The organism is Leptotrichia hongkongensis, assembly GCF_007990635.1.
Lineage (GTDB): Bacteria > Fusobacteriota > Fusobacteriia > Fusobacteriales > Leptotrichiaceae > Leptotrichia > Leptotrichia hongkongensis.
This window is the reverse complement of the sequence record NZ_AP019846.1, coordinates 2131678-2189348: the sequence shown is the minus strand read 5'-3', so window position 1 is coordinate 2189348 and position 57671 is coordinate 2131678. Positions and strand designations below refer to the sequence as shown.

At 28.3% G+C, this 57671-nt stretch carries 61 protein-coding genes, 1 tRNA gene and 2 pseudogenes (2 of these 64 only partly in view); 52 read left to right on the top strand and 12 right to left on the bottom strand.

Annotated features, from left to right (window positions below; translation table 11 throughout):
* From cbiD to FVE75_RS10400, 11 genes are all read left to right on the top strand, one after another.
* On the top strand, positions 1–395 hold the final stretch of the coding sequence (cbiD, locus tag FVE75_RS10445; RefSeq protein ID WP_147006364.1) for a cobalt-precorrin-5B (C(1))-methyltransferase CbiD. Its footprint begins 712 nt before the window's first position; 395 of the gene's 1107 nt are visible here — the last part of the coding sequence; its start codon lies off the left edge, out of view; the stop codon is at positions 393–395.
* A 288-nt stretch (positions 396–683) separates the two neighbouring features.
* Entirely contained in the window at positions 684–827 is a 144-nt protein-coding gene (locus tag FVE75_RS10440; RefSeq protein ID WP_197735190.1) for a hypothetical protein, read from the top strand.
* A 10-nt stretch (positions 828–837) separates the two neighbouring features.
* Positions 838–1566: a precorrin-2 C(20)-methyltransferase gene (gene cobI / locus FVE75_RS10435; protein ID WP_147006363.1), complete on the top strand. Its 729-nt coding sequence runs from the start codon at positions 838–840 to the stop codon at positions 1564–1566.
* Complete coding sequence (locus FVE75_RS11630; RefSeq protein ID WP_232052550.1) at positions 1542–1802, top strand: hypothetical protein; 261 nt, start codon at positions 1542–1544, stop codon at positions 1800–1802. Before cobI ends, FVE75_RS11630 begins: the two co-directional genes overlap by 25 nt.
* A 208-nt stretch (positions 1803–2010) precedes the next feature.
* On the top strand, positions 2011–2412 hold the full coding sequence (locus FVE75_RS11625) for a hypothetical protein (protein WP_232052549.1): 402 nt from the start codon (positions 2011–2013) through the stop codon (positions 2410–2412).
* A 203-nt stretch (positions 2413–2615) separates the two neighbouring features.
* Complete coding sequence (locus FVE75_RS11885; protein ID WP_147006362.1) at positions 2616–2804, top strand: DUF1016 N-terminal domain-containing protein; 189 nt, start codon at positions 2616–2618, stop codon at positions 2802–2804.
* A 141-nt stretch (positions 2805–2945) separates the two neighbouring features.
* Complete coding sequence (gene cobM, locus FVE75_RS10420) at positions 2946–3707, top strand: precorrin-4 C(11)-methyltransferase (RefSeq protein ID WP_147006361.1); 762 nt, start codon at positions 2946–2948, stop codon at positions 3705–3707.
* The gene (locus tag FVE75_RS10415) at positions 3707–4333 is read left to right on the top strand and encodes a hypothetical protein (protein WP_147006360.1); all 627 of its coding nucleotides are present in this window, start codon (positions 3707–3709) and stop codon (positions 4331–4333) included. The genes cobM and FVE75_RS10415 overlap by 1 nt, the downstream gene beginning before the upstream one ends.
* Before the next feature lie 139 nt (positions 4334–4472).
* Positions 4473–5156 carry a hypothetical protein gene (locus tag FVE75_RS10410; protein WP_147006359.1) on the top strand — a complete coding sequence of 228 codons (684 nt, stop codon included), beginning with the start codon at positions 4473–4475 and terminating at the stop codon, positions 5154–5156.
* 84 nt (positions 5157–5240) lie between these two features.
* Entirely contained in the window at positions 5241–5897 is a 657-nt protein-coding gene (locus FVE75_RS10405) for a hypothetical protein (RefSeq protein WP_147006358.1), read from the top strand.
* A gap of 184 nt (positions 5898–6081) precedes the next feature.
* A tRNA-Gln gene (locus FVE75_RS10400) sits at positions 6082–6156 on the top strand.
* A 286-nt stretch (positions 6157–6442) separates the two neighbouring features.
* On the opposite strand, the gene FVE75_RS11880 is transcribed toward FVE75_RS10400, so the two are convergent.
* Entirely contained in the window at positions 6443–6622 is a 180-nt protein-coding gene (locus FVE75_RS11880) for a hypothetical protein (protein WP_147006357.1), read from the bottom strand.
* A 472-nt stretch (positions 6623–7094) separates the two neighbouring features.
* Between FVE75_RS11880 and pncB the strand changes: the two genes are divergently transcribed.
* The 9 genes and pseudogenes from pncB to lysS all read left to right on the top strand — a co-directional run bounded on the left by pncB (position 7095) and on the right by lysS (position 16295).
* Positions 7095–8477, top strand: a complete 1383-nt coding sequence (gene pncB, locus FVE75_RS10390) for a nicotinate phosphoribosyltransferase (RefSeq protein ID WP_147006356.1) — start codon at positions 7095–7097, stop codon at positions 8475–8477.
* A 174-nt stretch (positions 8478–8651) separates the two neighbouring features.
* Positions 8652–9542 (top strand): mevalonate kinase, encoded by an 891-nt coding sequence (gene mvk / locus FVE75_RS10385; RefSeq protein WP_147006355.1) that lies wholly within the window; start codon positions 8652–8654, stop codon positions 9540–9542.
* Positions 9543–9563: 21 nt separating this feature from the next.
* On the top strand, positions 9564–10547 hold the full coding sequence (gene mvaD / locus FVE75_RS10380) for a diphosphomevalonate decarboxylase (RefSeq protein ID WP_147006354.1): 984 nt from the start codon (positions 9564–9566) through the stop codon (positions 10545–10547).
* A 220-nt stretch (positions 10548–10767) separates the two neighbouring features.
* Positions 10768–11325: a hypothetical protein gene (locus FVE75_RS10375; protein WP_147006353.1), complete on the top strand. Its 558-nt coding sequence runs from the start codon at positions 10768–10770 to the stop codon at positions 11323–11325.
* Between the two features lie 19 nt (positions 11326–11344).
* Positions 11345–13419 (top strand): annotated as a pseudogene (mutL, locus tag FVE75_RS11800) (DNA mismatch repair endonuclease MutL).
* Positions 13420–13479: 60 nt separating this feature from the next.
* Entirely contained in the window at positions 13480–13950 is a 471-nt protein-coding gene (locus tag FVE75_RS10365) for a 23S rRNA (pseudouridine(1915)-N(3))-methyltransferase RlmH (RefSeq protein ID WP_147006352.1), read from the top strand.
* Between the two features lie 12 nt (positions 13951–13962).
* A complete protein-coding gene (locus FVE75_RS10360; protein ID WP_147006351.1) occupies positions 13963–14394 on the top strand; it encodes a hypothetical protein in 432 nt (143 codons plus the stop codon).
* A 24-nt stretch (positions 14395–14418) separates the two neighbouring features.
* Positions 14419–14790 carry a DUF1934 family protein gene (locus FVE75_RS10355; protein WP_021744414.1) on the top strand — a complete coding sequence of 124 codons (372 nt, stop codon included), beginning with the start codon at positions 14419–14421 and terminating at the stop codon, positions 14788–14790.
* 20 nt (positions 14791–14810) lie between these two features.
* A complete protein-coding gene (gene lysS, locus FVE75_RS10350; protein ID WP_021744415.1) occupies positions 14811–16295 on the top strand; it encodes a lysine--tRNA ligase in 1485 nt (494 codons plus the stop codon).
* Between the two features lie 75 nt (positions 16296–16370).
* Here lysS and FVE75_RS10345 read toward each other — a convergent pair whose 3' ends face one another.
* The 5 genes and pseudogenes from FVE75_RS10345 to FVE75_RS10325 all read right to left on the bottom strand — a co-directional run bounded on the left by FVE75_RS10345 (position 16371) and on the right by FVE75_RS10325 (position 21632).
* Positions 16371–16661, bottom strand: a complete 291-nt coding sequence (locus FVE75_RS10345; protein WP_147006350.1) for a hypothetical protein — start codon at positions 16659–16661, stop codon at positions 16371–16373.
* A gap of 804 nt (positions 16662–17465) precedes the next feature.
* Positions 17466–17960 (bottom strand): flavodoxin, encoded by a 495-nt coding sequence (locus tag FVE75_RS10340; protein ID WP_147006349.1) that lies wholly within the window; start codon positions 17958–17960, stop codon positions 17466–17468.
* 232 nt (positions 17961–18192) lie between these two features.
* Positions 18193–18741: a serine O-acetyltransferase EpsC gene (gene epsC, locus FVE75_RS10335; RefSeq protein ID WP_147006348.1), complete on the bottom strand. Its 549-nt coding sequence runs from the start codon at positions 18739–18741 to the stop codon at positions 18193–18195.
* Between the two features lie 149 nt (positions 18742–18890).
* Positions 18891–19808 (bottom strand): cysteine synthase A, encoded by a 918-nt coding sequence (gene cysK / locus FVE75_RS10330; RefSeq protein ID WP_147006347.1) that lies wholly within the window; start codon positions 19806–19808, stop codon positions 18891–18893.
* Between the two features lie 130 nt (positions 19809–19938).
* Positions 19939–21632 (bottom strand): annotated as a pseudogene (locus FVE75_RS10325) (M3 family oligoendopeptidase).
* A 365-nt stretch (positions 21633–21997) separates the two neighbouring features.
* Here FVE75_RS10325 and FVE75_RS10320 point away from each other — a divergent pair.
* The 21 genes from FVE75_RS10320 to rfbD all read left to right on the top strand — a co-directional run bounded on the left by FVE75_RS10320 (position 21998) and on the right by rfbD (position 43009).
* Entirely contained in the window at positions 21998–23293 is a 1296-nt protein-coding gene (locus FVE75_RS10320; protein WP_147006346.1) for a sugar transferase, read from the top strand.
* Positions 23294–23330: 37 nt separating this feature from the next.
* Complete coding sequence (gene rfbA, locus FVE75_RS10315) at positions 23331–24194, top strand: glucose-1-phosphate thymidylyltransferase RfbA (RefSeq protein ID WP_147006345.1); 864 nt, start codon at positions 23331–23333, stop codon at positions 24192–24194.
* 16 nt (positions 24195–24210) lie between these two features.
* The gene (locus tag FVE75_RS10310; protein WP_147006344.1) at positions 24211–24972 is read left to right on the top strand and encodes an ABC transporter permease; all 762 of its coding nucleotides are present in this window, start codon (positions 24211–24213) and stop codon (positions 24970–24972) included.
* Between the two features lie 13 nt (positions 24973–24985).
* On the top strand, positions 24986–25705 hold the full coding sequence (locus tag FVE75_RS10305; protein ID WP_147006343.1) for an ABC transporter ATP-binding protein: 720 nt from the start codon (positions 24986–24988) through the stop codon (positions 25703–25705).
* A gap of 15 nt (positions 25706–25720) precedes the next feature.
* Positions 25721–26554 (top strand): NAD-dependent epimerase/dehydratase family protein, encoded by an 834-nt coding sequence (locus FVE75_RS10300; protein WP_147006342.1) that lies wholly within the window; start codon positions 25721–25723, stop codon positions 26552–26554.
* A 4-nt stretch (positions 26555–26558) separates the two neighbouring features.
* Positions 26559–28469 carry a rhamnan synthesis F family protein gene (locus FVE75_RS10295; RefSeq protein ID WP_147006341.1) on the top strand — a complete coding sequence of 637 codons (1911 nt, stop codon included), beginning with the start codon at positions 26559–26561 and terminating at the stop codon, positions 28467–28469.
* Positions 28470–28793: 324 nt separating this feature from the next.
* A complete protein-coding gene (locus FVE75_RS10290) occupies positions 28794–31070 on the top strand; it encodes a hypothetical protein (RefSeq protein WP_147006340.1) in 2277 nt (758 codons plus the stop codon).
* Between the two features lie 24 nt (positions 31071–31094).
* Positions 31095–31484: a GtrA family protein gene (locus FVE75_RS10285; protein WP_147006339.1), complete on the top strand. Its 390-nt coding sequence runs from the start codon at positions 31095–31097 to the stop codon at positions 31482–31484.
* 120 nt (positions 31485–31604) lie between these two features.
* Positions 31605–32312, top strand: coding sequence for a glycosyltransferase family 2 protein (locus FVE75_RS10280; RefSeq protein ID WP_147006338.1), 708 nt, complete (start codon positions 31605–31607; stop codon positions 32310–32312).
* Between the two features lie 21 nt (positions 32313–32333).
* Entirely contained in the window at positions 32334–34667 is a 2334-nt protein-coding gene (locus tag FVE75_RS10275; RefSeq protein ID WP_147006337.1) for a hypothetical protein, read from the top strand.
* Positions 34668–34804: 137 nt separating this feature from the next.
* A complete protein-coding gene (locus tag FVE75_RS10270; RefSeq protein WP_147006336.1) occupies positions 34805–35143 on the top strand; it encodes an acyltransferase family protein in 339 nt (112 codons plus the stop codon).
* Positions 35144–35154: 11 nt separating this feature from the next.
* On the top strand, positions 35155–35514 hold the full coding sequence (locus FVE75_RS10265; protein ID WP_172618824.1) for a hypothetical protein: 360 nt from the start codon (positions 35155–35157) through the stop codon (positions 35512–35514).
* A 404-nt stretch (positions 35515–35918) separates the two neighbouring features.
* Positions 35919–36941 (top strand): NAD-dependent epimerase/dehydratase family protein, encoded by a 1023-nt coding sequence (locus FVE75_RS10260; protein WP_147006334.1) that lies wholly within the window; start codon positions 35919–35921, stop codon positions 36939–36941.
* An 11-nt stretch (positions 36942–36952) separates the two neighbouring features.
* Positions 36953–37687, top strand: coding sequence for a glycosyltransferase family 2 protein (locus FVE75_RS10255; RefSeq protein WP_147006333.1), 735 nt, complete (start codon positions 36953–36955; stop codon positions 37685–37687).
* 19 nt (positions 37688–37706) lie between these two features.
* Complete coding sequence (locus FVE75_RS10250) at positions 37707–38114, top strand: lysylphosphatidylglycerol synthase domain-containing protein (protein WP_147006332.1); 408 nt, start codon at positions 37707–37709, stop codon at positions 38112–38114.
* Between the two features lie 269 nt (positions 38115–38383).
* The gene (locus tag FVE75_RS10245) at positions 38384–39625 is read left to right on the top strand and encodes a hypothetical protein (protein ID WP_172618823.1); all 1242 of its coding nucleotides are present in this window, start codon (positions 38384–38386) and stop codon (positions 39623–39625) included.
* On the top strand, positions 39612–40169 hold the full coding sequence (locus tag FVE75_RS10240) for an HAD family hydrolase (protein ID WP_147006330.1): 558 nt from the start codon (positions 39612–39614) through the stop codon (positions 40167–40169). Before FVE75_RS10245 ends, FVE75_RS10240 begins: the two co-directional genes overlap by 14 nt.
* Positions 40170–40189: 20 nt before the next feature.
* Positions 40190–41035 carry a glycosyltransferase gene (locus tag FVE75_RS10235; protein ID WP_147006329.1) on the top strand — a complete coding sequence of 282 codons (846 nt, stop codon included), beginning with the start codon at positions 40190–40192 and terminating at the stop codon, positions 41033–41035.
* Complete coding sequence (locus FVE75_RS10230) at positions 41022–41381, top strand: glycosyltransferase (protein ID WP_147006328.1); 360 nt, start codon at positions 41022–41024, stop codon at positions 41379–41381. Before FVE75_RS10235 ends, FVE75_RS10230 begins: the two co-directional genes overlap by 14 nt.
* Before the next feature lie 186 nt (positions 41382–41567).
* A complete protein-coding gene (locus tag FVE75_RS10225; protein WP_147006327.1) occupies positions 41568–41915 on the top strand; it encodes a hypothetical protein in 348 nt (115 codons plus the stop codon).
* Positions 41916–42127: 212 nt separating this feature from the next.
* Entirely contained in the window at positions 42128–43009 is an 882-nt protein-coding gene (gene rfbD, locus FVE75_RS10220) for a dTDP-4-dehydrorhamnose reductase (RefSeq protein ID WP_147006326.1), read from the top strand.
* A gap of 53 nt (positions 43010–43062) precedes the next feature.
* Here the strand turns inward: rfbD and FVE75_RS10215 are convergent, their stop codons facing one another.
* From FVE75_RS10215 to FVE75_RS10205, 3 genes are read right to left on the bottom strand one after another with little or no spacing between them, the layout of a single operon-like run.
* A complete protein-coding gene (locus FVE75_RS10215; protein ID WP_147006325.1) occupies positions 43063–43770 on the bottom strand; it encodes a biotin--[acetyl-CoA-carboxylase] ligase in 708 nt (235 codons plus the stop codon).
* 50 nt (positions 43771–43820) lie between these two features.
* Positions 43821–46325 carry a DegV family protein gene (locus tag FVE75_RS10210; protein WP_147006324.1) on the bottom strand — a complete coding sequence of 835 codons (2505 nt, stop codon included), beginning with the start codon at positions 46323–46325 and terminating at the stop codon, positions 43821–43823.
* 56 nt (positions 46326–46381) lie between these two features.
* On the bottom strand, positions 46382–46876 hold the full coding sequence (locus FVE75_RS10205) for a KdsC family phosphatase (RefSeq protein WP_147006323.1): 495 nt from the start codon (positions 46874–46876) through the stop codon (positions 46382–46384).
* A 720-nt stretch (positions 46877–47596) separates the two neighbouring features.
* Here FVE75_RS10205 and pckA point away from each other — a divergent pair.
* The 11 genes from pckA to spoVG all read left to right on the top strand — a co-directional run bounded on the left by pckA (position 47597) and on the right by spoVG (position 55928).
* Entirely contained in the window at positions 47597–49192 is a 1596-nt protein-coding gene (gene pckA / locus FVE75_RS10200) for a phosphoenolpyruvate carboxykinase (ATP) (RefSeq protein ID WP_147006322.1), read from the top strand.
* Positions 49193–49333: 141 nt separating this feature from the next.
* Entirely contained in the window at positions 49334–50725 is a 1392-nt protein-coding gene (locus tag FVE75_RS10195) for an oxaloacetate decarboxylase subunit alpha (protein WP_147006321.1), read from the top strand.
* A 64-nt stretch (positions 50726–50789) separates the two neighbouring features.
* The gene (locus FVE75_RS10190; RefSeq protein ID WP_147006320.1) at positions 50790–51056 is read left to right on the top strand and encodes a hypothetical protein; all 267 of its coding nucleotides are present in this window, start codon (positions 50790–50792) and stop codon (positions 51054–51056) included.
* Positions 51057–51113: 57 nt separating this feature from the next.
* Complete coding sequence (locus FVE75_RS10185; protein WP_147006319.1) at positions 51114–51464, top strand: OadG family protein; 351 nt, start codon at positions 51114–51116, stop codon at positions 51462–51464.
* Positions 51465–51493: 29 nt separating this feature from the next.
* A complete protein-coding gene (locus tag FVE75_RS10180) occupies positions 51494–51868 on the top strand; it encodes a biotin/lipoyl-containing protein (RefSeq protein ID WP_147006318.1) in 375 nt (124 codons plus the stop codon).
* A gap of 54 nt (positions 51869–51922) precedes the next feature.
* Positions 51923–53041, top strand: a complete 1119-nt coding sequence (locus FVE75_RS10175) for a sodium ion-translocating decarboxylase subunit beta (protein WP_147006317.1) — start codon at positions 51923–51925, stop codon at positions 53039–53041.
* A gap of 410 nt (positions 53042–53451) precedes the next feature.
* On the top strand, positions 53452–54009 hold the full coding sequence (locus tag FVE75_RS10170) for a biotin--[acetyl-CoA-carboxylase] ligase (RefSeq protein WP_232052547.1): 558 nt from the start codon (positions 53452–53454) through the stop codon (positions 54007–54009).
* Positions 53997–54197 (top strand): hypothetical protein, encoded by a 201-nt coding sequence (locus FVE75_RS11610; protein ID WP_232052546.1) that lies wholly within the window; start codon positions 53997–53999, stop codon positions 54195–54197. Before FVE75_RS10170 ends, FVE75_RS11610 begins: the two co-directional genes overlap by 13 nt.
* Before the next feature lie 96 nt (positions 54198–54293).
* Positions 54294–55286 carry a phosphate/phosphite/phosphonate ABC transporter substrate-binding protein gene (locus FVE75_RS10165; RefSeq protein ID WP_147006316.1) on the top strand — a complete coding sequence of 331 codons (993 nt, stop codon included), beginning with the start codon at positions 54294–54296 and terminating at the stop codon, positions 55284–55286.
* Positions 55287–55304: 18 nt separating this feature from the next.
* On the top strand, positions 55305–55550 hold the full coding sequence (locus FVE75_RS10160) for a S4 domain-containing protein (RefSeq protein WP_147006315.1): 246 nt from the start codon (positions 55305–55307) through the stop codon (positions 55548–55550).
* Between the two features lie 93 nt (positions 55551–55643).
* Positions 55644–55928 (top strand): septation regulator SpoVG, encoded by a 285-nt coding sequence (gene spoVG, locus FVE75_RS10155; protein ID WP_147006314.1) that lies wholly within the window; start codon positions 55644–55646, stop codon positions 55926–55928.
* Positions 55929–56045: 117 nt separating this feature from the next.
* Here spoVG and FVE75_RS10150 read toward each other — a convergent pair whose 3' ends face one another.
* The 3 genes from FVE75_RS10150 to FVE75_RS10140 form a co-directional block, all read right to left on the bottom strand.
* Positions 56046–56654 carry a YwaF family protein gene (locus FVE75_RS10150; protein WP_232052545.1) on the bottom strand — a complete coding sequence of 203 codons (609 nt, stop codon included), beginning with the start codon at positions 56652–56654 and terminating at the stop codon, positions 56046–56048.
* Between the two features lie 90 nt (positions 56655–56744).
* On the bottom strand, positions 56745–57473 hold the full coding sequence (locus FVE75_RS10145) for a hypothetical protein (RefSeq protein WP_147006313.1): 729 nt from the start codon (positions 57471–57473) through the stop codon (positions 56745–56747).
* A gap of 48 nt (positions 57474–57521) precedes the next feature.
* Positions 57522–57671: the 3' end of an alpha/beta hydrolase-fold protein gene (locus FVE75_RS10140; protein WP_147006312.1), read on the bottom strand. Its footprint extends 1152 nt past the window's final position; only the last 150 of its 1302 coding nucleotides appear in the window; the start codon falls outside the window, past its right edge; it ends in the stop codon at positions 57522–57524.

Genomic DNA, 57671 nt, shown 5'->3' with positions numbered 1-57671 from the left:
ATTTTGTGGGATATATGTTTGACAAGGCATGTGAATTTGAAGTTAAGAAAATTTATTTTATTGGAGAATTAGGAAAATTTGTAAAAGTGGCAGGAGGAATTTTTCATACACACAGTCGAGTTTCTGATGCAAAAATGGAAATTTTGGCTGCAAACGCATTGTTAGTGGGTGAAAAGCTAGAAAATGTCTATAAAATTCTGGAATCGAATACAACTGAAGAGGCTTCTGGGTACATTGAAAAAAAAGAAGTCTTTAACTTGCTAGCTGAAAAAGCAAAACAAAAATGTGAGGAACATTGCAGAAAAAATGGATGGAATCTGGAAGTGGAAACATTGATTTTATCAGCTGAAAAAGAAGTTATAGGGCATAGTAAGCACTTTTTTGATAATTTTTAAAAAATAACTTTAAGGATAGAGAAGTTGTTATGGTTATTGCCAATAGGGCAAAAAAACGGGCTATATACTGTAATGTATATAGTTTATAAAAAAGTTTAATTAAATTTACGAAGAAGTAAAAGTTAGTAAAACCTCATTGATAATTTTTAAATTACAGGATTATATTCCTAAAAAAAATTCAAAATTCTAAAATTTGCGGAATGTATTCCTGAAAATTATATAATTAAAAAAAAGCATTAAAAATATAGACCTGGGAAATAATAACAACGAGAAGAAAAGAAGCTGAATTTGAATGATTTTAAAATAGAAAATTTTAAACATAAATGCTATGAATATGATTATTATGAAGATAATAAAAAAACTTATTCTACTTCAAGAAAAGAAGTTGAAAATGCAATAAAGTATATTTATAGTGTAGAAAAAATAAATTAGAGGAGAAAAAATGGCTAGTAAATTAGGTAAATTTTATGGTATTGGTGTAGGAGTAGGAGATCCTGAAAATATAACAGTTAAAGCAGCAAAAAGACTGCATGAAGTAGATGTGATAGTACTGCCTGAGGCAAAAAGCGGAGAAGGAAGTACAGCCTTTAATATTGTAAAAGAATATGTAAAACCAGAAGTAGAGCAGCTATTTTTGGAATTTCCTATGATAAGAGATGTGGAAGCGAGAAAAGTTTTTAGAAAAAATAATGCGGATGTAATAAGTGCTGAATTGGAAAAAGGTAAAAATGTAGCGTTTTTAACAATAGGTGATCCGATGACTTATAGTACTTATACTTATGTATTGGAACATATTTCAGATGATGTGGAAGTTGAAACTATTGCGGGAATAACTTCGTTTAACAGTATTGCGGCAAGGCTTAATATACCGCTTATGGTTGGAGATGAAGATTTAAAAATAGTGTCTGTCAGCAGAAAAACTGATGTTCATAAAGAAATTGAAAATAACGAAAATCTAGTGTTAATGAAAATAAGCCGAGATTTTGAGAGAATAAAAAGAGCGATTATTGAAACAGGAAATAAAGAAAATATAGTTATTGTTTCAAACTGTGGGAAAGAAAATGAAGAAATTATTACAGATATTGAAAATGTTGAAAGTGTACATTATTTTTCTACATTAATTCTTAAAAAACAGGGAATAGATGAATGGAAGAGATTTCTAAAAGCGTAAAAAAGTTAAAACCTAAAATAATAATATTTATAGTTTTACAAATTTTATTATTTATGTATTATTTTTGGATTGGAAAATATGATTGGGATTATGGCTTTGATTTGCCATTTCGGTTATTATTTGGTGGAATATTTTCAGCAATAACAGGAATAATTTTTGGATGGATATTTTATTCAATGGGGAAAAGTAAAAATTATGAAAATGACAAAATTTTGAAATTACCGATATTTTTATAATTTTATCAATACCCTTATCGTCTTTAGAATAGACATTATTGGGGTTATAAAACTGTGTTTTTACAACGGACTTTTCATTTTAGCAATACTTCAAAGTAAAGTAACAGTAAAAAGTTATTTGTCCAAAGTTTCAAAAATTATATTATGGTTTATTTCAATGTACTTTTTAATTCCTGGTTTTGCAATTTGCTTTGGAATTTTTGTCGAAATGGTAAAAAGTATGTTTGGAATTTATGGAGATATGAGCCAATTTAGTATTTTAATTCCATTTTTTATTATTAATGTTTGTTTTGGATTTTTTATAAAAAAATATTTTGATAAAGAAGAAATTGAAGTTGTAAGAATACTGACAATAGCAGGTTGTCTAATAATTATGGGAATATTTATTTTTATGGGGTTTAATTGGTATAAAGAAGACTATCACGCAATAATTTATACTTTCCCCTACAAAGTTTTGATGTATTTTGAAGAAGGGGAAAATAGTCTCGAAAAATTTGGGATTATAAAGTCGTTAGAGTCGAGGTACTTTGTTTATGCGATGATTGTTAATATGGGATTTTATTTGGGAACTTTGAAAATAAATAATAAAAGGAAGAAGAAATTATTATGAAAAAAATATTTTTTCATTTTTAATGGCAATTTAAGGACTAGCAGAAACAATTGTAAAAGGAATTTACGATACAAAGAAAAAAGATACACAGAATTAAGTCAAACTTTTGAAATAGAAATCGAAAATAATATGTTTTGTTTATAAATTAAAGAATTACTGAAAAATGTGAGAAAACATGTGTCTGTAAAGATTAACATATTCTTATGCAGACTTATTGGAAAATTTGGAAAGTTATTATAGAAGATAATCAGAAAAATAATGAGAGAGTGGAATATAGGAAAAAACTTTTAAAAGAATTGTCAAAAGAATATGAAAAGGACTTTTCAAAATCAAATTTATTTAATATGAGAAAATTTTACTTAAAATATCAAAAATTACAGACAGTGTCCTGAAAATTGAGATAATTCCATTATTATAAAATTTTTAGTACATCTTATGATAAAAAATATATTTGAATACAGAAATATCAGTAAGTTTTCAAATAAATGAAATATTATAAAAATAAAAAAATTAAAAAAGAAAGAGGTAATTTTATGAAAAAAGTATACTTCATAGGAGCAGGACCAGGAGATCCTGAATTGATTACAGTAAAAGGGCAAAAAATTGTAAAGGAAGCAGATGTAATAATTTATGCGGGGTCGTTGGTTCCAAAAGAGGTTATTGATTGCCATAAGGATGGAGCTGAAATTTATAATTCTGCTTCAATGAACTTGGACGAAGTGATGGAAGTTACGATAAAGGCACAGAAAAAGGGAAAACAGGTAGCAAGGGTGCATACTGGGGATCCGAGCATTTATGGTGCAATAAGGGAACAAATGGATATTTTGGATGAATATGGGATTGAATATGAAGTAATTCCAGGAGTGAGTTCATTTGTGGCTGCTGCTGCTGCAATAAAAAAAGAATTTACTTTGCCAGATGTGAGTCAGACAATAATCTGTACAAGGTTGGAAGGAAGAACATCTGTTCCTGAAGCAGAAAGTCTTGAAAGCCTTGCTTCGCATAAATGTTCGATGGCAATATTCCTATCTGTGCAAATGATTGATGAAGTTGTAAAAAGATTATTAAAGCATTATGATAAAACAACGCCAATTGCAATTGTTCAAAGAGCAACTTGGGAAGATCAGAAAATTGTTATGGGAACATTAGAAAACATTGCCGAACTTGTGAAAAAGGAAAAAATCACAAAAACAGCACAAATTCTTGTAGGAAACTTTATGGGGAACGAATATTCTAAGTCTAAACTTTACGATAAGGCATTTTCACATGAGTTTAGAAAGGGAATTAAGGAATAATGAAAAAACTAATAACAATAATTCTATTTATATTTTCCATGCAAATTTTTGCAGGGCAGTATCAAGTAATAAAGCAAAAAAATGTTACTTTGTCAAAAGAGCAGATTGATTTGGAGAATAAGAAAATTGAAGAAACAGTGAGTAAATATCCTAAGAAAGTGTTAAAAGAAATGATTTCATATTATTTTCCTGTAGCAAGTAAAGTAAATAATGAAATGAGTAAAGAAGAAAAAGAGAGTATGCAATTGCTACCAAAAGAATTTTCTAGTTTTTTTTCTGAAATATTTAACTTTAATATAAAAACTGTAAAATATTTATCAAATACAAAGGTTTCTGTTACTTATGAAGTAGTTATTCTTGATTTGGATAAAATTTTAGATGAAAAAGAAATTAAAAAAAGATTTTTTAAAAAATATGGATATGAAATAAAAGACGATGAAGATTTTGTTAGTCTTTCAGAAGTAAAAAAATGGAAAGATATAATGAAGGAAATGTTAAGAGAAGGAATGCGAAATCCTAAGAATTATGTGACAGATAAAGTAACGGATGAATTAAATAAAATCGGGAATGAATGGAAATTTAAGGATGCAGAAAAATTTGAAGAAATGTTAAAAAAAATGAAGTGATAAAAAATAACATGATTAAAAAACTGGATAATAGTTTGATAATCGTGTTTTTTATTTAAAAAAATAATAAATTTTAATATTTTTAAAAAATGTGTTATACTTCTTATAAGGTAACTAAAAGATAAAGCGAGGAGATTTTATGAAAAAATTATTATTTGTATTAATGCTGGCAGTAATGGGAAATATGTTGGCAGCACCAAAGTCACAAAAGACTAAAAGTGCAAGAACTACAGCAACAAGCAGAATATCAGAAAGTGAGAGAAACGAGATTGAAAATGCTGTTCAAATCGGAATGCAGCCATTTGTAGATATGGTTACGAGTGCTATGAAAGCAGAGATGAATAAAGAGGCTTCAAAATTTTCTACAGATAGTTTATTTGAAAAGGATTATGTGTTAAGTAATAGTTTGAAAAAGGAAATCGGGAAAAAATTTACTGATGAAATGCTGAAGTTTGTGTTTAGTGCTGTTAAACCTAAAGTTGTGGTAAAAAAAATTAATTATATTTCTCAAAATCAAGTTGAGGTAGATTATGATATAAAAATTAAAAATATAGATAAAGTTTGGGATATGTTGGACTTTGATGAAAAGCTGGAAAAAGAATTTTTGGCAAAAGTAGGAGCTAAAAATATGGAAGAAACAGAAAAAATAATGAAAAGCAAAGGAAATGAGGAATTAAAGAAAAAATTCTATTACACATTATTGGATGAAATGATAACTCTTCTTAATAAAGAAATAAAAGAAACAAAAGAAGAGGAAAGTTTATTAGAAGATATATCAGTTATGCTAAAAAAAGTGAACGGCAGATGGCAAGTAGAAAAATAAGCAACTTTTATAAAAAAATGTGGTATAATTTAATAGAAATAAATTTTAAAAGTTTATAAATAATTTAAAAAATAAGGAGTCGATATGAAAAAAATATTATTTTTGATTATGATGGTAATGGCAGGAAATATTTTTGCAGTAAACAATTCTACTGAAGACAGAGCAATACAGAAAATGCTTCGAAGCAGGCTGCAATCGTATTTTTTTACAATTGTAAATGAAGGAATAAGAGATAATGAGAAAAAGCTTGAAAAAGAAGCTTATAATAGACTGTTTAAAGATTATGTAATAAGCAATTCTTTAAAAAGAGAAATTGTAGAAAAATATGTAAGAGAAATTTCGAGAATTACAGCAAATGAAACAAGATTAAAATTTGATATAAAACAAATAAATTACATTTCAGATGAAGAAGCAGAAGCAATTTATGATATAAGATCTAAGAGCTTAAGAACAGTTTCAGATATGTTGGATTTGGATGAAGAAACAGAAAGAAAAATTTTAGAAAAATCAAAAATTAGCAGAGATGAATTTGAAGAAATTATGAGAAAAAAAGGAAATGAACCTATAAAACGAAATTACTACAATATTGCAATTCAAGAAAGAATAAATATGTTTGAACAAGAAGCCAAAAAAGTTACTGAAGAAGAAGTAATAGTGCAAGATTTACCAGCAATACTTAAAAAAGTAAATGGTAAATGGAAGGCAGAAAACCTAGAAAAAATAATAAAAGGTAGTAATTAAAAAATATTTTGAAACAATAAAAGTCTGTCTAGGAATAAAATATATTAATAATTAGACAGACTTTTAAAATATTTTTGTAACAAATGTTTGACAACTATACATACTTTAGATAAAAAAGTTTAAAAAATAGTTGACAAAATCAAATTTATTTTGTATAATAGTTCTTGTCTTGTAGAGATATTGTTGGGCTGTCGCCAAGCGGTAAGGCACTGGACTTTGACTCCAGCATGCAATGGTTCGAATCCATTCAGCCCAGCCATTTAAAATTAAATAGTATAAGATATAAACAAGCTGCTGTTTTCAGTAGTTTTTTTTATAATAAAATATTTTGATAAAAATTCCAGCTTTTCAAAACATATTTTATAGACTCGTTTTTCATTACAGATAAAAAATAAATCTTTTCGTTTTCTATTCTATTGTAATTAATTTTACTATTATTGATAATAAAATCCTATTTATATGTTTTTTAAATTAATACTAAACCCCATTTAAAAGTGAGAATAAATTTTTATAATAGAGTTGTTCAATAGCTAATTCATAATCATTCATTTTTTATTATTATTTTCGTAGGATTGCTCATTGCCGCAAATCCTTATCTTGCAGTAAAGGTTTATCCTGATAATCAAAACATTTGGCAAGATTGCTACGCAATAACCTATGGCTAGTCTACGACATTTTTCTGTACTGACAAAAAACTCACTATGCTCAAACAGTTTTGCCAGCACAGAAAAATGCTCTGACGAGTTATTTATACTAGATTCTGTTTAAAAAATGAAAATTATATCTTAAATTATTTGAAAATATTAGATTTATATTCTTTATTAGAAAAGTTTATAATAAATTCGTCATTTAAATAGGGTTTAGTATAAAACCAAAGAAACTATATTTTGACTAATCTGTTATTTTAAAAATTTTATTTCAATTTTTTTAAAAGTTAACTACAGATAGAAAAGCCATAATTTTAAAATAATTTTTAGTGTATTATGATTATTTTTTTAATATATACTCGAACCCATTTAAAATTGAACTGATAGAAATTATATAATTTAGGGTTTGAGTAAAATAGTCATAATTTTTGAGTTTTGTTTTAAACTAGTTTTACTATATTTATTTTATAGAATTAAAATAAAAATTATTTTCTTTTAAATAAAGCTAAAATATGAGATAATAGAAAAAAATACAAAATGAGGTTATTTTATGGAAAAATTTTTTAAATTTTTAAATTCAGACAGGTATCAGTACACAGAAAGTGAGATTTATTTAAAAAATAATATGCAAAATGAAATTGCAACTTTTGATGTATTTTTGCGTACAAAAAAAGAAAATGACTATGCTGTAGTATATGGGATATCTGATGTTCTTGAGCTTATCGAGATACTTAACGAAACTTCTTATGACGATAAGAAGAAATATTTGTCAAAAATATTTGATAATTCTGATTTTATCGAATATATTGCGAATATGAAATTTACAGGTACGATAAAAGGGGTACGAGATGGAGAAATTATATTTTCAAATGAGCCAATACTAACGATTACTGCTCCACTTATACAAGGGAAAATCCTTGAAACGCCTATTTTGAATATTCTTCATTTTCAGACACTTGCGGCAACAGTCACTTCTAAAATTGTGCTAGCGGCTGAAGGAAGGGGAGTGCTTTCATTTGGAACAAGAAGAACAGCTGGATTTGATGCGGCGATGACAATGACAAAAGCTAGCTATGTAGCTGGCTGCATATCTCACTCAAATCTTGCGGCAGAATATCTTTATGACTTGAAAAGTACAGGAACGATGACACATGGCTTTATCCAAACTTTTGGAATGGGAGAAAGTGCCGAATACAAGGCTTTTGACGCTTTTATAAAAATGTATAGGAACAAAAATCAGGCTCTTATAATGCTAATTGATACTTATGACACTCTTGAGAGAGGAATAATTAGTGCTGTGAAGGCATTTAAAGATAATGGCATAGATGATAAATACGAAGGAATGTATGGAATAAGGATAGATTCGGGAAATTTGGAGAAATTGTCAAAAGAATGTAGGAAAATACTGGATAAAAATGGACTTTACAAGGCGAAAATTGTATTAACGAGCGGACTTGACGACAAAAAAATAGCAAATCTAATAAAAAATCAGGCAGAAGTTGATGTATTTGGAGTAGGAGATGCCATAGCATTGCCAGAAAGAGAAATAAGCACTGTATATAAAATGTCTAAAATTAATGAAAATGACGTAATGAAAATTTCTGATGAAAGTGGAAAAACATCATTGCCAGGAAACAAGGATTTATATAGAGTTTATGAAAATCAGGATTTTTATGATGTTGTGACATTAGAAGAAGAAAAATTGGAAAATATAGAGAATATACAAAAAATAACGATAAATTATATTGAAAATGGTAAAAAAATAGAAAAAAGTTATGAGCTTTTAGATTTAAAAGAGGCAAAGGAATATTATGACAGCAATTTGATTTACTTAAAAAAAATTTATAGTGAAAAGCTGAAAACTAGAAGAGTAAAATTATCAGAAAAATTAGAAAATTTGAAAGACAGACTATTAAGAATAAAGACAAAATAAAAATAAAATTATATATTTACAAATTATGTTAACAAAAAATATTGGATTATCTCAATTTTTTTAGTATAATTAACTTACAATTTATAAACGAACTCTTTTAATACGAAATTTATGAAGATTTGAAATATGGGAGTTTGAAAATAATAGTCGTAACTTTAAGGAGATTGAGTGCAGATGAAAAAAGGTATCGGGAAATCACATAGTAAAATCATATTAATTGGGGAACATTCTGTCGTTTATGGTTATCCTGCCATTGCTATTCCACTAAAAAAGATTGAAATTGAATGTGTAGTCGAAGAAGCAAAAACTAGCTTTTTTTATAACAAGACAGATACTCTTTCAGTTGCAGTTTTTACTGCATTAAGACATTTAAAAAAAGAAAATGCAAAAATAAAATACAAAGTAGTTTCCCAGATTCCACCCAAACGTGGTATGGGCTCTTCAGCTGCAGTCAGTATTGCTGCAATCCGAGCAGTATTTGACTATTTTGAGAAAAATCTGGATGATGAATTACTGGAAAAACTAGTTCATGCGGCGGAAATCGTGGCTCATAAAACTCCGAGCGGGATAGATGCCAAAACATGCCTAAGCGATAAAGCCATAAAATTCATAAAAAATAAGGGATTTTCTTACATTGACTTAAATCTTGGTGCATATCTTGTAATTGCAGATACAGGCATTTACGGAAATACTAGTGAGGCAATTCAGAATGTGAAAAATTTAGGAAGTAAAGCCGATATTTCTTTAAAGAAACTAGGTGAATTGACAGATGAAATAATTAAAATCTTAACTGAAAATATTGGATCCAAAGAAGAAAAAGTTGATAAAATAGGAAAAATTATGACAAAAGCAAATACAAAACTCCGAAACTTGAATATAACAATTGAAAAAACAGACTTATTTGTAAAAACAGCAATCGAAAACGGAGCAAGTGGGGCAAAAATTTCTGGCGGAGGATTAGGAGGCTGTGTAATCGCACTTGCTAAAAATATGGAAATTGTAGAAAAAATAAAAGATGAATTGTTAAAATGTGGGGCAGAGAATATTTGGGTGGAGAAAATTTAATAAGAAAATAAAGGAGTAAAAATGGTAAAAGTCAAATCTTATGCTAATATTGCGATTGTAAAATACTGGGGGAAAAAAGATGCAGAAAAAATGATACCTTCTACAAGCAGTATTTCCCTTACTCTTAACGATATGTTTACAGAAACAGAGCTGGAATTTATAAATGATGAAGATATTAAAATTGCAGTTGAAAAAGATATAAAAAGCGAAAATTGTAAAGATAAATATGCCGACATGACAGATTTGTTTTATTTGAATGGAGAATTACAGGATAGTGTGCATACAGAAAAGATTAGTAAAGTTGTAGATTTATTCAGGGAAAATAGAAGTCAGAAGGTGAAAATTTCTACAACAAATAATATGCCCACAGCTGCGGGACTTTCTTCTAGTTCCAGTGGTTTATCGGCTGTAATAAAGGCTTGTAATGAACTTTTTGGAAAAAACTATACGCAATCTGAACTTGCACAGATTTCAAAATTTGGTTCTGGTTCATCTTCGAGAAGCTTTTTTGGACCTATTGCTGCTTGGGATAAGGATACTGGAGAAATTTATGAGGTAAGGACAGATTTGAAACTGGCGATGATTGTGCTTGTGCTGAATGAAAATAAAAAGGAAATTTCAAGCCGAAATGGAATGGAGCTTTGTGCCAAAACTTCAACATATTTTGATGAGTGGGTAAAACAATCGGAAATTGACTTTGTAAATATGAAAAAATATCTTGCTGAAAATAATTTTGAAAAAGTCGGAATTTTGACAGAAGAGAATGCTCTTAGAATGCACAAGACAACAGAAACTGCAAATCCTCCATTTACATATTTTAATGAAAAAACTTATGAAGCAATGGATTTTGTAAAAAATTTGAGAAATAATGGCAAAAAATGCTATTTTACAATGGATGCAGGGCCTAATGTGAAGGTACTTTGTTTGGAAGAGGATTTAGAAAAATTAGCAGAAATTTTTGAAGAAAAGTATAAGATTATTGTGAGCAAGACTGTGAAATTATAATTGTGAAAATTATAGTAAAACTGCTTTAAAACAAAACTTAAAAGTTATGACTATTTTACTCAAACCCTAAATTTATATAATTTTTAGTAGTTTAATTTTAAGTAGGTTTGAGTATAATTTGAAATTGAAAATAAAAAATTATGATAATTCCTAAAATTGTTTGATTTTATCAGTTTAATATTGAAAGAGTTAAAATATATTTTGGAAAGGATTTTGAATAATGGATAAATCAAGAAAATTTGACATAGCTATAGGTATATTATTTGGAATTATGACAATAATTTTAATTTATTTATTTTTTAGTAATAACATATTTTTTATGTGGGCATTTCAGCGACACCATAATATACTAAGCTGGTATATTAGACCACTATTTATTATTCCAATAATCTGGAGTGCATACAAAAAGAGGTTTTCAGGAATTTCAATTTCTATTTTTGGTCTGTTTACGAGCATGTTCTGGTTTCCAAAGCCAAATATAATTAATCCTGAAATTGTAAAATTTTTAAATTTTGAAGCAAATTATTTGAAAAGTGGATGGACAATGGATAAAATTGCCCTGTTTTTTACTGTTATAATTTTTTTTATTTTTATAATAGTTTCAACTTTGACAAAAAACTGGAAATTACTTTTATTAATTTTAATAGCAACTGCAATTCTTAAAATATTTAACAGCTACCTTTTAACTGGCAATAGTGCATTGTCAATGTTAAAGCCTGCAGTTGCTGGATTAATTGTCTGTATGATAGCTGTATTTGTCTTAAAAAAGAAAAACTGATGAAAAAGGAGGAGAAATTGTGGGATATATAAAAATACTTGATGAAAAAGTGTCAAATATTATTGCCGCTGGGGAAGTTGTGGAAAATCCAGCTTCGATGATTAAGGAGATGATTGAGAACTCGCTGGATGCGAAGGCTACAATGATAAAAATTGAGGTTTTTAAAGCTGGAACGGATGTTAAAGTAAGTGATAACGGAATTGGGATGGATAAGGACGATACTCTTTTGTCGGTGGAACGGCATGCTACTTCTAAAATTAAGGAAAAGGAAGATGTTTTTAATTTAAACACTTATGGGTTTCGTGGAGAGGCTTTGTCGTCTATTGCGGCGGTGTCTAAGCTTACGATTACTACACGTTCTGAAAATAGTCCTGTAGGATACAAAATTGGCTGTTATGGCGGAGTTGTGAGAAAGTTTGAGGAAGTTTCGAGAAATGTCGGTACAGAAATGGAAGTCAGGGATTTATTTTACAATACGCCTGCCAGACGGAAATTTTTACGCAAAATGTCAACAGAATACGGTAAAATTAGGGATATTGTACTAAAGGAAGCACTTTCAAACAGTAATGTGGCTTTTTCGCTGGAACTCGCTGGGAAAAGTACGATAAAGACAAGTGGAAAAGGGATTGATAATACAATTCTTGAATTATTTGGAAAGTCAGTTTTGAGAAATTTGAAAAAATTTGAATATGGATATTTAGGTAACGTAGAAATTTTACGAAGTTCAAAGGACTTTATGTTTACTTTTGTAAATAACCGATATGTAAAGTCAGCAACTATTGAACGTGCTGTTATAGACGGCTATTACACTAAATTAATGAAGGGGAAATATCCATTTGCAATTATTTTTTACAATGCTGATCCAAAAGAAATAGATGTAAACGTTCACCCATCCAAAAAAATAATAAAATTCTCAAATGATAAAATTGTTTATAATGAAATAAAATCAGCAATTGATGACTTTTTTTACTACAATGACAGAGAAAACTGGCAACCTAATATTGACTTGATAAAGAAAAATATGAATATTAATGAGAATGTCGCTTTGGAAAAGGATGATTTGTTTTCTCATGATGTTTTGAAGGGGGAAAATCAAAAAGTTATAAGTTTGGAAACTTTTGACGGAAAAAGTTTAGAAAATACTAAAAATTTAAATGAGAAAGATAATTTTTCAGCGGATGATTTTAATAAAAATGATAAAAATTCTGAGTTTTTGATAGTTCTGAAAATATGAGTAATGATAGTTTTTCAAATGGTGAAAACTTTATAAAAAACAAAAACGAAAATGATTTAAGCGTTGATGAAATATGGAATAAGATGAATGATGATTCAAAAATGACTGTGGAAAACAATGTGGAAAACTTTAAGACAAAGAATGAATATTCTACGAAAAATTGGGATAAAAGAAGTGATTTTGAGAATTATAAAAATACTACTGAATATAGAAATTTTGATACTATAAATGAAAATACTGAAAATGAATCCCATTATAAAGTCGGAACGTTTGAAAAACATATCGGAAAGCAGTTTCATTATGATATTCTAGGGCAGATTTTTGACACATATATTCTTGTTCGCAGAGATGACGAACTGGAAATTTATGATCAGCATATTATCCATGAGAGAATTTTGTATGAAGAGCTAAAGGACAAGTTTTATAATAATAAAATTGAATCACAGCATTTATTATTACCGTTAAAAATGGAAGTTACACAAATTGAAAAAAATATTATTTTTGAAAATGTTGACATTTTTAAAGATTTTGGATTTGACATTGATGAATTTTCAGAAGATGAAGTTGTCATTCGTGCCGTGCCTGCCTTTGATTTTCGGGATAGCATTGAAAATGTATTTTTACAGTTACTTATGGATTTGAAAAATGAAGTTGAAATAAAGGATTTGCGGGAAAATATTATTATTTCGATGTCATGCAAAGGAGCCGTGAAGGCTGGACAAAAACTTGACACATTTGAAATGCAGAATATGGTTCGAAGGATTCACGAAGTTGGGAAATATACGTGTCCGCATGGACGTCCAATTATTGTAAAACTTTCTAGAAATGATTTGGATAAAATGTTTGGAAGAAGAAAATAAAGGTAAAAATTGAGAAATTTAGTAAAAAAATGAAAAAACTTTTGACAATAAGGAAAAAATATGATAAGAATTAATGTAGTGTGTATTGGAAAAATAAAAGAAAAATATATAAAAGAGGGAATAAATGAATTTTTAAAAAGGTTATCAAAGTACATTAAACTCGAAATTATAGAACTTGCTGAAGAAGATGATAACAAAGGTATTGAAAATGCAATAAATTCTGAGACTGAAAGAATAATAAATGCAATCTCAAAAAAAAGTTATTCATACAATATTTTACTTGATTTAAAAGGAAAAATGCTTGATTCAGAAGAAATGGCACAAAAAATTGAAGAAATTTCTATGATAAGCAGTGAAATTAATTTTATAATAGGCGGTTCAAATGGTGTAAATGATAATTTACGAAAAATTGTGGATTTCAGATTATGTTTTTCGCCAATGACTTTTCCACATCAACTTATGCGATTAATTTTAACAGAGCAACTATACAGATGGGTTTCAATTAATAATAATATAAAATATCATAAATAACGGAGGGAGATTATGTATTCTGCTGGGGAAGAATTTGAAAAAATCAATAATGAGGGTGACGTTGAAGGATATACGTGCCTTTCAAATATTACGGTAGGAGATAAGGAATATTTAGTTTGCGATGATGAAACTGGGGAAAAAAAGGTTTTTTACTATGACAGTATTGAAGAGGAACTGTATGATTTGGATGAAGATGAGGAAGATCAAGTTCTTGAAATATGGAATGATGAATATTATGGGTCTGACAAGGATTACATGTATTGGAACGAAGATTTCGGAGAATACGACAAAAATGAAAATGTGGATGGAGAATTTGATGAAAGAAATTTTGATTCATTAAATGATGATAATAATGATGAAAATGGATTTTTTGACAATGAAGACGAAGATGATGAGGATTTATCTGAATTTTTAGATGATTTCTTTGATGATGAAGATGAATAAAAACCAAAATATTTAAGGAAAAAAATGAAAATAAAAATAAAAAGTTTGGATAAATTTAAAGAAAATTATGAAAAGTTATTTGAACTGGAAAAAATAATAATTGTTGATGAAAAAAAAGAATATCATTACAAAGATGAATATGGAAAATGTAAGATTGTTGATAAAATTGATTCCATTGAAATTTACCGACACGGCGAAATCAATTTCAAGCAGATATTCAAAAAAGATAAAAATACTTCGTTTACTTTCATTACAACAAAATTTCGTGGGAAATATGAAATTTTTACAAAAAAATTTGAAAAAGAAAATGGAAAAATAATGCTGGAATATGATATAATAGATGGTAATGAAGTGATAAATAGTATAAATTTAGAAATACAAATGTTAGATAATTAAAAAGCAGAAAGGAAAAATAGATGAGCAATCAAAACCACAATGATAATGGTATTATAAAAGAAAAATTAAAAAAAGTAGAAGAACTGAAAGAAATAGGAATTGAACCGTATGGCCGAAAATATGAAAAATTAAATGATATTGCAGAAATAAATCAATACGATGAAACTTGTGATAAAGTATTTAAAACAGCTGGAAGAATCGTTGCCTTTAGAAGAATGGGGAAAAATGGATTTGGACAAATTCAGGATCCAACTGGGAAAATTCAATACTATGTAAAAAAAGATGAAGTTGGAGAAGAACAGTACGAAATTTATAAAAAAATGGGACTTGGAGATTTTATTGGACTTGAAGGGAAACTTTTTAGAACTAATACTGGAGAATTGACTTTAAGAGTAGATTCTTTTGAAGTATTATCTAAAAATGTACGTCCACTTCCAGAAAAATTTCATGGGTTAACTAACATCGAAACTCGTTACAGACAAAGATATGTGGATCTTGTAATGAACAGGGAAGTTATGGATACTATGAAAAAAAGATTCCAAATTATAAGATTTTTTAGAAGCTATCTTGAAAAACAAGGATTTACAGAAGTGGAAACTCCAATGATGCACCCAGTTGCTGGAGGGGCTACAGCAAGACCATTTGTAACACACCATAATGCACTTGATATGGAGCTGTTTTTGAGAATAGCACCTGAATTATACTTAAAAAGACTGCTTGTAGGTGGATTTGAAAAAGTATTCGAAATAAACAGAAGTTTTAGAAATGAAGGAATTTCAATAAAACACAATCCAGAATTTACAATGATGGAACTGTATCAGGCTTATGCTGATTTTAATGATATGATGGACTTGACAGAAGATTTGATTTCAAGCTTGACATTTGAGCTTCATGGTAAATATGAGATTGAATATGAAGATAAGACTATTAATATGGCAAAGCCTTGGAGACGTGTTACAATGAAGGACATTGTAAAAGAAACAACTGGATTTGATTTTGACACAGTTAGCAGTGATGAAGATGCTATAAATAAAGCAAAAGAAATGAATATTCCGCTAGAAAAAGACAAAACTTATACAAAATATGGAATTTTAAACTTGATATTTGAAGAAAAAGTCGAGGGAACTTTATTAAATCCAACATTTATTACAGAATATCCAAAAGAAATTTCTCCGCTTTCAAAAAACCAAAAAGGTGAAACTGAATGGGTAGACAGATTTGAATTGTTTATTTCAGGAAGAGAGTTTGCCAATGCTTATTCAGAATTAAATGATCCGAGAGATCAGAAGGAAAGATTTGAAGAACAGGTGAAATTGAAGGAAGCTGGAGATGATGAAGCACAAGGAATGGATTTAGACTATATCCGTGCCTTAGAATATGGAATGCCACCAGCAGGAGGGCTTGGAATAGGAATCGACAGACTAGTTATGTTACAGACGAATTCTGCTTCAATTAGAGATGTTATTTTATTCCCAACTTTAAGAAAAGAAGATATCGAATTATAATTTAATATAAATAAAAAACTCTAGGTTTATAAAAACTTAGAGTTTTTTTTATACATTTATTAAAGAGATAATTAATTAGTCATCTCCCTCAGAATCATCGTAATCTGAAGAATCGTCAGAAGAAACAAGAGTAGCCTTAGTTAGACGTAACCCTTTGTATCCATTTCCTTCAAAATAAATTTTATAAGTAGATCCTTTTGAAATTGAAGATAATTTACCGCTTGTAAATTGGAATGTTTTTCCAGATTCCAAACTTTCACAAGTTGCTCTTCCTTTTGCTTTACTAGTAACTTGACATTCGTTTACAAATCTTGAGAATCCTAATGCTCCAAATGCTAAAAATCCTACTAGAATTAATTTTTTCATGCTAATCAGCTCCTTTTTTAAATTTTTATATTACCGTTTACAATTACAGTATACCATATAATATAAAAAAACCAAGTATTTTTTTGATTTTTTTTCAAAATTTTTAAAATTGAAGTGAAAATGTGTAAAAAAGATAAATTTCTAATTTTAGTATTAATCCTCATCTAAATAACGAATTTATTGAAAACTTTTCTAAATAAAGGATATAAAATTAATGTTTTCAAGTAATTTTGAGATATATATTCGAACCCATTTAAAATTAAACTTCTAGAAATTATATAATTTAGGGTTTGAGTAAAATAGTCATAATTTTTGAGTTCTGTTTTAAACTAGTTTTACTATAATTTTGGTTTTTTTAACAAGACCTGGTATAAAATAATCTGTTGTAGCATTTTTTTTGATGGGAAACTATTTGTTTTTGTTAGTTTAGAAAAACATTATAGATTAGTCATAGGTTAATTTTGTCACAATTTTAATTATTAGGATAAATCTTTACTGTAAAATAAGGATTTATACCAATTAGCAATCCTACGAAAATAAAAAAGTTGAATGATTATGAATTAGCTATCAAATACCCCTATTATAAAAATTTATTCAAGATTTAGTATAAGTTAGAAACCTTGAAAAAATCAAAAAAAGACGTTCTTATGAACGCCTTCTTTATTTTTGGAGAGAAAATCAACTTGTGAAAATTGATTTATCTTAGTTATATATAAATATATAGCTAAAATTATATTTATGTTTGTCTTTTGTGAAAATAATTAGTTTATTTGAAAAAATATTTTTCACAGACATAGTTAGTTATTAAAATTCTTTTTTGATTTGTTCAACCCATGCGTCAATTCTTTCATCTGTTAATTCAGATTGATTGACTTCATCTAAAGCCAGTCCTAAAAATTCATTATTTTTTGCTGCTCTTGATTCGTTGAATTCATATCCTTCAGTTGAAGTTTTTCCAATAATTGTTGCACCAGTTTTTTGGATTTCTTCATCAATGATAGCAATTCCGTCCATAAATGTATCAGAGAAAGTACCTTGATCTCCACTTCCAAAGTATCCTACTTTTTTTCCGCTAAAGTCTTTACTTGCCAAGTCATCTACAACCGCTGCCCAGTCATCCTGCAAGTCTCCAAATCCCCATGTAGAAGCTCCTAAAAGCAGTACATCATAATCTTCTAATTTATCCTCATTTCCATCAATATTAAAAACTTCTGCTCCGTCTATTTTTTCTGCAATTTTATGAGCAATATCTTCAGTTACTCCTGTTGTTGATCCGAAAAAAATTCCTACTTTTGCCATTTTATCCCTCCGTATTTGTAGTTTGGTTTTAAATATTGTTTTCATGTGGTTATCTATTTTTTAGATAATACATTTTGATTTTCTTTTAAATAAAAGAAATGAAATAAATTGTTTTATTTAAAACTCTCACTTTACTTATTAAAATTTTTATATAAAAAATATATCATATTTTACTTTGATTGTCAAATTTTTTTGATATTTGAATTTAAGTTTCTATTTTTTGAAATTTTAGTTAAATATGCCACATATAGTAGTCTTCTTCTGTTTTTGGAATAATTCTAGCTGGAATACCTACTGCTACAGCTTCATCAGGAATATCTTTTAAAACGACTGAATTTGCTCCAATTCTTACGTTGTTTCCGATTACTATGTTTCCAAGCAATTTTGCTCCAGCTCCTACAGAAACGTTATTTTTTAGTGTAGGATGCCGTTTGACTTTGGATGTGCTTACACCCCCGAGAGTTACACCATGATATATAACACAATTATCTCCTATTTCAGCAGTCTCTCCAACTACAATTCCCATTCCGTGATCAAAGAATATTTTATTTCCTAGTTTTGCGGCTGGATGAATCTCTATTCCTGTAAAAAAACGAGAAATTTGAGAAATAAGTCTTGCGAAAAAATATAATTTCCGTTTTTGAAAAAAATGAGCAATTTTATGATTAATAATAGCATGTAATGATGGATAAAGAAAAACTTCTATTTTATGTTTTACAGCTGGATCTTTTTCTGCAATATTATTTATTTCACTTATTAACCATTTAAAAATAATAATCACACTCCTTAAAATTTATATGTTAAGATTATATAATAAAACTGTTTTAAAAACAACTTTTTATTGTATAATTTTTTTTAAAAAGTATGAAAATAGGCAATTCATCTCATAATTAGAGAATCCTTGCCCAAATTAGATAAACTGTATTAATTTTATAGACTCTTTCTGAATACTTCTACTGATAGATATTTTTCTCCGCCATCAGGTAAAACGGCTAATACTTTTTTACCTTTTCCTAATTTTTTAGCTACTTCGTAAGCCGCTGCAATTGCACTTCCAGAAGAAATTCCTACAAATAATCCGTTTTCTTTTGAAGCTCTTGTTGCAAATTCTATTGCTTGTTCATTAGTTATTTTTATAATTCCGTCTACAAGATTAGCATCATAGTTTCCAGGAATAAAACCTGCTCCAAGCCCTTGTTGAGAATGTTTTCCAGGCTGTTCCCCTGATAATACTGCGGAAGTTGCAGGTTCTACAGCAAATACTTGCACTCCAGGTCTTTCTTCTTTTAATCTTTTTCCAACACCTGATAAAGTTCCAGCAGTTCCAACTCCTGAAATAAAGGCATCAATTTGTGGAAAATCATCCAAAATTTCTTTTGCTGTAGTTTCATAGTGTTTTGCAGGATTTGCAGGATTTTCAAACTGTTGAGGTAAGAAATATCCGTTTTCAGATGCTAGTTTTTCAGCTTCAGCAATCGCACCTTTCATACCTTTTGCACCTTCAGTCAAGATTAATTCAGCTCCATAAGCTGCCAAAATACTTCTTCTTTCCACACTCATCGAATCTGGCATTATGATTATAACTCTATATCCTTTTGCTTTCCCTATTAATGCCAATGCAATTCCAGTATTCCCCGAAGTAGGCTCAACAATTGTACCACCTGGCTTTAATTTTCCTTCTTTTTCAGCCGCTTCTATCATTCCAAGCGCCGCTCTATCCTTTACACTTCCACCAATATTATATTTTTCCAGTTTCACATAAATATCAGCAATATTTTCTTCATTTAAAAATTTTAATTTTACTACAGGCGTATTTCCAATTAAATCTAAAATATTTTCATAAATCATTAAAATTACCTCCATATTTAATATATTATTTACTAAATTTGTATCTACAATTATTATAGCACTAAAATTTATTAAAATCAATAGTTAAATTTGAAAATATTTTTAAATTTTGGTTTTTACATGGATTAAATTACAAATTCATATCATCAACACTATCCAAATATTCCTTAATTTTGGGAATTACAGCTGCTAACGTTCCTTCCACGAACGGATTTTTCAGATTAGCAGATTTCATAAGTTCAAAGAATGATTTGCTTCCTCCAAGTTTACATAGATTTAGATAATCCTGCCAGGCTTTTTCACTATCTTCTCTTGATTTTATCCAGAATTGGAAAGCACAGACTTGAGCTAAAGTATAGTCGATGTAGTAAAATGGCGAGCTAAAAATATGCCCTTGTCTAAACCAGAAAATTCCATTTTTCAATTCATCAACTTCTCCGTAATCTCTAGTTGGCAAATATTTTTTCTCAATTTCAAGCCATTTTTCACGACGCTCTTGTGGCGTAACTTCTGGATTTTCATAAACCCAGTGCTGAAATTCATCGACTGTTACCCCATAAGGAATGAATAAAAGAGCTTCTGACAAATGAATAAATTTATATTTTTCTGTATCATTTTCAAAGAATAGTTTCATCCACGGCCAAGTCAAAAATTCCATGCTCATCGAATGAATTTCACAAGCTTCGTAAGTTGGCCATAAATATTCAGGCACATCAAAACCTCGGCTTTGGTAAACTTGAAAAGCATGCCCTGCTTCGTGCGTCAAAACATCAATATCATGTGCAGTCCCATTAAAATTGGCAAAAATAAATGGAGCCTTATATTCTGGAATGTAAGTGCAGTATCCACCACTCATTTTTCCCTTTTTAGAAAGCAAGTCAAGCAAATTATTTTCAGTCATAAATGTAAAAAATTCATAAGTTTCCTTCGACAATTCCTTATACATTGTTTTACCGTGATTTAAAATCCATTCAGGTGAACCATGTGGATTAGCATTTCCAGAATTAAATTTTATAGCCTCGTCATAAAATCTAAGTTTTTCAACACCAAGCCTTTTTTCCTGTCTTTTACGAAGCTCAGTATGTAGCGGTACAATGTTTTCAAGTACTTGATTTCTGTAACCTTCCACCATTTTTGCATCATATTCAAGCCTTGAAAGCTGTTTATATCCAAATTCTACATAATTTTTATATCCCATTTTCTGTGCCATTTTAGTTCTAACCTTTACAAGCGAATCATAAATATTGTCAAATTCTTCTTGATTTTCAGCAAAAAATTGAGCTATTTTCTTTGCAGCTTCAATTCTCACATTTCTGTCCTTTGATTGCGTATAGGGAACCATTTGCGATAAATTAAGCTCTTTTCCATCAAAATCAATTTTCGCACTGGCAATCAATTTTGAATATTTGCTAGATAATCTATTTTCTTCCTGTGCATCTGGAATAATCTCGTTTGAGAAAACTTTCAATGTATTTTCTGCCAAGTCAAACAATAATTTTCCATATTTCTTAATAAGTTCATTCTTAAATTTTGAATTGACAAGCGCTTTATAAAAATCATTAGTAAATCCAAATAAAATTGGACTAATTTCATCCATATATTCATTTTCCTTATCATAAAATTCATCATTTGTATCAATGCTATGACGAATAGAAACAAGTGTCTGCATAGTTTCAATATGATTTCTTAACTTTATAATTTTGTCAAATGCTTCAATTTGTTTCTCTACATTTTCTGCCCTTTCAAAATTATCTATTAATTCTGAAAATTGTCCTTTTATTTTTCCAAGTCCAAATGTTCGTATTTGTAATCATTGAAATTCATAATTTTCTCCTTCTGTATTTTTTAATTTTTATAATTTCAGTATATCAAATTTTGAGTGAAATAACAATTTTTAAAGATAAGATTTTTTTATTTAAAATTATTACAACCCAAAAATTAAAATTCAATAAAATCAGTAATTTGAAATTATCATTGTATTTTAAATTTCGTATAAAAAATAATTTTAGTTGAGACATTTTTAGTTAGGAATATGAAAGTTTATTTTATCAAATGGACATTTTTATTTTTTATTAAAACAGGCGGTTTACTTGAATTTAGTATTAAAATATGGTATACTTGTTAATATAATTATTTAATAAATTAACACTAAAATACTCTAATTGGTATTTTTTAAGTGAGGATGAATTATGAAATTAAATAAAGATATTCGGATACGTATATTATATATATTTATTTTATATATAATATATAGTTTTTTACTGGATAAATATGATTATGTAGCAAAATATCTAACTAATTTTATATTTATCCTGTTTATATTTGTAAAATTTATATTTGGACAGTTGGATTTTTATGCAGAACGTTTTAGATATAAAGATGTTTTTATAACTTTAGGAATTGATTTGATATTTTCAGGGATGCTTTATGCTTTTTGGAAAAGAATTGATATTATTTATATATATGTATTAATATTTGTATTTCAAGTGGTTTTTAGAAAAATTGTATGTTCAATTTATATGAAAAAGCAAAATGTATTAATATTTGGTTCAAATCACATAGAAAACAACATTCAGGAAGATATTATAAATACATTAGACTACAATTATATTGGTTATATTTCAAATAATAAAAGCAAAGCAACAAAATATCTTATTGGAAATTACAACGAAATGGAAAAAATCATTGCTAAAAATAATGTTGATATTCTAGTAATTGTAAAAGATATAAAAAGTCCTGATTCCAAAAAATATTTAAAACGCATATTTGATTTAAAAATCAACGGGCTAAAAATAATGACTTATGAGGAATTTAACGAAGATATTCAAAAAAAAATCGATATAAATCAAATAAATGAAGAATGGCTTTTGGAATCAAATGGATTTGATATTCTAAATAACGAAATGCAAAAAAATATAAAACGAGGAATGGATTTAATACTGGCATTAATTTTGATGGTTATTCTTTCCCCTCTCGCATTAATTACAGCAATAATTATTAAATTTGAATCTAAAGGGCCAGTTATATTCAAACAGACAAGAATAGGTGAAAATATGAAACCTTTCAGAGTCTATAAATTTAGAAGTATGAGATTACATGATCCTAATAAACATTCAAAATACACTTTAAATAATGATACAAGAGTTACTAAATTTGGTAAGTTTATGAGAAAAACAAGGATTGATGAGTTGCCACAACTTTGGAATATCTTAAAAGGGACAATGAGTTTTATTGGTCCGCGTCCAGAGTGGGACATACTTGCAAAAGATTACGCAAAACAAATAAACTATTATAATCTAAGACATCTTATAAAACCTGGAATAACAGGTTGGGCACAAGTAATGTTCCCGTATGGTGAAAGTTTAGATGATGCAAAAAAAAAGCTTGAATATGATTTATATTACTTAAAACATCAAGATTTAATACTGGATGTATTAATCGTTGCAAAAACAGCTAAAGCTGTTTTATTTGGAAAAGGGAAATGAAATTACACTTATAATACTTTTAAGGAGGTATTTTTAAATGAAAGGAATTATTTTAGCTGGAGGTAGTGGAACTAGACTTTATCCGCTAACAAAATCAATTTCAAAACAAATCATACCAATTTATGATAAACCTATGATTTATTATCCTTTATCTGTACTTATGCTTGCAAATATAAAGGATATTTTGATTATTTCTACACCAAGGGATTTACCTTTGTTTCAAGAACTTTTAGGAGATGGAAGTGATTTGGGCATATCTTTAAAATACCAAGTGCAAGAAAAGCCTAATGGACTTGCAGAAGCTTTTTTAATTGGTGAAGAATTTATTGGCAATGATAACGTAGCTTTAATTTTAGGAGATAACATATTTTACGGTAGTGGATTTTCTGGGTTAGTTGAACAGGCTGCTAATTTAACAAAAGGAGCTACAATATTTGGATATCCCGTAAAAGATCCCAGAGCTTATGGAGTTGTAGAATTTGATGAAAATGGAAAAGCCATTTCATTAGAAGAAAAACCAAAAGAACCTAAATCAAATTATGCGATACCAGGTTTATACTTCTATGACAATACAGTTATCGAAAAAGCAAAAAATGTAAAACCATCTGCAAGAGGTGAACTAGAAATAACAGCTGTGAACGAAATGTATCTTTCTGAAGGAACATTAAATGTTAAAAATCTTGGAAGAGGTACAGCATGGTTAGATACAGGTACTCATGAATCTTTGCTAGAAGCAGCTAATTATGTGGAAGCTATTCAGAATAGACAAGGTTTTTATATTGCTTGTCTTGAAGAAATAGCGTATCAAAAGGGCTGGATATCATCAGAAAAATTGAAAAAATTAGCTGAACCAATGATGAAAACAGCATATGGTCAATATTTAATTGGCCTGATAAAATAAAGAAAGTGAGGGTTTGATGGAAATATTTAAATATAAAGATCTTATAAAAGAGTTAGTCGTTAGAGATATAAAAGTAAAATATAAAAAATCAGTTTTGGGGATATTATGGAGTATTTTAAATCCTCTTTTAATGATGATAGTTTTGTCTATTGTTTTTTCAGAAGTTTTTAAATCTTCAACTAAAAATTTTCCTTTGTATCTTATTACTGGACAGGTAATTTTTAATTTTTTTTCTGAAGCGACTAATATGTCTATGATGTCAATACTTGGAAATGGAGGTCTTATAAAAAAGGTTTATTTGCCTAAGTATATTTTTCCACTTTCTAAAACTTTATTTGGATTAGTAAATTTGATTTTTTCATTAGTTGCGGTATTTATAGTCATTCTATTTACAAAACAAAAAATAGGAATATCAAGTCTTTTTATACCTTTGTTATTTATATATATTACTATATTTAGTTTAGGAATAGGGTTTATTCTTTCAAGTACGGCAGTATTTTTCAGAGATATTATTCATTTGTATGGCATTTTATTAATAGTTTGGAATTATCTTACACCAGTTTTTTATCCTTTGGAAATAGTACCTGATAAATATAGAAATTTTATTTCTTTAAATCCTATGACTTATTATGTAGACTATTTTAGAAAAATTTTGTTGTATAATGAAATTCCAGATTTAAATTTAAATTTTATATGTTTTTTTGTTTCAGTAATATCTCTTTTAATAGGGATATTGATATTTAAGAAAAATCAAAATAAATTTATTTTATTTATATAAGCGAGGTATATGAATGATTGAGTTAAAAAATGTCAGTTTAAAGTATAATATGAATAAAGAAAAAATACTTTCTTTTAAAGAGTATATTATAAAATTTATAAAAAATGAACTAAATTATGAAGAGTTTTGGGCATTAAAAGATATAAATATAAAAATAGAAAAAGGAGAAGTTGTTGGTTTAGTAGGATTTAATGGAGCAGGAAAAAGTACTCTTTTAAAAGTTATTTCTCAAATAATAGAACCTACAACAGGAATAGTAAAAGTTGATGGAAAAATATCACCGCTTATAGAATTAGGAACAGGTTTTGATTTTGATTTGACAGCTAGAGAAAACATATATCTTAATGGTTATATATTAGGTTATAGTAAAAAATTTATTGATAAAAGTTTTGACGAAATAGTTGAGTTTGCAGAACTTGGCGAATTTATTGATGTTCCATTAAAAAGTTTTTCTTCTGGAATGGTAGCGAGATTAGGATTTGCGATATCTACTGTTGTAAAACCTGATATTTTGATAGTAGATGAAATTTTATCAGTTGGAGATTTTAAATTTCAAGAAAAAAGTTTAAATAAAATAAAATCTATGATGGAAGATGGAGTAACGGTACTTATGGTGTCACACTCAATAGATCAAATAGAAAAAATGTGTAATAGAGTAGTTTGGCTTGAAAATGGAAGTATAAAAAAAATAGGGTTAACAAAAGAAATATGCAGTGAATACAAAAATAGTTAAGTTTAGGAGGAACAGATGAAAGTACTGGTAACAGGAGCTAACGGCTATATAGGGAAAAATGTTGTGAAATGGCTATTAGACAATGGAAATGATGTTTTAGCAGCAGATATTAATTTAGATAAAGTTGATGAAAGATCAGAAAAATTAATTATTAATTTGTTTGAAAATACGGATGAATATCTAGAAAAATTTAAAGACATTGATGTATGTATTCATTTAGCCTGGAGAAATGGGTTTATTCATAATTCAATAACACATCTACAAGATATATCAAAACATTATGAGTTTTTGGAAAAAATAAGTAAAATTGGAATAAAAAACATAAATGTTATAGGAACAATGCATGAAATAGGATATTGGGAAGGCGAAATAAATGAAGATACTCCGACAAATCCTATTTCTTTTTATGGAATAGCTAAAAACACATTGAGACAGTCACTAAAAATTTTAGAAAAAACTGAAAACATCGAATTAAAATGGTTAAGAGTTTATTACATTCAAGGAGATGACAGAAATAATAATTCAATTTTTGCCAAAATTCTTCAAAAAGAAGAAGAAGGGGCAGATAAATTTCCTTTTACGACAGGGACAAATAAATATGACTTCATTAATGTATTTAAATTAGCTGAGATGATTTCAAAGGCTTCTTTACAAACTGAAGTAAAAGGTATTATAAATTGTTGTTCTGGAAAAGCAATAAGTTTGAAAGATAAAGTTGAAAGTTTTTTGCTGGAAAATAATTTAAATATAAAATTAGAGTATGGAGTTTTTCCTGACAGAGAATACGATTCTCCTGCATTATGGGGAAATAATAAGAAGATAAATGAAATATTGAACAAGGGAGAATAAATGAATGAAAAGAGTGGCAATATATTTTTTCTATGATAAAGACGGAGTGGTTGATAGATATGTAAATTATTTTTTAGAAGATTTTAAAAAGAACTTAGATAGATTAATAGTTGTATGTAATGGTAAATTGACTCCAGAAGGAAGACAAGAGTTTTCGAAATACACTAATGAGATAATCGTGAGAGAAAATAAGGGATTTGATGTTTGGGCATATAAAGAAGGAATAGAATACATCGGCTGGGATAATTTGAAAAATTATGATGAATTAGTTATGTTAAATATGACTATTATGGGGCCTGTTTACTCATTTAAAGAAATGTTTGATGAAATGGACAGTAGAAAAGAACTTGACTTTTGGGGAATAACGAAATTTCATAAATTCCCAGTTGATCCGTGGGGATTAATAAAATATGGATATATTCCAGAGCATATACAGTCACATTTCATAGCAGTAAGAAAGCCAATGCTTACTAGTTATGAATTTAGACAGCATTGGGAAAAAATGAGAATGATTAATACGTATTTTGAAAGTGTTTCCTATCATGAATCTATTTTTACAAAAAAATTTAATGACAAAGGTTTTAAATCAGATAGCTATATAAATAGTGATGATTTAAAAGATTTTACAGATCATCCAATAATAGATTATCCTAAAAAAATAATAGAGGAAAAAAGATGTCCTATTTTTAAAAGAAGATCCTTTTTTAATCCTTATGATGATTTTTTGACACGTAGTATAGGTGGACAATCGTTAAAACTATATAATTATTTAAAAGAAAATAAAAAATATGATACTGATTTAATTTGGGAAAATTTATTAAGAACAGAAAACATGTACGATATAAAAAATACTTTACATCTAAATTACAGCTTACCGAGCAGATATACATTAAATAAATTAGAAAATAATCATAAAATAGGGCTGTTTTTACACATTTATTTTGAAGATTTAATAGATGAATGTTTTGACTATTCTTCTAATTTGCCAGAGCATGCAGATATATTTATAACTACAAATAGTGAAGAAAAGAAAAAAAAGATAGAAGAAAAATTTTCAACTTTAAAAAACAAAGTAGACATAAAAGTAATTGAAAATAGAGGAAGAGATGTCAGTGCATTTTTAATTCCAAATAGTGAAGAAATTTTAAAATATGACATAGCATGTTTTGCTCATGACAAAAAAACTAAGCAGTTAAAGCCTCAATTAAAAGGAGAGGACTTTAAATATAAGTGCTTTGAAAATATTTTAGGGAGTAAAGAATTTGTATGTAATGTTATAAATTTATTTTTGGAGAATCCTAAATTAGGATTGCTATCACCATTTGAACCTAATCATGCAGAATTTTATTCCAATATTGGAAGGGAATGGGGACATAGTGGAAATAGCAACTATTCTCTAACATGTGATTTATTAAGTAAATTAGATATAGAAATAAATGTTGATAAAAATAAAGCTCCTGTAGCACCGTATGGGACAATGTTTTGGTTTAGGCCAAGAGCATTTAAAAAGATATTAGAAAAAGATTGGAAATATGAAGATTTTCCAAAAGAGCCTAACAAAATTGACGGAACTATATTACATGCTATAGAAAGAATTTATCCCTTTGTTGCTCAAGATGCAGGATATTATTCAGCTAATTTGTTAAATGAGGAATATACAAAAATTGAATTAACAAATTTAAATTTTATGTTAACTGAATTAAATAAAGCATTGTACTCCAATAAAGTATTGTCTAAAAATGGGAAACATTATTTTTTAGTAAGAAATTTGAAGGAGTTATTAGGAGGTAAATTAAGTTTTATAAAATTATTAAGAATATATGCTGTCGCTAAGTTACCTGATTTTATTAAGAAACCTCTGGTAATAATAAAAAATAAAATAAAAATGGTTTTTAAAAAAATAAAAACAAATTAAATTTATCTGATTAAATATATAAATTTGGAAATGCAATCAAGTAAATAATACTCATCTTATAAGAAATAAAGTCTCCACATTAAAGATAAAGAATATTAAGATACTGAATAATTCTATTATTTAAAAATATTTAGGATAATACTATAAATAATATTATTAGAACTAATAAAAACAGAATATCTAATAATTATTTAAATAGAAGAAAACAATTTTGATAGAATGAAGTTTACTAGATTACGAAAAAAAGTAAAATAAAGGTATGTGTAATACTTAAGGTTGTTATAGGAAGATTTTAAATAATAAATTAGAAAATAGGAGCTAAAAATGATAACTAAGAAATTAAAGAGGTCCACTGAATATTATTCAAGAGACAAGGTAAGGTTATTTTTGACTATATTTTTTCTTGTAGCAGGAATAATACTTCCCTCCTTTGTTTCCATAAAAAACGGGGCTGACAGGGAGGTAGTGTCAAAACAGTACGAACTAGATCTTGTAGGAGAGATTATCAGAGGCTCTTCTTTTCAGGAAAGAATATATATTCCAAAACATGTAAAAAAATATGGAGTAATGTTTGCAACTTATAGAAGAAAAAATACTGGGAAAATAAAAATAGAGATTACCCAAGGTAACAGGAAAAGCAGCGAAATAGTTGATGTTGCGAAAATAAAGGACAATGACTACCACTATTTAAATATAAGAGGCTTAAAGCCAGGAGAAGCAGTGCTTAGAGTTGAAGGTATCGACGGCACAATTGGAAATGCTGTTTCAATGCATAAGACGGCGGATATAATGTATAGCGAGATGATACAAAATGGAGAGCCTAGTCAGCGATCTTTTGTTCAGAAAATTTTATTTTCGGAATATAATGGGACTGTGAAAGGTCAGATTATATTTACAATACTGTCAGTTCTATGCTATATTTACTTGCTGAGCCTTCTATGGGATGAGGAAAGAAATAGCAGGAAAATATATATGACAACAGTCCTGCTGATTTATCTTGTGATAGCTTCAAGAGCTCCATTTTTGACTTTTAGGGTGGAACCTTTTGCTGAGCAGATATTTAACTTTCTGTATAATGCAAGGACATACGGCATCGTAAAAAATCTTACATTGATGGAGGGAGGCTATCTTCCGCTATTTCATAGAATAATAGCCTTGCTAATAGTAAAACTTGGATTTAATGCAAAGATAACAGTATATCTGATGTCAAATGTTGCAGTTTTGGTTGTGGGGATGATGGTGTCAGTATTCATGTTGAAGCCATACAGGAAATACGGGGATGTATTTTACAGGTTTGTTGTCTGTATGGTATTTGGTGCATTTGGCATATCTTCCACATATATAGAGACTCATATGTTTATAACGATGGCATATTTGAATATAGTACCGCTGTTTTATATAAGTCTTTTGGATTTCAAGGAAATGAAGAGAAGCAGATACATATTGTTAATGGTGCTTGTTTTTCTTCTAACATTATCAAAGTTCCTGTATGTTGTACTTTTGCCGATAAGTGTGGCACTATTAGTTTTTATGTGGAAGAAGCTGGCAAACAGGGAGAAGATATGTTTGGGGTTAGTTTCGCTAGCATCTGTTATACAAATTTTGTATACTTATAGAAATAGAAAACTATGGATAAATGGAGATGAACCTAAATTTAACATAATTGAAGCAGCAAATGTTGTTATTCATCAAACAGTACAGCAATTTATAAATATTTTTAATTCTGGGATAGACTCATCAGAGAATATTTTAAATTTAAACATTCTATATTTAATAATTTTTTTGATAGTTTTAATATTTTTGATACGATTGGTAATTAGAATTAGAAGCAGAGAAAGTGTTATTATTTTGTGCCTTTTAGGCATAGTTTTTGGTATTCCGAGTATAAATGCACTGTCGAGAATATGGAATGGGGACTTTGAATTATGGAACAGTTCTATAGGAGCAATAAATACATGGCATTCCATATTAATAAAGGTATCTATATTGTCAATATTAGTCCTAATGCCATATATTACAACAAAAAATAGTAGACTTAGAAAAACTGATATAAATAGATATTTATCGTATATATTAATAGCCTTTCTGATAATCAGATTTTCCCCTTTCAAAGATAATGCTATATTTAAGAATGATGAAATGGCTTCAGATTGGTCAATATACTCAAAATTTTATGATTTAAAAAAATATTTGATACCTGTTGAGCCTTATTTTATATCAGAAAATGAAAAAATATCATATATAGGAAAAAAATCAGAAAATTTTGCAATAGAAAATTTTCAAGGGAAAAAATATTTTTTTGATGAGTTAGCTAATACGGAAGCAATAACAGGAATCAATCTTCCACATCCGATGAAAATAGAATATTTATATGTGAAAAGGGCGAGAGACTATAATTTTGGAAAAACAAGAGTAATAGGCTATAATCAGAAAGGGGAGAGAGTACTGGATTTATTGCAGTTAAACAAATCAGAAAAGGCATATGTTGGATTTCATAATACAGGTTTAAAAGTGGAAGTTTCAAGGTTGGAATTTGTAACAGAAGATAACAATAGAACTTATGTGATGCCTGAGATTTTTATAGGAGAACCTTTGAAATAAAAAATATTAATTAAGGAAAAAACGATGAACAAAGATAAATGTTTAGAACTTTTACGATATATTATTATAGGTTTACTTACAACATTATTAAATATATTTATTTATTATATTTGTGCTAATATATTGAATATTCATTATGTGATATCAACTATTATAGCATGGATAATAGCTGTTATATTTTCATTTTTTACTAATAGAGATTTTGTTTTTAAAAATAAAAAACGGGAAACAGGTTTCTTTAAAGAATTTAATATGTTTTGGACAACTAGATATTTAACAGGATTACTGGATGTCGGTATTATGTTTTTGGGAGTGAATGTTTTTAAGCAAAATGATACAGAAGTAAAAATTTTTTCAAATATAATAGGTACTATTTTAAATTATGTCATTACAAAATATCTAGTTTTTAGATAAAGATAATAAATTAATATTAATTTAAAGAATTTTTTACTATGTAATTAGAGTTATAATCTCAAAAATACAAAGTTTAAATTCTTAAATATATTTTAAATAAGATTATATTAAGGAGAAAATATGAAATTATCAATAGTTATACCTTGTTATAACGAAGAAAAAAATATACCATTTTTACTAAAAAAATTTTCAGAAATAATTTCTAATGAAGATTTAGAAGTTGTTTTAGTAAATAATGGGTCAACAGATAATTCTCAAAAAGTATTAGAGGAATTAATTCCAAATTATTCATTTGCAAGAACTGTTCTTGTTCCTGTTAATAAAGGGTATGGGTATGGAATTTTACAAGGATTAAAAGAAACTAAAGGGACTTTTGTTGGTTGGACTCATGCAGATATGCAAACGGATCTTGGGGATATTATAAAAGCTTATGGTATATTGGAAAAAGAAAATTGGGATGAAAAAATTTATGTAAAAGGTAGAAGAAGAAAAAGAACGTTTACAGAAAATTTTTTTACAATTGGATTATCTATTTTTGAAAGTATCTATTTAGGTACGTTTTTATGGGATATTGGAGGGCAACCTAATATATTTTGCAGGAAGTTTTATGAAACTTGGCAAAATCCTCCAAGTCATTTTGAACTAGATACATATTCGTTGTGTTTGGCCAAAAGAAGAAAGATGAAAATAATACGATTTAATGTTTTATTTCCAAAACGAAAACAAGGAGAATCAAGCTGGAATGCTAAAGGACTAATTCCAAAATTAAAAGAAGTGAAAAAAACTCTTAAAGCGAGTGTTGAACTAAAAAGAAAAGGACTTAAATAAATTAGAAAATAGGAGCTAAAAATGATAACTAAGAAATTAAAGAGGTCCACTGAATATTATTCAAGAGACAAGGTAAGGTTATTTTTGACTATATTTTTTCTTGTAGCAGGAATAATACTTCCCTCCTTTGTTTCCGTAAAAAACGGGGCTGACAGGGAGGTAGTGTCAAAACAGTACGAGCTGGATCTTGTAGGAGAGATTATCAGAGGCTCCTCTTTTCAGGAAAGAATATATATTCCAAAACATGTAAAAAAATATGGAGTAATGTTTGCAACTTATAGAAGAAAAAATACTGGGAAAATAAAAATAGAGATTACCCAAGGTAACAGGAAAAGCAGCGAAATAGTTGATGTTGCGAAAATAAAGGACAATGACTACCACTATTTAAATATAAGAGGCTTAAAGCCAGGAGAAGCAGTGCTTAGAGTTGAAGGTATCGACGGCACAATTGGAAATGCTGTTTCAATGCATAAGACGGCGGATATAATGTATAGCGAGATGATACAAAATGGAGAGCCTAGTCAGCGATCTTTTGTTCAGAAAATTTTATTTTCGGAATATAATGGGACTGTGAAAGGTCAGATTATATTTACAATACTGTCAGTTCTATGCTATATTTACTTGCTGAGCCTTCTATGGGATGAGGAAAGAAATAGCAGGAAAATATATATGACAACAGTCCTGCTGATTTATCTTGTGATAGCTTCAAGAGCTCCATTTTTGACTTTTAGGGTGGAACCTTTTGCTGAGCAGATATTTAACTTTCTGTATAATGCAAGGACATACGGCATCGTAAAAAATCTTACATTGATGGAGGGAGGCTATCTTCCGCTATTTCATAGAATAATAGCCTTGCTAATAGTAAAACTTGGATTTAATGCAAAGATAACAGTATATCTGATGTCAAATGTTGCAGTTTTGGTTGTGGGGATGATGGTGTCAGTATTCATGTTGAAGCCATACAGGAAATACGGGGATGTATTTTACAGGTTTGTTGTCTGTATGGTATTTGGTGCATTTGGCATATCTTCCACATATATAGAGACTCATATGTTTATAACGATGGCATATTTGAATATAGTACCGCTGTTTTATATAAGTCTTTTGGATTTCAAGGAAATGAAGAGAAGCAGATACATATTGTTAATGGTGCTTGTTTTTCTTCTAACATTATCAAAGTTCCTGTATGTTGTACTTTTGCCGATAAGTGTGGCACTATTAGTTTTTATGTGGAAGAAGCTGGTAAACAGGGAGAAGATATGTTTGGGGTTAGTTTCGCTGGCATCTGTTATACAAATTTTATATACTTATATACATGTCAAAGATTGGAAAATAACAGATGAATCAGTTACTTGGAAAATAGTTGGACGTGGAACAGTAGTAAATTTAAGACCTACAAGTCAATTAAAAATATCAGAATTTATGAATACGGTTTTACATCAAACAGTACAGCAATTTATAAATATTTTTAATCCTGGGGTAGATTCATCAGAGAATATTTTAAATTTAAACATTCTATATTTAATAATTTTTTTGATAGTTTTAATATTTTTAATACGATTGGTAATTAGAATTAGAAGCAGAGAAGGTGTTATTATTTTGTGCCTTTTAGGTATAGTTTTTGGTGTTCCGAGTATAAATGCACTGTCGAGAATATGGAATGGGGACTTTGAATTATGGAGCAGTTCTATAGGAGCAATAAATACATGGCATTCCATATTAATAAAGGTGTCTGTATTGTCAATACTAATTCTTTTGCTATACATCATAAAAACAGAAAAAATATCTAATAAAAATTTAATTTTGAAAAAATATATGTTTTCTATTGTAATAATATTTTTAATAATCAGATTTTCACCTTTTAAAAATGAAGTTATTTACAGAAATAATGAAATAGCTTCAGACTGGTCAATATACTCAAAATTTTATGATTCAAAAAAATATTTGATACCTGTTGAGCCTTTTTTTACCTCAGAAAATGAAAAAATTTCATATGTAGGAAAACCAATGGAAAGTTTTTTGGTAAAAACTTACCAGGGAGAAAAATATTTTTCTAATGAATTAGCTAATACGGAAGCAATAACAGGAATTAATCTTCCACATCCGATGAAAATAGAATATTTATATGTGAAAAGGGCAAGGGACTATAATTTTGGAAAAACAAGAGTAATAGGCTACAATCAGAAAGGGGAGAGAGTACTGGATTTATTGCAGTTAAACAAATCAGAAAAGGCATATGTTGGATTTCATAATACAGGTTTAAAAGTGGAAGTTTCAAGGTTGGAATTTGTAACAGAAGATAACAATAGAACTTATGTGATGCCTGAGATTTTTATAGGAGAACCTTTGAAATAAAAATATATAGATGTATATTTTAGAACTAAAAAGCAGATTAATGTTTTTTAATGTTTTAAACATGGCAATCTTAAAAACTTAAGTAGATAATATAACACTCTATTTAATAAATTTATTATATAAGGAGAAAAAATATCGTGAATCACAATAATGTAAAAATAGGAAAAGAAATTATTAATGAATCAAAAAATAATACACATTTATTTTATGTAGATGTAATAAAAGTATTGGCAGCATTAATTATAATAATGATTCATTTAAATGCGAATGCTGCATTTAGAAATAATGAAGCTCCATTATTAGCGAATTTGCATTATTTCAAAGTTTATTTAGGAGATATTGGCGTTTCATTATTTATAATTATATCGGGATTAACTCTTTCTCTTACTAATAGAGAAAACTTTTCTATAAAAAAATTTTTTAAAAAACGAATTTTAGCAATTTATCCTTCCTTTTGGATAACATACCTTTCGTAGCAATTATAACAATGTTTATTTTAAATAAAACTATAGGTGATAGCCATTATTGGAAAATTATTTTAACTATTTTAGGATTGGATGGTTTCTTTTTGTATAAAATGTCTAGTTTTTATTTAGTTGGAGAGTGGTATACAGGATTTATAATTATTACTTATTTGTTTTTTCCAGTTTTATTTTGGTTTGGAAATAAAAAACCATTGACTACTTTTATAGGAATACTATTAATGTCAATAGTTTTGCATATAAATTATAAATTTTTATTTAAAATGCTTGAAAATTGCAATCCTTTGATGCGGTTATTAGATTTTTATTTTGGAATGATGATGACGTTATATATTTCTAAAAACAAAGAATTAGAAATTCTTTGAGAGTATTGTCAATATTTTATTTGTTATTTTATAAATTGTTTTTTAAAATATTACCATATCAATTTCATATGATTTTAGTTGGAATTTCGATATTTCTTATTTTAGAGTTTTTAATTACAGCTTTTAAATTATCAAAAATACATTTATTTGCTAAAAAATTAGTTATTTTGCACAATATACTTTTTAGCTTTTTTAATACATCATCAAATAATAATTTATTTTTATGATAATATTCCTGAATTAGTAATGGGAAATAAAATAATGAAGTTTTGTGTTTTTTTATCAGTTGTCGTATTGAGTTTTGGATATGCGATTATAGTTTTACCTTTAGTAAAATATTTTACTAAACAGTTTAAAAGTATACTTAAAATATAAAAAATAATAAATAGAAAGGTGGAATTTTTATGAAAATATTAGTAACAGGAGCTGCTGGATTTATAGGTTCCCAACTCGCATATAGATTGTGGAAAAATGGAGATGAACTTATACTTATAGATAATTTTTCTTATGGAAAAGAAGATAATCTTATTTTTTCAGATCATGATTTTAGAGATGAAATAATTAGAATGGATATTAGAGATAGAGAGGGTATAGAATCGCTATTAAAAAATGGCGATGTAGATTATGTTTATAATATTGCAGGAATAGCACCACTTCCAGATTGTCAGTCTAATCCGCAAGAAGCAATAGATGTTAATACAACAGGTTTTGTAAATATCTTAGAAAATAGTAGAAAATTTGGAGTAAAAAAAGTAATTCAGGCAAGTACAAATGCAATCTATGAAAATGATAAAAATTTTCCAACTAAAGAAGATAAATTTGAACTTCCTACTTTAATTTATCCAAATACCAAATATGTTGCAGAAAGATTTGCTCAGTCTTTTTGTGATACTTATGGAATGAATGTTACTTGTATTCGTTTTGCAAATGTTTATGGACCCCATATAGATTGTCTAAGAAAACAGCCGCCTTTTGTCGCTTATATGATTAGAGAGCTTTATTATGATAGAACGCCGATTTTCCATTCTGATGGGAATCAAAGAAGAGATTATATATATGTAGATGACCTTATAGACTTAGCGGTTGCTGTTCAAAAAGGAGAAGGATTTGACTGTGTCAATTGTTCTTCATTGACAAATTATTCTGTAAATGAAATGTATGAAATTGCTTCTAAAATAATGGGAAAAAATATTAAAGCAGAATATGCTGATGACGCTCATTATTGGGAAAAATATCCTGAGCTTTATGAAGGTTTTTATAAAATAAAAGATTCCATCTTAAAAGAAGAAATTAATAAATATTCACTTTGTGATAATACCTATGCTAAAACTAAATACAACTGGGAACCAAAAGTGGATATTACTGAAGGGCTTAAACGTGTGATAGAAAATGAATGTGAATTATTAAGTCAATTAGATAAAATATAAGGAGATTAAAAATGCCAAAAATAAATTTAATAATGCCTATGGCTGGAGGAGGAACAAGATTTAAAAAAGAAGGAATAATGTTACCTAAACCATTAATAGAATTAGATGGACATCCTTTTTTCTTTTGGGCAACACAATCAATTGCAAAATTTATTGATATTGATAATTTGATTTTTGTAGTATTGAAAGAACATATTGAAAATTATAATATAGATAAAGAAATTTTGAAATATTATCCAAATGCAAAATTACAAGTTATAAACAATGTTTTAAATGGAGCGGTTTTAACATGTCTAGAAGGAGTTAAACTAGTTGATAATAATAATCCTATTCTATTTAATGATTGTGACCATTGCTTTACATGCAATTCATTTTATGATTTTAGTTTGAAAAATAATACTGATGTGGATGGGGCAATTTTGACATTTACTTCTAATGACCCAAGATTTAGTTATATTGAAATAAATGATGCTGGAAATGTAAAAAGAACTATGGAAAAAAAAGTGATAAGTGACAAGGCAATTTGTGGAGCTTACTATTTCAAAAATAAAAATATTTTTGAGGAATCAGCTAAAGAATATTTGGATAATTGTAAATATGATGAATATTTTATTAGTGGAATATATAATATTATGGCTGAAAAAAATATGAAGATAAAATATTTTTTAACTGATTTACATGTATCATTTGGAACTCCTGAAGAGTATAAGGAAGCTAAAAATTACGATTTTAAAGAATTAATATAAGTAAAGAGGAGAAAGAAAAATGAGCATAGTGTTGTTTATTATTGCTGCAAGTACTTTGTGTTTAGCACAAATAATAAGAGTTTTAAGATGGAAAATGTTTATTGAAGTTTACGAAGAGCCTAGACGTAGAAACTTGATTCAAGCTTTAGCATTTGGGAATTTAATAAATTTAATTTTTCCTTTTAGGATAGCAGGAGATTTGTTTAGAGCAGTATATTCAGGTAAAAAAATGAAAAATAAATACGCCTTTTCATTATCGACAGTCATAGTAGATAGAATATTGGATGTTATAATGGTTGGAATTATTTTTCAATATTTATGTTTAAAATTTCAAATAGACAAATTGAAAAAGTTTTGTATTTTATATCCTATTTTCGATTTCTATAGTAGTTGTTTTAGTTTTAGTTTACGGATTAAAAATATATAAAAATAATTTCATTAAAAATAGCTTCATTATTTAATCAAAATATAGAGCTTAACTTTTTAAAATTTATGTGGTCACTAATATGGAATTTTAAAGATATTTTTAAGAAAATCAATAAAATAAGAATGGTATCATTGACAATATCAATGTGGCTAATTTACTTATTTTCTTACTATGTTTTTTCGCTATTTTTAATGATGAAAGGGTATAATTTTAAATTAGTAGACATATTTATTATATTTTTTTCAAATGATACTTTTGGAGTAAATCAATTGGCAATAATGTCTAAAATACCAGTATTATTTTATGCTTACATCTTAATTTCAATAATAGAAATGTTAATTATTTCCATAGCTTTTAAAGAAAAATTTTCTTACATGGCTAAAAATCAAAAAAATGAAATATATTTGAACTTATTACCTAATCAAAATAATAAAGAAAAATTGCAATTTTTAGAGAAATATTTTATGGATAATGATAAGACTTATATAGAAAATTATTTAAAAATAAATCAAAATATTAATATTATAAGAGATTTTTCTGCAGGTTCAAATGCAACAACAATGTTATGCATGAAAAATGATAAAATGTTTTATAGAAAATATGCTTTTGAGGATAGAGAAAAGTTATATGATCAAGTAGTTTGGATTGAAAAAAATGATAGAAGAGGATTACCGTTACCCAAAATTATTGAACAAGAAAAAACAAGTGAATATTGTTATTATGACATGCCTTATGATTCTAATGCAATAGTTTTATTCGAATATGCTCATTCAATGCCGTATGAAAAAGGGTGGAGCATAATGAAAAAAGCCTTGGAATCCCTAAATGAATTTGTTTATACAGAGAATGTTAGACAGTCAGATAAAAAAACAATAGATAAGTATATTGATTCTAAAGTTACAGCAAATATAGAAAAAATATTAGAAGCATCTGCTATAAAAAAATTATCAAAATACGATGAAATAATTATAAATGGAAGAGCATATAAAAATTTATCTTACTATTTAAAATATTTATCAAAAGAATATCTTTACGAAATATTTAAAAATGATACATATTCAGATTTACATGGTGATTTGACAATTGAAAATATCGTTTGTACAAGAGGAAAAAATCAAGAAGATGATTTTTATATAATAGATCCTAATACAGGAAATGTCCATGATTCTGCTAATTTAGACTATGGAAAATTATTACAGTCGATTCATGGTGGATATGAATTTATGATGAAAACTTATGATGTTAGTCTTGAAGAAAATAAAATCAATTTTCTCTTTACTAAATCACATACTTACGTTTATTTTTATAAAAAATTAAATGAATATATGAATTCTAAGTTTAGTAAAGAGCAAGTTAGAAGTATTTATTTTCATGAAATAATACACTGGTTAAGATTAATGCCTTATAAGATAAGAAAAGATAGTGATAGAGTGCTAATATTCTATTCAGGTTTATTAATGGTTCTAAATGATGTTATAGAAATGTATGGTGATAATGATGAAAAAAAATAAATTAATTTTATGTGATTTAGATGGTACTTTATTTGATACTACAAAAGTAAATTTTTATTCTTATAAAGAAGCATTAAATGAAATAAACTATGATATGGATTATGATTTTTTTATAAAAGAATGTTATGGAAAACATTATAAGGAATTTCTTCCTAAAATGGGACTAAATGAAAATGAAATGGAAATTGTTCATAAAATTAAGAAAAATACATACAATAGACATTTAAATGTTGCTAAAATTAATACTCATTTATTCAATATGCTTGAATCATTAAAAAAAGAATATCATATAGCATTAGTAACAACAGCCTCTCAAAAAAATAGTAAGGAAATTCTTGATTTCTTCAATAAAAGAGAATTATTTGAATTAATTATTGCTGCAGAAGATGTTGAAAATAAAAAGCCGAATCCAGAAGGATTTATTAAAGCCATGACTTATTTTAATATAAATCCAGAAGAGACTTTAATTTTTGAAGACTCAGATGTCGGTATAGAAGCAGCTATTAAAAGTAAAGCAAATATATTCAAAGTTGAAATATTCTGATTTAAAAAAGAAGGAAAATTATGAAAATACCTGCAACTGTAATCTGGTATAATCCAGACGATGAAAATATAAAAAATATAAGGACATACATTGATTATGTGGAAAAATTATACATAATTGATAATTCTAAAGAAAATAATAAAAAGTTAGCTGATAGTTTAAATAATTTAAAAACGGAGTATATTTATAACGATAAAAATTTAGGAATTGCAAAAGCTTTGAATTTGGCTTGTGAAAAGGCAGTTAATGATAATTTTGAATGGATATTGACTATGGATCAGGATAGTTCATTTGATTCTGACAGTATAAAAGCTTATTTTAGAGCTTTTGAGAAGATGACAAAAAATAATGTCGGTATTATTTCTCCCAGGCATATTTTAAAAAATGATACAGATAAATCTAGCGATGATAAGGAATCTGTTGAGATTGATCATGTAATGACTTCAGGAAATTTATTAAATTTAAAAATATGGGAAGAAATTGGAAAATTTGATGAAAATCTTTTTATCGATGAGGTTGATAGTGAAATATGCTTTAGAATAATAGAAAGTGGATACAAGGTCATTCAATTAAATAAAATACGAATGTTTCACGAATTGGGAAATCTTGAGAAAAGAAACTTTTTTACAAGAAAAATTTCTGTTTTAAACCATAATCATATAAGAAAATATTATATTATGAGAAACAAATTTTACATGTTAAAAAAATATAAAAAATATAGATTAAGATATATTTACTATATTTTGAATGATTTTTTTAAAGTTATTTTTTATGAAAAAGATAAGTTGAGAAAATTGAAATATATGTTTAAGGGAATTACTGATTTTATGAAGAATAAGATGGGTGAACTGGATGATAGAAAATAAAAAAATTGATATTCTTATGGCAACCTATAATGGCGAGAAATATTTAGGTGAACAGCTTGATTCCATTATTAATCAGACATATCATAATTGGAATTTACTGATACGTGATGATAATTCGACAGATAAAACATTGGAAATTATACAAAATTATCATAAAAAGGATAAAAGAATAAAAATTTTAAAGGATAATAAAGGAAATATTGGAATAGTGCGGAATTTTGAAGAGCTATTAAAAAGTTCGGAGTCTGAATTTATAATGTTTTCTGATCAAGATGATATTTGGGTTGAAAATAAACTAGTATGCTATTGCTTCAAAAATGATAGAAAACTTAGAACGCAGTTGTAAGATTCATTCTGATGCGATCTTGTTTGATAAAAATAAATCCAATATTTTAAAAGATACTTTTATTTCTAAAAAGCGATAAATAGAGGACTGGAAAATGTATTTTTTAACTATTTTGTACAAGGTGCTACTATTCTAATTTCAAAAGAAATAAAGAATTTTATTTTACCTTTTCCTAAAGAAGTTTATTTGCATGACAGATATATTCATCTTATCTCAGAATTATTTTTTGAGAGAATATTCGTTAATAAGGCATTAATATATTATAGACAACATGGAGATAATCAGATTGGAGCTAAAAATACTATAAGAGAGCTTTTGTCAAAAAGATACTTTGATGAGAGGGACAGACAGCTGATAAAAGTTATTTATAATAAATATGGCAGTTTGTTGACAGAAGATAAGAAAAAATTAATTGAAGAATATTTTAAAATAACAGATATAGAAAAGAATAGATTCAATAGATTTTTAAATTTAAAGAAATCTAAAATTAATATCCCGTTGAAGAAACAAATTTCTTTTATAGTAAAAGGTTAAAACAAAGGACTGGACTTATTCCAGTCTTTTTTGTATAATATAACAAAGCCTATTGTAAAAACTTATGGAGATACTTCACTTAGGTTTTAAATTTGTGTAATGACTAGTTATTTTATATTTTTTTCTATTTAAATAGAAGAAGATTAGTTAAAATTATTTTTTAAATAGGACTAGTATTAAAAAAGATTTCTATAACGAGAAGGGAGAATAAGTTGAATAAATATTCTCAAAATAATAAATTAAAAATACTTTTAACAGGCTCTAATGGTCAATTGGGATATGACTTACAAAAACTATTTGATAATCTGAATATAAAATATGTAGCAACTGATTATCAAGAGCTTGATATAACAGATAGTGGGAATTTACAAAAATTTTTTGAAAAAAATAATGATTTTACACATATAATAAATTGTGTCGGATATAATGATGTAGATAAAGCTCAAAATGATAATAAAACATTTTTATTAAATGAAAAAGCTCCTCAAAAATTAGCAGAATTTGCAAAAAAAATAAACGCAATATTTGTTACTTATTCGACAGATTTTGTATTTGATGGAAAAAAAGAAATTCCTTATATTGAAGATGATGTCCCAAATCCACTTTCTAAATATGCAATTTCAAAATATGAAGGAGAAAAAGCCGTTTTAACTGATTGGGAAAAATCATTTGTAATAAGAACTTCATGGCTTTTTGGTAAAAATGGAGAGAATTTTAATACACAAGTCATCAACTGGAGCAAAACTCGTGATAAATTAAGTATTGTTGATGATCAGATTTCCGCACCTACTTATTCAAAAGATTTGGCGGAATTTTCATGGAAATTGATACAAACTGAACAGTTTGGATTGTATCATATTACAAATAATGGAATTGCCAGCAAATATGAACAGGCAAAATATGTGCTTGAAAAAATAGGTTGGAAAGGAACACTTGAAACTGCGAAAACAGAAGATTTCAATCTTCCTGCCAAAAGACCACATTTTTCAAAATTATCTTCCGAGAAGGTGGAAAGACTTCTTGGAGAAAGGATTCCGGACTGGAAAAGTGGAATTGACAGATATTTAGAGGAAATGGAAATAATTAAAAAGTAATATAAAAAGGAATATGCTTCTATATGTTGATTAGAAAGATATTCCTTTATTTTTTATATAACTTTAAATTCCAGCGAGGCAAATTTTAATTCATCACTATCTCCTTTGGAAATTATAGAAATCTTTCCTCTTCTGTCTACACGAAGGAATTTATATTCTTTATCTAAAAATTTCCCATTTTTCTTGATTAATATTTTCTTATTTTTTAGGTAACTGTTTTCATTTACAACCATTAATATATTTTCCCATTTTTTGTTAAGATTATAGAATTCATTTTCAAAGGCTGATACTACATCTTCTATTATATTTTGTACTGAATGAGTTTTTCCAGTAATTTCTACAAGTGAAACGGCTTTTTCACGGAATATTCCAAAATCGGTGTTATTAACATTTATTCCAATTCCTACTATTATATATCCTCTTACTTTTTCGCATAGAATTCCACATATTTTTTTATTTTCATAATAAATATCATTTGGCCATTTAAAAGTCAGTTTTTCGCTATTTTTTATATAGTTTTTAAGAACTTTGTAAACAATGTAGCCAGCAAAAATTGTTATTTTTTCATCTAATTCAGAATTGTTATCTGCAACAGCAAAGGAGAAGAGTGCAGCGCCTTCATTTGAAATCCACACGCTTTCTCTTTTTCCTTTACCATCTGTCTGCTTCTTTGCTACGATGACTTCAAATTCTTCTATTCTTAATTGTCGCCTTAAATAAGTATTTGTTGAATTTATTTCATCAAAAAATTTAAATTTCAAAGATTTACCTCTTTCTACTTATCTGATTTTAAAATTTAATTTTATAACCACTAACTTAATCTCGGGAATATAAATATTCCGTAAACTGGGCCTGCATGGGCTCCAATTACTGCTCCAATTTCTCTATTTAATATTAATGAACTTACTTTTGGATTATTTTCCACTTCTGAATAAATTCTTACTACATTTTCAAGTTCTGTTGGAGTTCCTCCCCAGCCACTCATAAGAACGACACTTTGTTTTTTACTTTCACGCTCAATGTATTTTTCAATGTATTTTTGTGCATTGCGTTCACCTAGAACTTTTTTCTCAACAGTAACTTCTCCTTGATTTATTGTAAGAATAGGCTTCATATTTAATGCACCTGCGATTGTTGAACTTGCCTTTCCGATTCTTCCACCTTTTTCAAGATATTTCAAGTCTGGAATAATCATAAGAAGTTTTCCTTTGTTTCTAAAGTTGTTTACCCAGTTGATGATTTCAGTAAAGCTTTCACCCCTTATAGATTTTCCTGCAGCACCTAATACAAGGAATCCCTGCAGCAATGAAGCTCCTAAACTGTCAATCAGTTCGATGTCGTTTTCTCTATTTGTCAAGCTTCTTCCAACTTTAGCGGCTTGTATTGTCCCACTTAGTTTTGAAGATGGATGGATTGAGATAATTTTTTTGTATCCTTTTTCAAATAGTTTGTTGTAGGCATTTAAAAAGTCTTGTGGTGATGGCTGTGATGTTTTTATTGTTGCATCATTCTCAAGCATTTCGTGCCAAAATTCAGATTTTGTAATTTCTATTCCGTCTCTATAAAGTTCACCATTTATATCAATTTTCAAAGGTACAATTTTTATTGGTAGCCCTTCAATATCTTCGTATGTCAAGTCTGATACAGAATCTGTCAGAATAGCTATTTCAGGCATATTAGGGTCTTTATTTTCAATATATAGGTAATAATAGTAATTTTCCTGATTTCCATTAATAATAGCAGTCTTTATTCCAGATAGTTTTTCTTCAATATTTTTTTGTGATTCTTCATCTTTTTCATTTCCACTTACTACAACAGCTGTTATTGTATTTTTAGTTACTAAATCAGCTAATATTGTGTCTGTAATATCCTTTAATGATTTTTTTGCATATTTTATTTTTCCATTTACAAGTGCTATAAAATCATCTTTTGTTATTGTCAAGTCTTCTACTCTTGTATCTCTTACAGCTTTTGTAATTTCCACAGAATAGTTTCTTGCAGCAGATTCTTTTACTTCATCGATGTCATTTTCCTTGTTTTTTAAGAAATAATATCCATCAAGCATTGTCTTGGTATCTAGAACCATTACTGTTTTTTGAGATTTTTCGGCTGCCATTTTAGCTGTTGTAATGACATTTTTATTATTTGGCAAGACATAAATGTTTTCTTTTTCAGTTTTGTCAATTGCATTTAATATTTCCTGAACGCTTGGATTTTTACTTTGCCCTCCAAGAATTACAACATCTGCACCGATTTTTAAAAATTCATCCTTTAAGTTTTCAGAATCAGCCAAAATTACAAATGCAGATTTTGTTTTATCAATTTTTGGATTTACAAAGATTTTAGCCTCATCCCGTTCACTAAAAATTTGAAGATTATCGTGTTGCAGTTTCATATTTTCTATCTTCATTTTTTCAAGAGGCCCATATTCAAGCGCTATTTCCATTGCTTTTCCAGGATGGTTGGTATGAATGTGAGTCTTGAACTTTTTGGAAGTTTGTGCAAATACTGCAGAATCTCCTAATTCAAGCACACGCTTTTTGTATTCTTCCGTGTCAAAGTCTCCGTTTAGGATAATGTATTCTGTACAATATTGAAAATGTATGCTTTCAGGATCGTGATCAATATTTGCTATTGTCTTGTCAAATTCATTTTCTTTAACTTGAGCCTTTTGTAATTCAACTAGCAGATTCAGTTCTGTTGCAACTTTATAGAATCCTTCAAAAAAGAAGAACAGTCCCTTTCCTCCAGCATCAACTACTCCAGCCTCTTTTAATTTTGGCAGTAGTTCAGGCGTTTCTTCTACCGCTTTTTCTCCAGCCACAACAATTTCTCTTAGAAATTCTACTAAATCTTCAAATTTATCTGCACATTCCATAGCTTTTTCAGAAATTTTTCTAATAACTGTCAAAATTGTTCCTTCTATAGGTTCACTTACAGCGCTATAAGCAGTTTCCTTAGCACTCAAAAGAGCTTCTGCAACATCTTTTGGAAGTAATTTAACTTTATCTCCAATACCTTTTAAAAATCCTGTAATTACTTGTGATAAAATTGTACCAGAATTTCCTCTAGCTCCCATTAATACAGCCTCTTCAACTACTTCTATTAATTCAGGCATTTTTATTTTATCGTCTGTTTTTTCTTCCAGATCATTTATCATTGAATTTAATGTCATTGACATATTGCTTCCTGTATCTCCGTCGGGCACAGGATAAACATTTAGTTCGTTTAATAGCTCCTCATGTTTTGTAACCCATTTTCCTCCGCCAATGAATACTAGTTTTAGTCTCTTGGCATCTAGATATTTTATTGCCATTATTTCCTCCTAAAAAATAATTTTTTATATTTTTTGATTAAATTTTTTCTTTTATATTATTTGACATTTGCCAAAAATTTTTGAAATAAATTTTCTCTTTTTAAAATAGTTTCTATGAACTCCCTTACAGCTCCTTCTCCACCATTTTTTGTTGAAACAAAGTCAGCGATTATTTTTGCTTCATTTACTCCATCTAACGGTGTCCCTGAAAAACCGGATTTTTTCATGATTTTTATATCATTGAGATCATCACCCATATAGGCGATTTCTTCTTTTTGAAGACCTGATATTTGCATTATTTCATCTAAAATAGCAGTTTTTTCTGAAATACCTTGATACAAGTATTTTATGTTTAATTTTTCGGCACGTTTTTTTAATAGTTCTGATTCTGCACCTGTAATAATTCCAAATTCAATGCCTAATTTTTGTGCATTTAAAATAGCGTAACCATCTTTTACATTGAATTTCTTTAATTCTTCTCCGCTATTTCCAAGGTAGATACCACCATCAGTAAGTGTTCCGTCTACATCAAGTAAAATTAATTTTATCATTTTCTCTCCATTTTTTATTTTACAGTTTACTAGTATTATACCATAATATATGCTTATTGTTCAAATTTATTTTGTAAAAATCAAGCTGAAAATTATTAAACAAAAAGTGTTAATGAATTATTTTGGAGTATGGCTGTAAATTTTGACTATTAAGCTGATTTGAAGAATGATGCAATTTTTACTTCATAATAGTATTATTTCTTTATAACAAATTTAATCTTTCGTAGAATATTCTTTTAATTATTTTTTTATGAAGGTCATTGACTTTCGCCAAAAATGTGGGATAATATTAATGTAGGGAGAAAATAATGTTGAATATTATAGACGATTATTATATAGAAAAATAAAAAAATCAATTATAAAGTTGCGATTTTTTAAAGTTAAGATTAGATTTTTTATGTTAACTATTCCAAGTAGAATCATTATAAATTTAATGTTACCCTCCAAAATTCAAAATCAAGATATTTAAAATTAATATTATTTTGTCTTTCCCTACTTAGATGTAGGGATTTTTTGTTTTTGAGTCTATAAAAAATCAAGTATTTTTTAATAACGTAATATGCCTTCTAGTCATTTATTTTAAGATTATACTTAAATGTCTTTATATTAAACTAAAGTAATAAAATATTAATCATTAAACCTGAAAATATAATATGCCAAATAAATTTAATCAATAAAATAAAAAAATATTAAAATTTTCTGGAATATGGAGGAAGCGATATGAAAAAATTGACAAAGGATCTTGAGAAATTAGGAATTGTAAATGTGGCGAAAATTTACAGGAATTTAACGCCTTCTGAACTTATTGAGCATGCATTAAGTCGTAAGGAAGGAACACTATCTGAAACAGGAGCTTTAGTTGTAACTACAGGGAAATATACAGGGCGTTCACCTAAAGATAAATATATTGTTGATACCGCTGGTATTCATGATAAGATTGCCTGGGGGAATGTAAATAAGCCTATTGAAAAAGAAAAATTTGATTCTATTTATAACAAGCTGATTGCATATTTGCAAAATCGTGAAATTTTCATATTTGATGGAATGGCAGGAGCGGATCCGACTTGCAGACGAAAATTTAGAATAATAAATGAACGGGCAAGCCAGAACTTATTTATCCATCAATTGCTAATACGCCCAACAGAAGAAGAATTAAACGATTATGGACACGCTGATTTTACAATAATCGCAGCTCCAGGATTTAAATGCAATGCTAAAATCGATGGAATAAATTCATCTGCTGCAATAATTATTGATTATGAAGCAAGAGTTGGTATTATTTGTGGAACAGAGTATTCTGGAGAAATTAAGAAAAGTGTATTTTCCATAATGAACTTTGTAATGCCAGAAATTGATGTACTTCCTATGCACTGTTCTGCTAATATGGATCCAAGAACTGGACATACTGCGGTATTCTTTGGACTTTCTGGAACTGGGAAGACTACACTTTCAACAGATCCTAACCGTAAATTAATTGGAGATGATGAACATGGATGGTCTGATCACAGCATTTTCAACTTTGAGGGAGGGTGCTATGCAAAATGTATAAATCTTGATCCAGAACATGAGCCTGATATTTACAATGCAATAAAATTTGGAAGCCTTGTCGAAAATGTTGTAATGAATCCTAAAACACGTGAATTTGACTTTTATGACAAGAGCTTGACAGAAAATACGAGAGTTGGCTACCCGATTAATCATATAAAAAATGCACAAATTCCAGGGATTGGAGGAATTCCAAGTGTTGTAATATTTCTGACTGCAGATGCATTTGGAGTTTTACCGCCTGTTTCAAGACTTTCAAAAGATGCGGCAATTTACCATTTTGTGACAGGATTTACTTCTAAGCTTGCTGGGACAGAACGTGGAATTACAGAACCGCAGCCTACATTCTCAACTTGCTTTGGAGAACCGTTTATGCCATTAGATCCGTTAGTTTATGCAGAAATGCTAGGTAAAAAAATAGAACTTCACAATACAAAAGTATTTTTAATAAACACAGGATGGTCTGGCGGACCTTATGGTGTTGGAAACCGTATGAACTTAAAATATACAAGGGCAATGGTAACTGCAGCGTTAAATGGAGAACTGGATGAAGTTGAATACAGACACGATGATATTTTCAATCTAGAAATTCCACAATATTGTCCAAATGTTCCAAGTGAACTTCTAAATCCAGTAGATACATGGGCAAATAAAGAAGCATATGGAGCAGCTGCAAGAAAGCTGGCAAAAATGTTTAGAGAAAATTTTGCAACAAAATATCCGAATATGCCAGAACATATTGTAAATGCAGGTCCAATGTATTTTGAATAAATACGTTGATAGACAGTTCAGTAATATTCCAGCAGTTAATATTAACTACTTAATTTTCAGTCAATTTTAAAAGTTTTGGGAGATGCTTAACTGTCTATTTTATAACAATTTTTAAATGTTTACTAAAATATGGAGGTTTTTATGGGAAAGGTAAAAATAACGGAAACATCGTTAAGGGACGGACATCAGTCACTTATGGCGACAAGAATGACTACTGCCGAAATGCTTCCAATAATAGAAACTATGGATAAAGTCGGGTATTATGCAATGGAAGTCTGGGGTGGAGCAACTTATGATGCAGCAATCAGATTTTTGCATGAAGATCCGTGGGAAAGATTAAGAGAAATCAGAAAAAGAGCTAAAAATACAAAACTTCAGATGCTACTAAGAGGACAGAACTTGCTTGGTTATCGGCATTATGCAGATGATATTGTAGATAAATTTGTAGAACTTTCAATAAAAAATGGAATTGATATAATTCGTACATTTGATGCTTTAAATGACACAAGAAATATAAGGCAGGCATCAGAAAGTACAAAAAAATATGGAGGACATAGCCAGCTTGCTATCTGTTATACAATTAGTCCTGTTCATACAATAGAATACTATAAAAAACTGGCTTTGGAAATGCAGAGCATGGGGGCAGATTCTATTGCAATAAAGGATATGTCGGGAATTTTACTTCCAAATGTGGCTTACGAACTTGTAAGTGAACTGAAAGAGATTTTGAATATACCACTTGAATTGCATACTCACGCAACAGCGGGACTAGCCGGAATGAGTACATTAAAAGCTATTGAAGCTGGAGTGGATATTGTGGATACAGCAATTTCACCTTTTGGAAGCGGAACTTCACAGCCACCTACAGAATCGCTTGTTAGAACCTTGCAAGGCTCGAAATATGATACAGGGTTAAATCTTGAACTTTTAAAGGAAGTCGCAGAGTATTTTAAACCTATAAGAAAAAAATATATTGATAACGGAACAATGAATCCAAAGGCTCTTGCAGTAGAGCCAAGCATTGTGGAATATCAGCTTCCTGGCGGAATGCTTTCTAACCTTTTGTCGCAGTTGAAGGCGCAAGGAGCGGAAGATAAATATGAAGATGTGCTTCGTGAAATTCCAAAAGTCCGAAAAGACCTAGGTTATCCGCCTTTAGTAACGCCGATGAGCCAGATGGTTGGGACACAGTCAGTATTTAATGTCTTGACAGGGCAGAGATACAAGATGATTCCAAAGGAAATTAAAGATTATGTAAAAGGAATGTATGGAAAATCACCTGTAAAAATTTCGGATGAAATTAAGGCGGTTATAATTGGAAATGATGAAATATTTACTGGAAGGCCTGCCGATTTACTACAAAATGAATATGACACAATGAAGAATGAAATAGGAAGTCTGGCAAAATCTGATGAAGATGTTCTAACATACGCATGTTTTCCACAGATTGCCAAAGATTACCTGAAGGAAAAGTACGAAGAAAAAAACTCGGAAGAGAAAATTAGTATTCAGAATATTGATGTCGTTTTTTAAAAGTTTTTAGAAATAAAAATTGAAATATAATAGAATAGGCAGTTTAAAAAGAGAGGTGAAAAAAATGAACTTAGATATAGATTACTTCAAGACAAAATTAAAGGAAATAACGGAATGGTATGAAAATACAAGATGGAACAAAAAAGCATTGCTTGAAAAAATATCGGAACTTGATATGGAAATAAATAAGACACGTGATGCAGAAAATCTTATAGATTGGGACAATTTAAGCCATATAGAAGAAAGAATTGTAAGTGATATGGTTCATTTGAGAAATAAAATGAAACTCTCGCAAAAGGAAAAATTTGATAGTTATTACGAAATAAAGTAATATGCAGAAACTGTTTAAATTTAGCAATTTAAAAAATTGAAAGGAATAATTTAAAATATGAAAAGTATTTTATTTGGAAATTCGGCTGTAACTTTTGCAGATGCCATTTATATAACTGTTGTCAGTATGCTGATTGTGTTTTTTATATTATTTTTGATTTCATTTGTATTGTCATTTTTTAAATATTTTTCAGCCTATGAGGAAAAAAATGCAGATATTGAGAATAAAAAAAGAAATGATGGTAAAATTCTGGAAAAGCAGCAAAAATTAGATAGTGAACAAAAATTTAATATGGAAAAAATAAAAGATGAAACTATGCTGGCAGCAATGATGGCAGCTTTGATTGAAGCGGCTGGAGATAACAAGGATAGCCGTATAAGAATAAAAAATATTAGGGAAATAAAATAAAATCTGAAATACAAAGGAGTACAGAAAAAATGATTAAACTGTATAAAATTAGAATCGGAGAAAAAGTTTACGAAGTAGAAGTGGAAGATGTTTCAGAAAAAGAAGGAACTATTGAAACTTCAACCAGTTCAGACAGCAAGCAAGACGTAAGCAAGAATGAAAATCCACCTTTACAAAAGGAAACTGAAGGAAGTGAAGTAATAAAAGCCCCTATGCAAGGACTTATAGTAGATGTGAAAGCAAAAACTGGACAAAAGGTAAAAGCAGGAGATGAAGTCGTGGTATTAGAAGCTATGAAAATGGAAAATCCAATTGTAGCGCCTTGCGATGGAACTATAAGCGAAATTAGAGTGGCAAAGGGTGATACAGTAAATACTGATGATATTTTAGTGGTATTGTCTTAAAATATAAAAATCTAATAAATTACTAAAAACCTTAAAGAAAGGAATGGTTTTCAAATGGAATTACTAAAAATTCTTTATGGAACAACAGGAATATCAATGATAACTGGAAGACAGATTATAATGATAATAATTTCGCTAATTTTGTTGTATCTGGCGATAAAAAAACAATATGAGCCTTATCTATTGCTTCCGATTTCCTTTGGGATGCTGCTCGCAAATCTGCCTGCTGTTGCAAATGAAGGACTTATGGAAAAAGGTGGACTTTTATACTACTTATATCAAGGAGTAAAATTAGGTATTTATCCACCGTTAATATTTTTGGCAATAGGAGCAAGTACTGATTTTGGACCGCTAATTGCAAATCCAAAAAGTCTGCTGCTAGGAGCTGCTGCCCAGCTGGGGATTTTTATAGCGTTTATTGGAGCAATTTTGCTAGGATTGACTGGAAAAGAGGCAGCTTCAATTGGGATTATTGGAGGAGCTGACGGACCTACAGCCATCTACTTGACAACAAAACTGGCACCACATTTACTAGGGTCAATCGCTATCGCAGCCTATTCATATATGGCTTTAGTTCCTGTAATTCAACCTCCAATTATAAAACTTCTGACAACAAAAAAGGAAAGAATGGTGGAAATGACACAGCTCAGATTTGTAAGTCAAAGAGAAAAAATAATTTTTCCAATTGCAGTAACAATTATTGTTATTCTTCTAGTCCCATCATCAGCTCCATTAATCGGAATGTTAATGCTCGGAAATCTTATAAAGGAGGCTGGAGTTGTTTCAAATTTAGTTGAACATGCAAGAGGAGCCTTATTATACTGTATTACAATAGTGCTTGGAATGACTGTTGGAGCAACTGCTGACGGAAAGCATTTTTTGAGTCTGGTAACAATAAAAATTATTATTCTTGGGTTAATTGCATTTTCTTTTGGGACAGTAGGAGGAGTGCTGTTTGGGAAAATAATGTATAAACTGACAAAAGGAAAAGTAAATCCTATGATTGGAGCAGCAGGGGTTTCAGCAGTTCCAATGGCGGCAAGAGTTGTACAGAAACTAGGGCAGGAAGAAAATCCCAAAAACTTTCTGTTAATGCATGCAATGGGACCAAATATAGCAGGTGTAATTGGATCAGCCGTTGCTGCTGGAGTTCTTTTAATAATATTCAGATAAAAAATTATTACTCTCATTAATCTAAAATTTTATACTTAGTGAGAGTGATTTTTTATATGTATTTTAAAATAATTAAAATATAATTTTCGTCAAAAAAAGCCTAGTATAAATAATCCGTCGAAGAATTTTTCTGTGCTGACAAAACTGTTTGAGTGTAGCGAGTTTTTTGTCAGTGCAGAGAAATGTCGTAGACTAGTCATAGGTGGTAGGATTTGCGGCAATGAGCAATCCTACGAAAATAAAAATGAAAAAATATTTATTAATCAAGATATATATAAAATAATAAAAAACAATTTAATTGAATGATTATAAATTAGCTGTTAAACAACTATATTATAAAAAATTATTCTTATTTTAAACGGAGTTTAGGATAAATGGAAAATAGTATTAGAATAAATTTAGGAGAAAAAATGAAAGAAAATATAAATCTATATAAATTTGATGAACTTGATTCAACAAATGATTATTTACGAAGAAATCACAAAAGTCATGAAGAATTTGATGTTATTTCTGCTAGAACACAGACTCATGGGAAGGCACGCAGACAGAATGACTGGGTATCTATGGATGGGATGGCTATCTTTAGCTTTTTCCTGAAGGAAAGGGATGACTGGGAAATTGAGAATTATTTAAAATTACCTTTGATTGCCGGTCTTGCAACAATAAATGGATTAAAGAAAATTGAAAATTTAGAATATAAATTTAAATGGACAAATGATGTTTATTTGAAAAACAAGAAATTATGCGGTATTTTGCTGGAAAAAACAGAAAATGTCTATATTGTTGGAATTGGGATAAATGTGAATAACATATTGCCAGAAAACTTACAAAATAAGGCAATTTCATTGACACAATTAACAAATAAGAAATATCAAATTGATGAAGTTATAAAAATATTGTTTCAGAGTTTCAAATATTATGTAAACAGCTGGAAAATGGATTATGGGAAAATATTTTGGATAAAATAAATAAAATAAACTATCTGAAAGGCAAAAGAATTGAGTTAAAATTTGGAAATGAAGTTGTTTCAGGAATTGCACATAATATTAATAAAGATGGAGAAATCGAAGTTTTAATGGAACAAAATGAGGCTGGAGAAAGGGAAGTTAGGAGTTTTTCGGTTGGGGAGATTTTTGAAAAGATAGTTTATTATTAGACTAAATTATTAAACTTATTTTTATAGAGAATTGACTATGCAAATGACAAATGTTATAATAAACTATATTTTATTTGTACTATTTAGGAGGTATTTATGAAAAAAAATATTTTAAGAAGTTTATTATTATTAGCAATCTTGCTGTTTACTGTTAGTTGTGGCAAGAAAAACGATACAATCAAAATTGTATTTTTACCAAATGAAACTAATGATTCACTGAAAAAATCACGTGAAGAGTTTGCACGGGTTGTGCAGGAAGCAACTGGGAAAAAAGTTGAAATTGTTACAACGACTGACTATAATATTACAGTTGAGAATATTGTTTCTGGACAGTCTCAGATTGCATATATAGGAGCCGAAGCATATTTGAATGCTAGACAGAGAACAAAGGATATTGAGGCTGTGCTTACAAATGCTGGAGAAAGTGGGACATTAGAAGACGCACGTTATTACAGCTTTATTGCAGTTAGAGCAGAAGATGCTAATCAATACCGTTCTGGAGATGGATTTGACTTGAAGAAGTTAAAAGGTAAGTCTATGGGATTTGTTACAAACAGCTCAACATCTGGATTTAAGATACCAGCTAATTTCATTGTGAAAGAATTTGGATTAAAAAATACGGATGAAGTGCTTGGAAATAAAGTATTTTCAAAAGTTATGTTTGGAAATTCGCATCCTGGAGCACAAGTTCTATTATTTAAAGGAGATGTCGATGTTGCAACATTTGCTATTCCAAAATCATTCACAATTTATGAGCTGACTGCTGGAAAAGACTTTAATTCAGGAGCCACATATAAAGTGAAAAAAGGGGCAGTTGCACCATTTGGAGATTATGCTGGAAAAAGCTTTACAGTTATAAAATCAATTCCAGTTTATAACGGTCCAATCGTATTTAATACAAAAACTTTGGTAAAAGAGGATCAGGAAAAAATCAAGAAGGCTCTTTTAGCTAAATCAACAACTGATAATCCACATATTTTCAGTGACAAGAAGAGTAAAGTAAGAGGTCTTTTCTTGAAAGAAAACCCAAATGTTGGATTTGTGGAAACAAATACAGCATGGTATGAAGGAATGAAAAATATAAAGTAATAAAATAGAGGGGGAAAAATGCGTTTAGATAAATTTTTAAAAGTAACAAGAATTATAAAAAGAAGAACAGTGGCAAAAGAATTGGCAGATAATGGGAACATTGCTGTAAACGGAGAGCAGAAAAAATCTTCTTATGATGTAAAAAAAGGCGATATTTTTGACATAAAGTATTTTAACAAGAATATAAAGGTAAAAGTACTGGATCTACCGCCTGAAAGTCTTAAAAAAGAACTTATTGAGGAATATATTGAAATAATTGGATAATTATGAGGAAATATTGTTTTATCTCTTGTTTTTTAGGATAAATAGGGTATAATTATAGTGGAAAATAAATTTATACAAACAAGGAGAAGACTTATGAAAGTAACTGATATTCGTATTAGAATTGGAAAACAAACAGAGAACAATGAGAGATTAAGAGCTTATGCTGACATCACATTTGATGAAAGTTTTGTAATTCATGGATTAAAAATAATTGATGGACAAAACGGATTGTTTGTGGCAATGCCATCAAGAAGAATGCCAAACGGAGAATTTAAGGACATAGTTCATCCAATTAAACCTGAACTTCGTGCTGAAATAACAAAAGTTATTTTGGAAAAATTTGAGCAGGAAAGTGCAGCTCAATCTGAAACTGAATAAAATTTTTTAATAAAAAAGTACACCTAAAATACTAAAATTATATATACATAATAATACTAATATCAGTGGTGTACTTTTCTTTCTTCTTATTTTTTAAAACTTTTCCAAAAATTCATATTAAACTTTTCTTTTCATAACTGGCAAATACAACAAAAATTCTAAAAAAATCATTGTAGAAATCAGAACAATATCATATAACCAGATAGGATTTATAAACTTCACTTGTGGAATAATGTGACTTTTTAAAAACATTGCATTTATTTCCTTAAAGATAAAGTTGTAGATAAACGCATAAAGAAATATAAGAAGTAATGCGATTATTGATTGAATAAATCCTTTTTTTGTAGGTCTTTCATCTAGATACTCATATCCAAAAAAAGCTGTAAATACAATAAGTGCATGCATTATCATAAAAATATAGACATAATAGTTGTCATGATAGTAAATTATCCCGGGCAGAATTAGTGCCAATACTGGCCCAAAAGTTAAATAATAAACTACATTATATAAAAATTTTGTTCTAAAAATTAAATACAATCCTGCAAAAATTGCTGCAAAATTACAAAGATGCACAGGTATAACATTGGTTATAGGTTCATTCTGATACATCAGCCTATAAATCGAATCAACTATTTTAAATGTTAACAAAAAATATCCTAAAAATGTTGAATATTTCTTTATATCTATATTCTTAAAAATTTTGGAATATAGAATAAAAATATGCAAAATAAAATTGAAACAATAAAAGTTTCTATATGAATAGGGCTAAAATAACTAAAAGTCAATAGCGTCTCCTTTCTAAATTTTTCATTTGATTTATTGATTATCTTCTACATTTAAGAAAATTATACTTGCTAAAATTTTTCTGTAAAATTCATTTATTCCATCTGCCAGTTTAAACAGAACTAAAATGACTATTACCATCAGCTCTGAACTAGCGTCTGTTGAATAATTTCCAATTATTACAGCAAATACGAGAAAAATGAAAGATAAAATATAAAAAATTATATTAACAACAATAAAAGGTATAATAATCCTTTTTCTATTTCCATCTAGAAGTTTAAAATTTTCTTCAATAGATTCAAAAAAATTAAGATCTCTAGATAGATAAACTTGTCTGAAATATGAAAAACAGAGTGCAAGCACAATTATAATTATAGAGGATGCCAAGTTGTTGCTCATAATAAGAATACTAAAATTTATTGAAGTCATTATTATACTTAAAACAATGGACTTAAATATTAAATTAGTTTTATCCAGTTCATTTTTCCCTCTAATTTTGCTTATAACACTATTTTGAAATAAACTTAGTATAAACTCAATTGCCACTGTAATTAAAAAACTTGTAATTAGTTCTTCTTTGCTGATTGTTTGAAAGACAATAAAGTTTTTTAATACATATCCATTAATTCCAAACAATACAAAAGCTGGAAATAAAAACTTTTTATGTGTTTTAAATGATTTTATTAATACTTCAAAAGTTCTGCCTTGATATTCAGTTTGTGTTAAATCTTCACTTTTCAATATTTCTCTTAATTCTTCCACTTTTTATTTCTCGCTTCCAAATTTTTATTTAAAATTCTTTAACGCTGTTCACTGCTTCGTTTGAGAAAACATCCAGTCTTTAATGCCAGGTATGCTATAAGCTACTTTCCAAGTTCCTGAATGTTCAGAGCCTGGATTGGCATCTTTTGGCAAGTATGGATTTGTACCTTTCTCAAGTGTTACGTATTTTATGTTTGT

What these genes read in the sequence shown, in the direction of transcription:
- FVE75_RS10275 (WP_147006337.1), top strand. Translation starts at nt 32,334, where the DNA reads ATGATAACTAAGAAATTAAAGAGGTCCACTGAATATTATTCAAGAGAC.
- FVE75_RS10415 (WP_147006360.1), top strand. Translation starts at nt 3,707, where the DNA reads ATGAAAAAACTAATAACAATAATTCTATTTATATTTTCCATGCAAATT.
- FVE75_RS10160 (WP_147006315.1), top strand. Translation starts at nt 55,305, where the DNA reads ATGCGTTTAGATAAATTTTTAAAAGTAACAAGAATTATAAAAAGAAGA.
- FVE75_RS10320 (WP_147006346.1), top strand. Translation starts at nt 21,998, where the DNA reads ATGAAATTAAATAAAGATATTCGGATACGTATATTATATATATTTATT.
- cobM (WP_147006361.1), top strand. Translation starts at nt 2,946, where the DNA reads ATGAAAAAAGTATACTTCATAGGAGCAGGACCAGGAGATCCTGAATTG.
- lysS (WP_021744415.1), top strand. Translation starts at nt 14,811, where the DNA reads ATGAGCAATCAAAACCACAATGATAATGGTATTATAAAAGAAAAATTA.
- FVE75_RS10210 (WP_147006324.1), bottom strand. Translation starts at nt 46,325, where the DNA reads ATGGCAATAAAATATCTAGATGCCAAGAGACTAAAACTAGTATTCATT.
- FVE75_RS10365 (WP_147006352.1), top strand. Translation starts at nt 13,480, where the DNA reads ATGATAAGAATTAATGTAGTGTGTATTGGAAAAATAAAAGAAAAATAT.
- mvaD (WP_147006354.1), top strand. Translation starts at nt 9,564, where the DNA reads ATGGTAAAAGTCAAATCTTATGCTAATATTGCGATTGTAAAATACTGG.
- FVE75_RS10295 (WP_147006341.1), top strand. Translation starts at nt 26,559, where the DNA reads ATGAAAAGAGTGGCAATATATTTTTTCTATGATAAAGACGGAGTGGTT.
- FVE75_RS10405 (WP_147006358.1), top strand. Translation starts at nt 5,241, where the DNA reads ATGAAAAAAATATTATTTTTGATTATGATGGTAATGGCAGGAAATATT.
- cysK (WP_147006347.1), bottom strand. Translation starts at nt 19,808, where the DNA reads ATGATTTATGAAAATATTTTAGATTTAATTGGAAATACGCCTGTAGTA.
- FVE75_RS10300 (WP_147006342.1), top strand. Translation starts at nt 25,721, where the DNA reads ATGAAAGTACTGGTAACAGGAGCTAACGGCTATATAGGGAAAAATGTT.
- FVE75_RS10280 (WP_147006338.1), top strand. Translation starts at nt 31,605, where the DNA reads ATGAAATTATCAATAGTTATACCTTGTTATAACGAAGAAAAAAATATA.
- FVE75_RS10310 (WP_147006344.1), top strand. Translation starts at nt 24,211, where the DNA reads ATGGAAATATTTAAATATAAAGATCTTATAAAAGAGTTAGTCGTTAGA.
- FVE75_RS10340 (WP_147006349.1), bottom strand. Translation starts at nt 17,960, where the DNA reads ATGGCAAAAGTAGGAATTTTTTTCGGATCAACAACAGGAGTAACTGAA.
- FVE75_RS10255 (WP_147006333.1), top strand. Translation starts at nt 36,953, where the DNA reads ATGCCAAAAATAAATTTAATAATGCCTATGGCTGGAGGAGGAACAAGA.
- FVE75_RS10195 (WP_147006321.1), top strand. Translation starts at nt 49,334, where the DNA reads ATGGGAAAGGTAAAAATAACGGAAACATCGTTAAGGGACGGACATCAG.
- FVE75_RS10170 (WP_232052547.1), top strand. Translation starts at nt 53,452, where the DNA reads ATGAAAGAAAATATAAATCTATATAAATTTGATGAACTTGATTCAACA.
- spoVG (WP_147006314.1), top strand. Translation starts at nt 55,644, where the DNA reads ATGAAAGTAACTGATATTCGTATTAGAATTGGAAAACAAACAGAGAAC.
- FVE75_RS10410 (WP_147006359.1), top strand. Translation starts at nt 4,473, where the DNA reads ATGAAAAAATTATTATTTGTATTAATGCTGGCAGTAATGGGAAATATG.
- FVE75_RS10305 (WP_147006343.1), top strand. Translation starts at nt 24,986, where the DNA reads ATGATTGAGTTAAAAAATGTCAGTTTAAAGTATAATATGAATAAAGAA.
- cobI (WP_147006363.1), top strand. Translation starts at nt 838, where the DNA reads ATGGCTAGTAAATTAGGTAAATTTTATGGTATTGGTGTAGGAGTAGGA.
- FVE75_RS10265 (WP_172618824.1), top strand. Translation starts at nt 35,155, where the DNA reads ATGTTTATTTTAAATAAAACTATAGGTGATAGCCATTATTGGAAAATT.
- FVE75_RS10375 (WP_147006353.1), top strand. Translation starts at nt 10,768, where the DNA reads ATGGATAAATCAAGAAAATTTGACATAGCTATAGGTATATTATTTGGA.
- FVE75_RS10180 (WP_147006318.1), top strand. Translation starts at nt 51,494, where the DNA reads ATGATTAAACTGTATAAAATTAGAATCGGAGAAAAAGTTTACGAAGTA.
- pckA (WP_147006322.1), top strand. Translation starts at nt 47,597, where the DNA reads ATGAAAAAATTGACAAAGGATCTTGAGAAATTAGGAATTGTAAATGTG.
- FVE75_RS10205 (WP_147006323.1), bottom strand. Translation starts at nt 46,876, where the DNA reads ATGATAAAATTAATTTTACTTGATGTAGACGGAACACTTACTGATGGT.
- FVE75_RS10355 (WP_021744414.1), top strand. Translation starts at nt 14,419, where the DNA reads ATGAAAATAAAAATAAAAAGTTTGGATAAATTTAAAGAAAATTATGAA.
- FVE75_RS10165 (WP_147006316.1), top strand. Translation starts at nt 54,294, where the DNA reads ATGAAAAAAAATATTTTAAGAAGTTTATTATTATTAGCAATCTTGCTG.
- FVE75_RS10285 (WP_147006339.1), top strand. Translation starts at nt 31,095, where the DNA reads ATGAACAAAGATAAATGTTTAGAACTTTTACGATATATTATTATAGGT.
- FVE75_RS10240 (WP_147006330.1), top strand. Translation starts at nt 39,612, where the DNA reads ATGAAAAAAAATAAATTAATTTTATGTGATTTAGATGGTACTTTATTT.
- FVE75_RS10290 (WP_147006340.1), top strand. Translation starts at nt 28,794, where the DNA reads ATGATAACTAAGAAATTAAAGAGGTCCACTGAATATTATTCAAGAGAC.
- FVE75_RS11885 (WP_147006362.1), top strand. Translation starts at nt 2,616, where the DNA reads ATGCAGACTTATTGGAAAATTTGGAAAGTTATTATAGAAGATAATCAG.
- FVE75_RS10230 (WP_147006328.1), top strand. Translation starts at nt 41,022, where the DNA reads ATGATAGAAAATAAAAAAATTGATATTCTTATGGCAACCTATAATGGC.
- FVE75_RS10250 (WP_147006332.1), top strand. Translation starts at nt 37,707, where the DNA reads ATGAGCATAGTGTTGTTTATTATTGCTGCAAGTACTTTGTGTTTAGCA.
- FVE75_RS10235 (WP_147006329.1), top strand. Translation starts at nt 40,190, where the DNA reads ATGAAAATACCTGCAACTGTAATCTGGTATAATCCAGACGATGAAAAT.
- FVE75_RS10360 (WP_147006351.1), top strand. Translation starts at nt 13,963, where the DNA reads ATGTATTCTGCTGGGGAAGAATTTGAAAAAATCAATAATGAGGGTGAC.
- rfbA (WP_147006345.1), top strand. Translation starts at nt 23,331, where the DNA reads ATGAAAGGAATTATTTTAGCTGGAGGTAGTGGAACTAGACTTTATCCG.
- mvk (WP_147006355.1), top strand. Translation starts at nt 8,652, where the DNA reads ATGAAAAAAGGTATCGGGAAATCACATAGTAAAATCATATTAATTGGG.
- FVE75_RS10185 (WP_147006319.1), top strand. Translation starts at nt 51,114, where the DNA reads ATGAAAAGTATTTTATTTGGAAATTCGGCTGTAACTTTTGCAGATGCC.
- FVE75_RS11625 (WP_232052549.1), top strand. Translation starts at nt 2,011, where the DNA reads ATGGTAAAAAGTATGTTTGGAATTTATGGAGATATGAGCCAATTTAGT.
- FVE75_RS10175 (WP_147006317.1), top strand. Translation starts at nt 51,923, where the DNA reads ATGGAATTACTAAAAATTCTTTATGGAACAACAGGAATATCAATGATA.
- pncB (WP_147006356.1), top strand. Translation starts at nt 7,095, where the DNA reads ATGGAAAAATTTTTTAAATTTTTAAATTCAGACAGGTATCAGTACACA.
- FVE75_RS10190 (WP_147006320.1), top strand. Translation starts at nt 50,790, where the DNA reads ATGAACTTAGATATAGATTACTTCAAGACAAAATTAAAGGAAATAACG.
- FVE75_RS11630 (WP_232052550.1), top strand. Translation starts at nt 1,542, where the DNA reads ATGGAAGAGATTTCTAAAAGCGTAAAAAAGTTAAAACCTAAAATAATA.
- FVE75_RS10260 (WP_147006334.1), top strand. Translation starts at nt 35,919, where the DNA reads ATGAAAATATTAGTAACAGGAGCTGCTGGATTTATAGGTTCCCAACTC.
- FVE75_RS10345 (WP_147006350.1), bottom strand. Translation starts at nt 16,661, where the DNA reads ATGAAAAAATTAATTCTAGTAGGATTTTTAGCATTTGGAGCATTAGGA.